At 40.5% G+C, this 57,671-nt stretch carries 45 protein-coding genes (2 of these 45 running past the window's edge); 37 read left to right on the forward strand and 8 right to left on the reverse strand.

The window, feature by feature from the left end:
• On the forward strand, nt 1-842 hold the 3' portion of the coding sequence (gene argS, locus WQ54_RS25235) for an arginine--tRNA ligase (protein WP_046588491.1). The gene continues 829 nt to the left of window position 1, outside the view; only the last 842 of its 1,671 coding nucleotides appear in the window; the start codon falls outside the window, past its left edge; it ends in the stop codon at nt 840-842.
• Nucleotides 843-1,285: 443 nt separating this feature from the next.
• Nucleotides 1,286-2,335, forward strand: coding sequence for a Gfo/Idh/MocA family oxidoreductase (locus WQ54_RS25240; RefSeq protein ID WP_084822319.1), 1,050 nt, complete (start codon nt 1,286-1,288; stop codon nt 2,333-2,335).
• 243 nt (nt 2,336-2,578) lie between these two features.
• Here WQ54_RS25240 and uvsE read toward each other — a convergent pair whose 3' ends face one another.
• Both uvsE and cls read right to left on the reverse strand, forming a co-directional pair.
• Nucleotides 2,579-3,535 carry a UV DNA damage repair endonuclease UvsE gene (gene uvsE, locus WQ54_RS25245; RefSeq protein WP_046588493.1) on the reverse strand — a complete coding sequence of 319 codons (957 nt, stop codon included), beginning with the start codon at nt 3,533-3,535 and terminating at the stop codon, nt 2,579-2,581.
• Between the two features lie 362 nt (nt 3,536-3,897).
• On the reverse strand, nt 3,898-5,106 hold the full coding sequence (gene cls / locus WQ54_RS25255; RefSeq protein WP_084822320.1) for a cardiolipin synthase: 1,209 nt from the start codon (nt 5,104-5,106) through the stop codon (nt 3,898-3,900).
• 256 nt (nt 5,107-5,362) lie between these two features.
• Here cls and WQ54_RS25260 point away from each other — a divergent pair, with 256 nt between their 5' ends.
• From WQ54_RS25260 to WQ54_RS25300, 9 genes are all read left to right on the forward strand, one after another.
• Nucleotides 5,363-7,471 carry a (Fe-S)-binding protein gene (locus tag WQ54_RS25260; protein ID WP_046588496.1) on the forward strand — a complete coding sequence of 703 codons (2,109 nt, stop codon included), beginning with the start codon at nt 5,363-5,365 and terminating at the stop codon, nt 7,469-7,471.
• Between the two features lie 318 nt (nt 7,472-7,789).
• The gene (locus WQ54_RS25265) at nt 7,790-8,968 is read left to right on the forward strand and encodes an acetyl-CoA C-acetyltransferase (protein WP_046588497.1); all 1,179 of its coding nucleotides are present in this window, start codon (nt 7,790-7,792) and stop codon (nt 8,966-8,968) included.
• A 119-nt stretch (nt 8,969-9,087) separates the two neighbouring features.
• On the forward strand, nt 9,088-9,936 hold the full coding sequence (locus tag WQ54_RS25270) for a 3-hydroxybutyryl-CoA dehydrogenase (protein WP_046588499.1): 849 nt from the start codon (nt 9,088-9,090) through the stop codon (nt 9,934-9,936).
• A gap of 34 nt (nt 9,937-9,970) precedes the next feature.
• Nucleotides 9,971-11,110, forward strand: a complete 1,140-nt coding sequence (locus WQ54_RS25275; protein WP_046588500.1) for an acyl-CoA dehydrogenase — start codon at nt 9,971-9,973, stop codon at nt 11,108-11,110.
• Nucleotides 11,111-11,131: 21 nt separating this feature from the next.
• Nucleotides 11,132-12,271 carry an acyl-CoA dehydrogenase gene (locus WQ54_RS25280; protein WP_046588503.1) on the forward strand — a complete coding sequence of 380 codons (1,140 nt, stop codon included), beginning with the start codon at nt 11,132-11,134 and terminating at the stop codon, nt 12,269-12,271.
• A 33-nt stretch (nt 12,272-12,304) separates the two neighbouring features.
• On the forward strand, nt 12,305-12,928 hold the full coding sequence (locus WQ54_RS25285; protein ID WP_046588505.1) for a TetR/AcrR family transcriptional regulator: 624 nt from the start codon (nt 12,305-12,307) through the stop codon (nt 12,926-12,928).
• Nucleotides 12,929-12,952: 24 nt separating this feature from the next.
• Complete coding sequence (gene icmF / locus WQ54_RS25290) at nt 12,953-16,213, forward strand: fused isobutyryl-CoA mutase/GTPase IcmF (protein WP_046588507.1); 3,261 nt, start codon at nt 12,953-12,955, stop codon at nt 16,211-16,213.
• A gap of 307 nt (nt 16,214-16,520) precedes the next feature.
• The gene (rpoE, locus tag WQ54_RS25295) at nt 16,521-17,108 is read left to right on the forward strand and encodes a DNA-directed RNA polymerase subunit delta (protein WP_331435227.1); all 588 of its coding nucleotides are present in this window, start codon (nt 16,521-16,523) and stop codon (nt 17,106-17,108) included.
• A gap of 426 nt (nt 17,109-17,534) precedes the next feature.
• Nucleotides 17,535-19,142 (forward strand): CTP synthase, encoded by a 1,608-nt coding sequence (locus WQ54_RS25300; RefSeq protein ID WP_046588510.1) that lies wholly within the window; start codon nt 17,535-17,537, stop codon nt 19,140-19,142.
• 265 nt (nt 19,143-19,407) lie between these two features.
• Here the strand turns inward: WQ54_RS25300 and WQ54_RS25305 are convergent, their stop codons facing one another.
• A complete protein-coding gene (locus tag WQ54_RS25305) occupies nt 19,408-19,953 on the reverse strand; it encodes a DUF2529 domain-containing protein (RefSeq protein ID WP_046588511.1) in 546 nt (181 codons plus the stop codon).
• 485 nt (nt 19,954-20,438) lie between these two features.
• Here WQ54_RS25305 and WQ54_RS25310 point away from each other — a divergent pair, with 485 nt between their 5' ends.
• From WQ54_RS25310 to WQ54_RS25345, 8 genes are all read left to right on the forward strand, one after another.
• Nucleotides 20,439-20,813, forward strand: a complete 375-nt coding sequence (locus WQ54_RS25310; RefSeq protein WP_046588724.1) for a response regulator — start codon at nt 20,439-20,441, stop codon at nt 20,811-20,813.
• 179 nt (nt 20,814-20,992) lie between these two features.
• A complete protein-coding gene (locus tag WQ54_RS25315) occupies nt 20,993-21,850 on the forward strand; it encodes a class II fructose-bisphosphate aldolase (protein ID WP_046588513.1) in 858 nt (285 codons plus the stop codon).
• An 839-nt stretch (nt 21,851-22,689) separates the two neighbouring features.
• Nucleotides 22,690-23,979 carry a UDP-N-acetylglucosamine 1-carboxyvinyltransferase gene (locus tag WQ54_RS25320; RefSeq protein ID WP_046588515.1) on the forward strand — a complete coding sequence of 430 codons (1,290 nt, stop codon included), beginning with the start codon at nt 22,690-22,692 and terminating at the stop codon, nt 23,977-23,979.
• Nucleotides 23,980-24,463: 484 nt separating this feature from the next.
• Nucleotides 24,464-25,735 carry a transcription termination factor Rho gene (gene rho, locus WQ54_RS25325; protein ID WP_046588517.1) on the forward strand — a complete coding sequence of 424 codons (1,272 nt, stop codon included), beginning with the start codon at nt 24,464-24,466 and terminating at the stop codon, nt 25,733-25,735.
• A gap of 327 nt (nt 25,736-26,062) precedes the next feature.
• Complete coding sequence (gene rpmE / locus WQ54_RS25330; protein WP_046588519.1) at nt 26,063-26,269, forward strand: 50S ribosomal protein L31; 207 nt, start codon at nt 26,063-26,065, stop codon at nt 26,267-26,269.
• Between the two features lie 237 nt (nt 26,270-26,506).
• The gene (locus WQ54_RS25335) at nt 26,507-27,121 is read left to right on the forward strand and encodes a thymidine kinase (RefSeq protein WP_046588520.1); all 615 of its coding nucleotides are present in this window, start codon (nt 26,507-26,509) and stop codon (nt 27,119-27,121) included.
• Between the two features lie 659 nt (nt 27,122-27,780).
• Nucleotides 27,781-33,504 carry a lamin tail domain-containing protein gene (locus WQ54_RS25340; protein ID WP_052737967.1) on the forward strand — a complete coding sequence of 1,908 codons (5,724 nt, stop codon included), beginning with the start codon at nt 27,781-27,783 and terminating at the stop codon, nt 33,502-33,504.
• Entirely contained in the window at nt 33,461-33,775 is a 315-nt protein-coding gene (locus WQ54_RS25345) for an LPXTG cell wall anchor domain-containing protein (protein ID WP_046588522.1), read from the forward strand. The genes WQ54_RS25340 and WQ54_RS25345 overlap by 44 nt, the downstream gene beginning before the upstream one ends.
• Before the next feature lie 75 nt (nt 33,776-33,850).
• Here WQ54_RS25345 and WQ54_RS25350 read toward each other — a convergent pair whose 3' ends face one another.
• Together WQ54_RS25350 and WQ54_RS25355 are read right to left on the reverse strand one after the other, a co-directional pair.
• Nucleotides 33,851-34,363 carry a MerR family transcriptional regulator gene (locus WQ54_RS25350; protein ID WP_046588524.1) on the reverse strand — a complete coding sequence of 171 codons (513 nt, stop codon included), beginning with the start codon at nt 34,361-34,363 and terminating at the stop codon, nt 33,851-33,853.
• A 449-nt stretch (nt 34,364-34,812) separates the two neighbouring features.
• Nucleotides 34,813-35,199, reverse strand: coding sequence for a VOC family protein (locus WQ54_RS25355; protein WP_046588525.1), 387 nt, complete (start codon nt 35,197-35,199; stop codon nt 34,813-34,815).
• 180 nt (nt 35,200-35,379) lie between these two features.
• Between WQ54_RS25355 and prfA the strand changes: the two genes are divergently transcribed.
• The 5 genes from prfA to WQ54_RS25380 all read left to right on the forward strand — a co-directional run bounded on the left by prfA (nt 35,380) and on the right by WQ54_RS25380 (nt 40,015).
• Complete coding sequence (prfA, locus tag WQ54_RS25360) at nt 35,380-36,450, forward strand: peptide chain release factor 1 (protein WP_046588527.1); 1,071 nt, start codon at nt 35,380-35,382, stop codon at nt 36,448-36,450.
• Nucleotides 36,451-36,456: 6 nt separating this feature from the next.
• Nucleotides 36,457-37,320 (forward strand): peptide chain release factor N(5)-glutamine methyltransferase, encoded by an 864-nt coding sequence (gene prmC, locus WQ54_RS25365; RefSeq protein WP_046588529.1) that lies wholly within the window; start codon nt 36,457-36,459, stop codon nt 37,318-37,320.
• Between the two features lie 231 nt (nt 37,321-37,551).
• Nucleotides 37,552-38,202, forward strand: a complete 651-nt coding sequence (spoIIR, locus tag WQ54_RS25370) for a stage II sporulation protein R (protein WP_046588531.1) — start codon at nt 37,552-37,554, stop codon at nt 38,200-38,202.
• 153 nt (nt 38,203-38,355) lie between these two features.
• Nucleotides 38,356-38,802 (forward strand): GNAT family N-acetyltransferase, encoded by a 447-nt coding sequence (locus WQ54_RS25375; protein WP_052737968.1) that lies wholly within the window; start codon nt 38,356-38,358, stop codon nt 38,800-38,802.
• A 166-nt stretch (nt 38,803-38,968) separates the two neighbouring features.
• On the forward strand, nt 38,969-40,015 hold the full coding sequence (locus tag WQ54_RS25380; RefSeq protein WP_046588535.1) for an L-threonylcarbamoyladenylate synthase: 1,047 nt from the start codon (nt 38,969-38,971) through the stop codon (nt 40,013-40,015).
• 72 nt (nt 40,016-40,087) lie between these two features.
• On the opposite strand, the gene WQ54_RS25385 is transcribed toward WQ54_RS25380, so the two are convergent.
• The 3 genes from WQ54_RS25385 to WQ54_RS25395 form a co-directional block, all read right to left on the reverse strand.
• Nucleotides 40,088-40,789 carry a FadR/GntR family transcriptional regulator gene (locus tag WQ54_RS25385; protein ID WP_046588537.1) on the reverse strand — a complete coding sequence of 234 codons (702 nt, stop codon included), beginning with the start codon at nt 40,787-40,789 and terminating at the stop codon, nt 40,088-40,090.
• A 158-nt stretch (nt 40,790-40,947) separates the two neighbouring features.
• Complete coding sequence (gene gudD / locus WQ54_RS25390; protein WP_046588539.1) at nt 40,948-42,306, reverse strand: glucarate dehydratase; 1,359 nt, start codon at nt 42,304-42,306, stop codon at nt 40,948-40,950.
• 32 nt (nt 42,307-42,338) lie between these two features.
• Nucleotides 42,339-43,682 carry an MFS transporter gene (locus WQ54_RS25395; RefSeq protein WP_046588541.1) on the reverse strand — a complete coding sequence of 448 codons (1,344 nt, stop codon included), beginning with the start codon at nt 43,680-43,682 and terminating at the stop codon, nt 42,339-42,341.
• A gap of 263 nt (nt 43,683-43,945) precedes the next feature.
• On the opposite strand from WQ54_RS25395, the gene kdgD reads away from it, so the two are divergent.
• The 13 genes from kdgD to WQ54_RS25455 all read left to right on the forward strand — a co-directional run.
• Nucleotides 43,946-44,878, forward strand: coding sequence for a 5-dehydro-4-deoxyglucarate dehydratase (kdgD, locus tag WQ54_RS25400; protein ID WP_046588543.1), 933 nt, complete (start codon nt 43,946-43,948; stop codon nt 44,876-44,878).
• A 15-nt stretch (nt 44,879-44,893) separates the two neighbouring features.
• Nucleotides 44,894-46,357, forward strand: a complete 1,464-nt coding sequence (gene gucD / locus WQ54_RS25405; RefSeq protein ID WP_046588545.1) for an alpha-ketoglutaric semialdehyde dehydrogenase GucD — start codon at nt 44,894-44,896, stop codon at nt 46,355-46,357.
• 63 nt (nt 46,358-46,420) lie between these two features.
• The gene (locus tag WQ54_RS34425) at nt 46,421-46,561 is read left to right on the forward strand and encodes a hypothetical protein (RefSeq protein ID WP_197089671.1); all 141 of its coding nucleotides are present in this window, start codon (nt 46,421-46,423) and stop codon (nt 46,559-46,561) included.
• A gap of 252 nt (nt 46,562-46,813) precedes the next feature.
• Nucleotides 46,814-47,374 (forward strand): manganese efflux pump MntP family protein, encoded by a 561-nt coding sequence (locus tag WQ54_RS25410; protein ID WP_046588547.1) that lies wholly within the window; start codon nt 46,814-46,816, stop codon nt 47,372-47,374.
• A 307-nt stretch (nt 47,375-47,681) separates the two neighbouring features.
• Nucleotides 47,682-49,064, forward strand: coding sequence for an alkaline phosphatase (locus tag WQ54_RS25415; RefSeq protein ID WP_046588549.1), 1,383 nt, complete (start codon nt 47,682-47,684; stop codon nt 49,062-49,064).
• A 100-nt stretch (nt 49,065-49,164) separates the two neighbouring features.
• The gene (locus WQ54_RS25420; protein ID WP_046588551.1) at nt 49,165-49,800 is read left to right on the forward strand and encodes a hypothetical protein; all 636 of its coding nucleotides are present in this window, start codon (nt 49,165-49,167) and stop codon (nt 49,798-49,800) included.
• A 309-nt stretch (nt 49,801-50,109) separates the two neighbouring features.
• Nucleotides 50,110-50,568, forward strand: coding sequence for a low molecular weight protein arginine phosphatase (locus WQ54_RS25425; protein ID WP_046588553.1), 459 nt, complete (start codon nt 50,110-50,112; stop codon nt 50,566-50,568).
• A 92-nt stretch (nt 50,569-50,660) separates the two neighbouring features.
• Nucleotides 50,661-51,107, forward strand: a complete 447-nt coding sequence (rpiB, locus tag WQ54_RS25430; RefSeq protein WP_046588555.1) for a ribose 5-phosphate isomerase B — start codon at nt 50,661-50,663, stop codon at nt 51,105-51,107.
• 18 nt (nt 51,108-51,125) lie between these two features.
• Nucleotides 51,126-51,698, forward strand: coding sequence for a TIGR01440 family protein (locus tag WQ54_RS25435; protein WP_046588557.1), 573 nt, complete (start codon nt 51,126-51,128; stop codon nt 51,696-51,698).
• Between the two features lie 569 nt (nt 51,699-52,267).
• Nucleotides 52,268-53,509 carry a serine hydroxymethyltransferase gene (glyA, locus tag WQ54_RS25440; protein ID WP_046588559.1) on the forward strand — a complete coding sequence of 414 codons (1,242 nt, stop codon included), beginning with the start codon at nt 52,268-52,270 and terminating at the stop codon, nt 53,507-53,509.
• A 217-nt stretch (nt 53,510-53,726) separates the two neighbouring features.
• Nucleotides 53,727-54,356 (forward strand): uracil phosphoribosyltransferase, encoded by a 630-nt coding sequence (gene upp, locus WQ54_RS25445; RefSeq protein ID WP_046588561.1) that lies wholly within the window; start codon nt 53,727-53,729, stop codon nt 54,354-54,356.
• A 778-nt stretch (nt 54,357-55,134) separates the two neighbouring features.
• Nucleotides 55,135-57,363 carry a S8 family serine peptidase gene (locus WQ54_RS25450; protein WP_046588563.1) on the forward strand — a complete coding sequence of 743 codons (2,229 nt, stop codon included), beginning with the start codon at nt 55,135-55,137 and terminating at the stop codon, nt 57,361-57,363.
• A gap of 231 nt (nt 57,364-57,594) precedes the next feature.
• On the forward strand, nt 57,595-57,671 hold the start of the coding sequence (locus tag WQ54_RS25455) for an AtpZ/AtpI family protein (protein WP_046588566.1). 145 nt of this gene lie beyond the right edge of the window; only the first 77 of its 222 coding nucleotides appear in the window; the start codon lies at nt 57,595-57,597; its stop codon lies off the right edge, out of view.

Raw genomic sequence — 57,671 nt, forward strand, 5'->3', positions numbered from 1 at the left:
CAGCATTAAGAGAAAAAGGCCATATTTATGAAGAAGAAGGGGCTACATGGTTCCGTTCCACAACATTTGGCGATGACAAAGACCGTGTTTTAATTAAAAATGACGGTTCTTATACGTATCTAACACCAGATATTGCGTATCACAAGGACAAGCTTGACCGCGGCTTCACAAAGCTGATCAATGTATGGGGAGCAGACCATCACGGCTATATCCCGCGGATGAAGGCAGCGATTGAAGCGCTTGGCTACAGCAAGGAAACACTTGAAGTGGAGATCATTCAGCTTGTTCACCTATACAAAAACGGTGAAAAGATGAAAATGAGTAAGCGTACTGGTAAAGCAGTCACAATGAGAGATTTAATCGAAGAAGTTGGTCTTGATGCCGTACGTTACTTCTTTGCGATGAGAAGCGCGGATACTCATATGGATTTTGACCTTGATCTTGCTGTTTCAAAATCAAATGAGAACCCTGTTTACTATGCACAATATGCCCATGCACGGATTTGCAGCATGCTTCGCCAAGGAGATGAGCAGGGCTTAACTTATGAAGATAACTTAAAGCTTGATGAGATTACTTCTGAAAAGGAATTTGATTTATTGAAAAAACTTGGAGAATTTCCTCAAGCCGTGGCAGAAGCAGCACAAAAGAGGATCCCGCACCGTATCACAAATTATATTTATGATGTTGCATCAGCTCTACACAGCTTTTACAATGCTGAAAAGGTATTGGATCCAGAAAACACAGAAAAAAGCCGTGCAAGACTCGGTTTAATGAAAGCAACACAAATTACATTGCAAAATGCTCTTACATTGATTGGGGTTTCGGCACCTGAAAAAATGTAAGTGGAAAAGAGGCTGACTCAATTGGGTCCGACCCCTTCGCACCATATGATGGAACTGTCTTCTAGTTTTCGTTCCTCATAACGTGTTTGGGGGCCATGACCTTTAGTTGAGTCAGCCTTTTTGTACCTGTCTAAGCAAATGTGAAACGTTTCTACTAAAACTAGTTAAGCGCTATGTGGTTTTCCTGGAATAAAACAATGGAGGACGGAGTTGGACAGTTCTGACGGCTACTTTCTTGGCGAGAGAAGTCTGACAGGGGGCGTTACATTCAAGATTTCTTTGCTATGTTAAGCAATACTGGCTTTAGTTGCCCTGGTAGGAGGAAATTTAGCTGATGGTGTCGAAAAGCTGTTAATAGCAAATCCGGCAAAATGCAAACGTTAACATTTTAAGGTAAGTGCTTAATTAAAACGTGAACAAAACGAAAATGGTAGGTGTTTATAATGATAAAAAAGGTAAAAGTAGGGATTGTCGGTCTTGGCCGATTAGGACGTCAGCATGCGGAAAATCTTGCTTTTCGAATTCCGAACTGCGAGCTTACGGCAGTATGCAGTGTGATTGAGGATGAAATAAAAGAGGTTCAAGAAAAATGGGGAATCCCATATAGCTATACGAATTATGACGAAATGCTTACAAACCAGGAATTAGATGCGATTTTTATTGCATCACCTTCAGGTTTTCATTGCGAGCAAATCATCAAAGCGCTTGATGCAGGTTTCCATGTCTTTAGCGAAAAACCGCTTGGACTTTATCTTGAGGAAGCATTACAAGTTGAAAAAGCGGTTGAAGCACATCAAGATAAGGTGTTTATGCTGGGGTTTATGCGCAGATATGACCGGTCTTATGCCGCTGCGAAGCAAAAAATTGAAAAAGGGGACATTGGTGATCCGATCTTAATTCGCTGCTATGGTTTGGACCCGGCTAGTCAGATGGACAACTTCTTGAAATTTGCGCGTGCGAATTACAGCGGTGGACTTTTCTTAGATATGTCGATTCATGACTTGGATTTAGCAAGATGGTATATGGGAACAGAGGCACAGGAGGTTTGGGCAATTGGCGGAGGCTATGCTCGACCGGAATTTGAAGAAATTCAAGATGCTGAAACAGGTGCTGCAATGGTTCGGTTTGAAAATAATGGAATAGGCATTTTTGTCGCCGGACGAAATTGCGCCCATGGCTATCATATTGAAACGGAAATAATCGGTACAAAGGGCAGCATTCGAATTGGTACATTGCCTGAACGCAATCAAATTGTTCTGCTTCAGGAAAATGGCGCAGTTAAGGAATGTTATGATGGCTTCCTAGAGCGTTTTGAGCAAGCTTATTTAAGTGAAGTGGAAGAGTTTATTAATTGTATTTTAGAAGGACGAAAGCCGGCGGTTACAGTCCAAGACGGGGTGGAATCAACAAGATTGGGTTATGCCTGTAAAAAATCGTTTGAAACTCGTAAACTAGTAAAATTACAGGATGATAAACCGGTAACAATAGAATAAGAAAATATCGAGTTTTGACTATGCCTGCTTTTGTACCATCTTAACGGGGAGAAACAGCTAATTTAAGTAGAAAAGAAAATTGTTGATGTGCTGATAGAAGAAATAAATGCGGGCATATCATCAAAGGAGCGAGTCCTCTATAATCCGGAATTGATTGTTTGCGGTCCTACTGCAAAGAAAAACTCATAGGCTGACGTTGTTTAGCGGTCAGCCGTTTTTTTTTAATAAAGAAAAATGTTGATATCAATACTGAATTGCAGCACCGCCAATTCGTTTTGCTCCTCTTATTCTTGATAGATCCTCGCAGAGCTTCAGCGCAGCTTTATCCTTTTGTTTTGCCTCAATCATAATATCAACATCCACATTTAATTCCTTCAGTACCTTGATGAAAGGCAATAAAAAATCAGGGTCGACATAATCAGCATGACTTCGAAATTCCTTATCCGATTTAGGTGAGGAAACATGAACTTTCGGCTTAAGACCAACCCAGTTCCAAGTATGAAAGATTTCTGGCAGCAGATTCTCCACAACCTCATCTTCTGTATGATTTGCCATAAAATGATGATAATCAAATAGCAAGGGAATTCGTTCTTTTTTGCATATCGCTAGTGTTTCTGATACAGTGTAGGTTTTATCATCATTTTCAATGGTCATTCTGTTTTTGAGTGTTGCAGGGAGCTTTTTAATATTAGCATGAAATCGCTCGGTCGCTGTTTGTTTGTTGCCGTAAGCACCGCCAACATGGATGTTAATAATTGCTTCCTCAGCGATACCCATGGCGTCCAGCATGTCATAATGGTAAGTCATATCGGTCACGGCATTGTCGGTAATATGCGGCTTATCACTCGTAAACAGTGTAAATTGATTTGGATGGAAGCTTGTCCGAAGCTTATGCTTTTTGACAAGCTCACCAATTTCTCTAAATACATCCTTAAAAGGTGTTTTGTAATCCCACAGCACCTCAGGATGAGTAGCTAGCGGAACAATTGACGAAGAAAACCGATATAAAGATATTTCTTGGGCAATATTGTAGTGAATCATCCTTAATGTGTGCTCAAGGTTTTGCTTTGTCACATAAAGGAGTTGTTCTTTCCTTTCGGATTCAGTAAGCTTCTTCCATCTTGTAAATGTTAAGGCTTTTGCCGGGGAGCAATCCCAAAGAGAAAGAGCATGTGATACATATCCAAACCGTATAATCATCCAATACCTCCTCTCTAGAATTTGGAAGCGACCTGCTTTGCCCTGATTCATTATATAGAAGGTGTTTTACCTTGAATTTATAAATGGTTAGATTTGCAGTGCAAGGCGGTGTAAGTAAGGGACTTCCTGTAGATACCGAAACTATGTATAAAAAGTGTTTTTGCTATGTAAAGCTCATTGATGATTTAAGCACTATGTTGATTGGAGCGAAAGACTCCTGCGGGAGGCAGGGAATATCCTCAGGAGGAGACTCCTGGAGCACCCCTGAAAAGTACCTGCAGCAAGATCATCAGACAATTTTCAAACTCCAAGCATTTAGTGTCTTGCAACCAGAGTTAAAAGGCAACAAGACACCATTCCCTTTATAAAAAATGCGAAACAAGGGTCGCAAAAGCTTCCTTGCCTCGTTGTATAAACGGCCGTTTTTGATAGGCCGAATAGGTTAATTGTTCTGAACGATGAAAATCCTCATAAATTTGTTCTTTTACGCCCTGGATAAACTCTTTATCATAAATCAAGCAGTTCATCTCATCATTTAAGTACAGGCTTCGTTTATCAAAATTAGCTGTTCCAATATCACAAAGATGATCATCAATCACAATCACTTTCGAGTGGTAAAAGCCATGGTAATACCGATAAATCTCACAGCCAGCTAAAAGAAGCTTATCAAAGTACGGGAAAGAGGCCTCCATTACTAATGGATGATCCTGCTTCATCGGCACCATAACCCTTACTTTAATTCCTCTTGCTAACGCAGCAAGCAGCTCATCAAAGATTTCCTTCCCCGGAATAAAGTAAGGGGAACAAATAATAATTTCCTTTTTTGCATCATTTATAAACGTAATAAAATGCTTAGTTAAGTTTTCTCCATATGTTGAAATGAATTTATGGGTGATATTTCCAGAAGGCTGATCAAGAAAATATTGCTGATCCTTTAGAAGATTATCTTCTGTTGCTTCATACCAATCTTTTAAAAACTGCTCCTGTAAATCCGTTACACCTCTACCAGTAATTTTTAAGTGATAATCCCTCCAGAAACCAAACTTAGAATCTTTGCCGATATATTCCCTTGCGATATTAAAACCGCCTAAATAGGAGACCTTCCCATCGATGACAGTAATTTTTCGGTGATTTCTCGCCTGGAATGTATAAAAAAGGTACGGAAGCTTAGGTTTATGTGTGTAGGCAAACATGACGCCATTAGCCTTTAGTTCATTGACTTTTTGTTTTTTTAGCGTAAGACTTCCTACATAATCAAGCAAAAGACGTACTTTAATCCCTTTGCTGGCCTTTTCGCTTAATAAGGATAGAAACTCCTGACTGATTTCGTCATTCTTAATAATATAAAATAATACATGAATGCTATGTTGGCTGTTTCTTATTTCATTAAATAAGTCGTTATAGAGACTTTCACCATCTGTAAAAAGTTCAATATTACTTTTCTTAGGGGAATACTGGGTATGTTTTGATTTGGAAAGATGATCCTTTCTTCCTAAACGATAATCAATCGTAAACCAGCAAATAATGGCCGCTAAAATGAAGCAGATGAAGATTAACAGGCTCACTTGCATTCCTCCTAACAGCAAGAGACTTTATAGTAGTCTTTTCGAAATAGCTAATTTTTATGTATTTTGAACATGTTACTGCATATTTTGAGCCTTAGTGAATACAAATGAAGCAATCAATTCAATGGGGAGCATGAAAAAGTGTTGACTGAATGCTCATTCATTATTTATGATAGGGATATAAGAAAAAAAGGGTATGAACAAAGGGGAAAAAGTCCAGATAGGAATAGGGGTACTGAATCTGGCAGATTGGGGGAAAAGAATGGATGCATTATTATGGGTAAATTTTATTGCATTCGCAATTGTAACCGCTTACGCAGTCTATTTGTTTTGCTACCTGCTTCAAACAAGACTAGCCTACATCAAGCTCGGGAAAAAAGTTGAGTTCGATGGTAGGGTCAAGGAAAGACTTCAAAAAATATGGGTGAATGTTTTTGGCCAGAAAAAGCTCTTAAAGGACAAGAAGAGCGGAATCATTCATGTCATGTTCTTTTATGGCTTTATTCTCGTTCAGTTTGGGGCTATTGACTTTATTATTAAAGGGCTAATACCAGAAGCCCATTTACCGCTTGGACCGCTCTATCCAGCATTCACCTTTTTCCAAGAATTTGTGACCTTTATGATTTTAATTGCCGTCGTATGGGCTTTTCATCGCCGTTATGTTGAAAAGCTTGTCCGTCTAAAACGAGGCTTTAAGTCCGGATTAGTGTTGATTTTTATCGGCGGGCTTATGCTGTCTGTTCTGCTTGGTAATGGAATGAATCTTATCTGGCATCAGCATGAACTCACTTGGACCGAGCCGATCGCCTCTTCTATTGCATTTTTGCTTAGCTTTGTTGGAGAAGCAGGTTCAATCTTCATCTTCTACATGGCTTGGTGGATCCATTTAATATTCCTATTAACGTTTTTAGTATATGTGCCGCAATCAAAGCATGCTCACTTAATTGCAGGACCGGCAAATGTGTATTTTAATCGCTTATCTTCTCCTGGAAAGCTTGAAAAGATTGATTTTGAAGATGAATCACAGGAAACCTTCGGAGTAGGGAAAATTGAAGATTTTACCCAGCCGCAGTTACTTGATCTGTATGCCTGTGTAGAATGCGGCCGTTGTACAAATATGTGTCCTGCTACAGGCTCCGGTAAAATTCTTTCGCCGATGGATCTGATTTTAAAGCTGCGTGACCATTTAACGCTAACCGGTGCTGCTGTGACCCAAAAGCAGCCATGGGTGCCGGCAGCAGCTTTTAGTCATACAAAAGGCAATCAAATTGCATTGATGGCAGGAAGCTCTGGTGCTCAGGAATCTGCTGCAACTGCTGTTGATTACAATCCATCATTGATTGGCGAGGTCATTACAGAGGAGGAGATCTGGGCATGTACAACCTGCCGCAACTGTGAGGATCAATGTCCGGTTATGAATGAGCATGTGGATAAGATCATTGATATGCGCCGTTACCTGGTGTTAACAGAAGGGAAAATGGATGCAGATGCCCAGCGTGCGATGACAAATATCGAACGTCAAGGCAATCCATGGGGCTTAAACCGCAAAGAGCGTGAGACTTGGCGCGAGTCCCGTGAAGATGTGACTGTTCCAACTGTAAAGGAAATGAACAAGGCTGGTGAAGAGTTTGAATACTTATTCTGGGTTGGCTCAATGGGATCTTATGATAACCGCAGTCAAAAAATCGCGTTATCCTTTGCCAAGCTCCTCAATGAAGCTGGTGTGAAGTTTGCGATTCTCGGTAATAAGGAGAAGAACTCTGGTGATACGCCGCGTCGTCTAGGAAACGAGTTTTTATTTCAAGAGCTTGCAACAAAGAATATCGATGAATTTGTAAAAAACGATGTGAAAAAAATTGTCACCATTGACCCGCATGCTTATAACATCTTTAAAAATGAGTACCCTGACTTTGGTTTAGAGGCTGAAGTGTATCATCATACAGAGCTGCTGGCGCAATTGGTGGCTGAAAACAGATTAAAGCCGATGCATCAAGTCAATGAAACGATAACCTTCCATGATTCCTGTTATCTGGGAAGATATAACGAGGTATATGATGCTCCACGGAATATCCTTAAAGCCATTCCTGGAGTGAAGCTTATCGAAATGGAACGAAATCGCGAGAAAGGTATGTGCTGCGGTGCGGGCGGCGGGCTTATGTGGATGGAAGAGGACACAGGAAGCCGCATTAATGTCGCTAGAACCGAACAGGCTCTCGCAGTGAATCCATCTGTCATTAGCTCAGGCTGTCCTTATTGCTTAACCATGTTAAGCGACGGCACAAAAGCAAAGGAAGCAGAAGATAGAGTCAGCACGTTAGATGTAGCAGAACTGCTGGAAAAATCAATCTTCGGCGGGAAAAAGGCAGAATAAAAAATGAAAAAGGTATACTTTTTGTCCTTCGTTTTGGTGTCTGGCACCAGAAGCACAGGACGTGCAAGTTCAGTCATGTCGATTAATGCCGAAGTTTTGACTGCTCTAGGGTCTAGTCACTCATGAATTGAAAATCTTCTTTCATAACTGTCTTCTTTACCCTAGCCTGGGCAAGGCGCTTACTCTTTTTTTAAAAGAGGGGATCGTCCCCTCTTTAAGTCATGCTTTCTAACTGAGCGAGCGTTCGGTCAAGCTTTTTAGAAGCGATTGCTAACCATAATTTTCATATAAAAAGATAAATTAAAGGGGAGAAAAACAATGGCAAAAACAGTGATTTTAAGCGGAGTAAGAACACCGGTGGGCAAGTTTGGGGGAGCGCTGTCTACGTTAACAGCTTCTGAACTTGGCGGGATTGCCATAAAAGAAGCATTAAAGCGTGCAGATGTTGAAGGCAATCAGGTTGATGAAGTGATAGTAGGGAATGTCCTTCAAGGCGGGCAAGGGCAAATTCCTTCACGTCAAGCAGCACGCCACGCTGAGCTTCCTTGGGATGTGAAAACAGAGACAATTAATAAAGTATGTGCATCAGGGTTAAGAAGTGTTACCTTAGCAGATCAAATTATTCGTGCGGGTGATGAAGAAGTGATCATCGCTGGCGGAATGGAATCAATGAGCAATGCGCCATACATATTGCCAAAGGCGCGTTGGGGACTAAGAATGGGAGATGGCGCTGTAAAGGATTTAATGATTCACGACGGCCTAACATGCAGTTTTACAGGCGTTCATATGGGCACATATGGTAACAGTACAGCATCAGAATTGGAGCTGAGCAGGCAGCAGCAGGATGAATGGGCATTAAAGAGCCATCAGCGCGCAATTCATGCGCAAGAGTCTGGGCTTCTTAGAGAAGAAATTGTGCCGGTTTCCGTACCGCAACGCAAAGGTGAGCCAATTTTAGTTGAAAAGGATGAGGCACCGCGCAAGGATACATCAATTGAACGGCTTTCAAAACTTGCTCCTGTATTTGATCATAATGGCACCATTACGGCTGGTAATGCCCCAGGGATTAATGACGGAGCGGCTGCACTTGTTTTAATGAGCAGCGAACGAGCTGAGAGAGAAGGACGCAAACCATTAGCAACAATTATCGGCCACACAGCGATCGCCCTTGAAGCGAAGGATTTCCCTAAAACACCTGGACTTGTCATTAATGAGCTCTTAAAGAAAACAGGCAAAAGCGTGGATGATATTGATTTATTTGAAATTAATGAAGCTTTTGCTGCAGTAGCATTAGCATCGAATCAAATTGCTAATCTTGATCCGGAAAAGGTGAATGTGAACGGCGGAGCCGTTGCGATTGGACATCCGATTGGCGCAAGCGGAGCAAGAATTATCATTACTTTGATTCATGAGCTAAAGCGCAGAGGAGGGGGCATTGGCATTGCCGCAATTTGCAGCGGCGGCGGCCAAGGTGATGCGATTATGATTGAGGTTTGATTGAAAAATGTAAGTTGAGGGAGAGGGACTGTTCCCCGATTAACAGCTGTATGATCATTTATAAAGCGTTGGGGACTGTCCCTTGTTGTTTTTTATTAGATTAATAGGGGGATGTTGGTATGAGCATGAAAACAATCATGGTGATTGGCGCCGGACAGATGGGCTCAGGTATTGCCCAGGTTTGCGCGATGGCGGGCTTTGACGTTGTTCTTCATGATTTAACTGAGGAATTTGTCAATAGAGGGATAACATCGATTGAGAAGCAGCTTCAAAGACAGGTCGAAAAGGAAAAAATCCAACCGCATGAGAAGGATCAAACACTTCAATGCATAACACCTTCAATCAGTCTCTCAAATGCAGCTTCAGCAGATCTTGTCATTGAAGCAGCGGTTGAAAAAATGGAAGTAAAGACGGCGCTATTTCGCGAACTCGATCAACTGGTACCAGAACATACAATCTTAGCGACAAATACCTCATCTTTGCCTATCACAGAAATTGCCGCAGCTACGAAGCGGCCGGAAAAGGTCATAGGGATGCACTTTATGAATCCAGTTCCAGTCATGAAGCTCGTGGAGATTATCCGCGGCCTTTCAACAACGGATGAGGTGTTTCAGCAAATCGAGGAACTTACCAAAACCTTAAAGAAAGTACCAGTTGAAGTGAATGACTTCCCTGGCTTTGTCTCAAACCGAATTTTAATGCCAATGATTAACGAAGCAATCTATACCGTCTATGAGGGTGTTGCTGCACCAGAGGCGGTCGATGAAGTGATGAGGCTGGGGATGAACCATCCAATGGGTCCACTTACACTGGCAGACTTTATTGGCTTAGATACGTGCTTATTTATAATGGAAACCCTTCATGAAGGGTTTGGCGATGATAAATACCGTCCATGTCCGCTGCTGCGGAAATATGTAAAAGCAGGATGGCTGGGCAAAAAAACAGGTAAAGGCTTCTACACTTATTAAAAAAGACTGACTTATTCCAAAGGGGTGGCATCACGTGAGATTAGATTTTACAGAAGAACAAATCATGATGCGGAAAATGGTTCGGGATTTTGCCAAAAATGAGGTAGAACCTGTTGTTGAGGAAATGGAAAAGGGGGTATTTCCAAGGGAAACCCTGAAAAAAATGGGGGAGCTTGGTCTTATGGGAATCCCGGTTCCCCAACAGTATGAAGGGGCTGGAATGGACTTTACCTCTTATATTATTGCAATCCATGAAATTTCAAAGGTAAGCGCAGCACTTGGCGTGATTTTATCTGTTCATACATCGGTTGGGACCTATCCGATTTTAGCTTTTGGAACAGAGGAACAAAAGCGAAAGTATGTGACAAAGCTGGCTAAAGGTGAACAATTAGCAGCATTTTGCTTAACAGAAGCAAGCTCTGGTTCAGATGCAGCCAGCATGAAGGCAAAAGCAGTGAAGCAAAACGATCATTATCTGCTTAACGGATCAAAGATGTTTATTACAAACGGCGGTGAAGCGGATATTTATATTGTTTTTGCAAGAACGGCCGTCGGGTCAGGGAGTCAAGGGATTTCAGCATTTATCGTTGAAAAGGACACACCTGGTTTTATTATTGGAAAAGATGAACACAAGATGGGACTCAATGGTTCGAGAACGGTTCAATTAACCTTTGAAAATGCGAAGGTGCCTGTCGGAAATCTTCTTGGTAAGGAAGGTGAAGGCTTTAAAATTGCTATGGCAAATCTTGATGGCGGAAGAATCGGAATTGCGGCACAATCTCTTGGAATTGCCGAGGCAGCACTAGAAAAGGCAACATTGTATGCTAGGGAGCGGGAGCAATTTGGCAAACCAATTGCTAGTCAGCAGGGGATATCCTTTAAACTGGCAGACATGGCAACGAATGTAGAAGCGTCAAGACTATTAGTCTATCAAGCTGCATACTTAAAAGAACATCAGCTTCCTTGCGGCAAGCAGGCCGCAATGGCAAAGCTGTTTGCCTCAAGGTCAGCCATGGAGGCAGCGATTGAGGCAGTACAGATTTTTGGCGGTTATGGCTATACCAAAGACTATCCAGTTGAAAGATATTTTCGCGATGCCAAGGTCTGTGAAATCTATGAAGGCACAAGCGAAATCCAACGCATTGTCATAAGCAAGCATTTACTGAATGCATGAGATGATAAGGGAGATGGGCATATGAATTTTAAGCTGTCTGAAGAACATGAAATGATCAGAAAAATGGTAAGGGATTTTGCAAAGAAAGAGGTTGAACCATCTGCAGCAGAACGTGATGAACAAGAACGATTTGATATGGGCATCCTCAGGAAAATGGCTGATTTAGGTTTGCTTGGCATTCCATGGCCTGAAAAGTATGGCGGGATCGGAAGCGATTATTTATCCTATGTAATTGCAGTTGAAGAGCTATCAAGAGTGTGCGCGTCAACAGGTGTAACACTATCCGCACACACTTCTTTAGCAGGATGGCCTCTCTTTAAATTTGGCACAGAGGAGCAAAAGCAAAAATATTTAAAACCGATGGCGTTAGGAGAAAAAATTGGCGCCTACGGGCTAACTGAACCAGGTTCCGGATCTGATGCAGGCGGAATGAGAACAAATGCCAGATTGGATGGCGATACGTTTATTCTGAACGGCTCAAAAATTTTCATTACAAATGGGGGAATCGCCGATATCTATATCGTTTTTGCAGTAACCGATCCTTCTAGCAAACATAAAGGCACAACAGCGTTTATTATCGAAAAGGATTTCGAGGGCTTTTCAGTCGGGAAAAAAGAAAGCAAGCTGGGAATCCGTTCCTCGCCGACAACTGAGATCATCTTTGAGAATTGTAAGGTCCCTATGGAGAATGTGTTAGGGAACATCGGAGAAGGCTTTAAGATTGCAATGATGACGTTGGATGGCGGACGAAATGGAATTGCTGCACAGGCAGTCGGAATTGCTCAAGGAGCTTTGGACGCAGCAGTTGCTTATGCAAAGGAACGGGAGCAATTCGGAAAACCTATTGCAGCACAGCAAGGAATCAGCTTTAAATTGGCCGATATGGCAACAAATATTGAGGCAGCCCGTCTCTTAACCTATCAGGCAGCCTGGCTGGAATCTGAGGGTCTCCCATATGGAAAGGAATCTGCAATGTCTAAACTATTCGCAGGCGATACGGCGATGAAAGTCACAACTGAAGCAGTCCAAGTGTTTGGCGGTTATGGCTATACAAAGGATTATCCTGTAGAACGATATATGCGCGATGCAAAGATTACACAAATCTATGAGGGAACGCAAGAGATTCAAAGGCTCGTTATATCGAGAATGCTGACAAAATGATAAGCTGCCTTAAATTAGAAAGGTGGGAGATGGTTGAAAAAACGAGAGGTGCTTGCATCTGTTAAAGATGAGAGATTAATTGAAAAAAGACGGGAGCAGATGATAAAGGGAGCAGTAACTCTTTTTAAAGAAAAAGGCTTTCACCGGACGACAACAAGGGAAATTGCACGCTCGGCAGGTTTCAGTATTGGGACGTTATATGAATATATTCGACAAAAAGAGGATGTCTTGTACTTGGTTTGCGATACGATCTATGACCAAGTGCATATCAGGCTCGAACAGGATATTGATACGAAGCAAGGCACAATCGAGAGTCTAAAGCTCGCAATCCATCATTATTTTAAAGTCGTCGATGACATGCAGGATGAAGTGCTGGTCATGTATCAGGAAGCGAAATCTTTATCCAAGGATGCTCTTCCTTATGTCTTGAAAAAGGAAAATGAAATGGCGGCAATGTTTAAAAAAATCATTGACAGCTGCTTGGAAAAAGGAGAGCTGACGTTAACAGAGCAGGAGGCTGAGCTTATTTCCCATAACATTATTGTCCAAGGACAAATGTGGGCCTTTAGAAGATGGGTGTTGCAAAAGCTTTATACAATCGATCAATATATTGAGCTGCAAACGAAAATGATTTTACAGGGAGTTGTGGAGAGATAGCATTCACTTAAGGGGGGATAGCAGATGGCGGCAATTGACATTTATAAACCGAAGCATCCGATACGATTTGTTACAGCATCAAGTCTATTTGACGGCCATGATGCTTCAATTAACATTATGCGTCGCATTTTGCAATCAAGTGGAGCTGAAGTCATTCATCTTGGTCATAACCGATCAGTAGACGAAATTGTTTCAGCAGCCATTCAAGAGGATGTCCAGGGCATTGCAATTTCATCCTATCAAGGAGGACATGTAGAATTTTTTAAATATATGTATGATTTATTAGCCGAAAAAGGGGCAGGATATATCAAAATCTTTGGCGGAGGAGGAGGAGTTATTATTCCCCGCGAAATAAAAGAACTGCATGAATATGGAATTGCGAAAATCTTTTCACCTGAAGATGGCAGGGAGTTAGGACTGCAAGGCATGATCAATTACATGTTAAAGGAATGTGATTTTCATGTGATAACCGAACAGGATATGGAGCTGGACCGGCTAAAAGCAGGCGATATGAGAACTGTTGCGAAATTTATTTCATATGCCGAAGCAAAGGTTCTTCAGAACGAAGTATCGGCAAGTGTCGAGAGTGTTTTTAATCAGGCAAAACAACTTGAATCCGCTGCACCTGTTATTGGGATAACCGGGACGGGCGGTGCGGGAAAAAGCTCTTTAACAGATGAATTAATTCGTAGGTTTTTATATGAACAACCAGAATTAACCATTGCCGTTCTTTCCGTCGATCCGACAAAGCAAAAAACTGGGGGAGCGCTTTTAGGGGACCGAATTCGCATGAATGCGATTTTTTCGCCAAGAGTGTATATGAGAAGCTTAGCGACAAGACAATCGAAAACAGAGCTATCGCTTGCCATTCAGGATGCTATTTCTGTTGTGAAGAGTGCCGGATATGGATTGATCATCGTTGAAACGAGCGGAATTGGCCAAGGTGATGCAGAGATCACTGAGATTTGCGACCTTTCTTTGTATGTCATGACAAGTGAATTTGGTGCACCATCACAGCTTGAGAAAATCGATATGATTGATTATGCTGATTTAATTGTCATTAATAAATTTGAACGAAAGGGTTCAGAGGATGCAAAGCGTCAGGTACAAAAGCAGTACCAGCGCAGCAGGCAATTATTTGACAAGCCGCTCGATGAGATGCCTGTTTATGGAACCATAGCCAGCCAGTTCAATGATTTAGGCACAAACACGTTATTTGCAAAGCTTTTGGAGCTGATAAATGAAAGGGTTAACAAGGGGTGGAATACATCCTTGCCGGTCGTAAAGGATGTTGAAAAGCAAAATGTGATTATTCCTTCAGATAGAAGATATTATTTACGCGAGATCAGCGAGACAGTCCGAAATTATCACAAGCATGCAGAGGAACAAGCAAAGCTTGCGACAAAGCACTTCCAAGTAAAAGGGGCATTGGAGACCTTGTCTGAGCAAGAAGCGAATGAAGCGGTTACCCATTCTCTTATCGCCATACAAAAAAGACTTGAAGATCAGTTAACTCCGCTATCGAAAGCACTTCTTTCCGAGTGGGAGGATATGAAGAAAAAATATGCTCAGGATGAGTTTAAGACAGTTATTCGCAATAAAGAAATCGTGACAAAATTAAAAACAACTTCCTTATCAGGCTTGACGATTCCTAAAGTATCCCTACCGAAGTATCAAAATGACGGCGATATTTTAACCTGGCTTTATAAGGAAAATGTTCCGGGCTCTTTTCCATACACAGCAGGAGTATTCCCGTTTAAACGGGAAGGGGAAGATCCTAAACGGCAATTTGCTGGTGAAGGCACACCTGAGCGAACAAACCGCCGCTTTCATTATTTATCAAAGGATGACCATGCAAAACGTTTAAGCACAGCCTTTGATTCTGTCACTCTATATGGAGAGGATCCGGCACACCGGCCTGATATTTATGGGAAAATCGGTGAAAGCGGAGTTAGTATTTGTACACTCGATGATATGAAAAAGCTTTACAGCGGTTTTGACCTTTGTGCACCATCCACTTCTGTATCCATGACAATCAACGGACCGGCTCCAATTATCCTTGCGATGTTTATGAATACAGCCATTGAACAGCAAGTACAAAAAAAAGAAGCAGAACTTAACCGTTCGTTAACCAAAGAAGAGTATGAAGAGGTTAAGGCCATTACGTTGCAAACGGTTAGAGGAACAGTGCAAGCCGATATTTTAAAAGAGGATCAAGGACAAAATACATGTATTTTCTCAACGGAATTTGCTTTAAGACTAATGGGTGATATTCAGCAATACTTTATTGATCAAAGGGTGAGAAATTATTATTCGGTTTCTATTTCCGGCTATCATATCGCAGAAGCAGGGGCAAACCCTATTTCACAGCTGGCATTTACTCTTTCAAATGGGTTTACGTATGTAGAGTATTATTTAAGCAGAGGCATGGATATAAATGATTTTGCACCAAATCTCTCTTTCTTCTTTAGCAATGGGCTTGACCCTGAATATACGGTGATAGGCCGTGTGGCCAGAAGAATTTGGGCAACGGTTATGAGAGATAAATACGGGGCAAATGAGCGCAGCCAAAAACTCAAATACCATGTTCAAACCTCAGGTCGTTCGTTACATGCACAGGAAATTGATTTTAATGATATCCGCACTACCTTACAAGCGCTTATGGCATTGCATGATAATTGTAACTCACTTCATACAAATGCATACGATGAAGCGATCACCACCCCTACTGAGGAATCCGTCCGAAGAGCAATGGCGATCCAAATGATCATTACTAAGGAGCATGGCTTAACGAAAAATGAGAATCCTTTACAAGGCTCATTTATCATCGAGGAATTAACCGATTTAGTCGAGGAGGCAGTCCTCCAGGAATTCGATCGCATTAATGAACGTGGCGGTGTGCTTGGCGCAATGGAGACCCAATATCAACGCGGAAAAATCCAAGATGAATCGATGCATTACGAAATGAAAAAACATACCGGTGAGCTTCCAATCATCGGAGTGAATACGTATCTGAATCCAAATCCGCCATCACAGGAATCTGTCGACAATATGGAGCTCGCACGCGCAACGAAAGAAGAGAAGGAAACGCAAATTGCCAATCTCCGTGCATTCCAACAGAAGCATGAACATGTCGTTGATGAGGCATTACAAACTTTAAAACTCACAGCAATTAATAACGGTAATATTTTTGCAGAGCTGATGGAAACGGTGAAGGTTGCAAGTCTTGGGCAAATAACCCAAGCTCTTTACGAGGTTGGCGGTCAATATAGACGGAATATGTAAATCGTTCGCTCATGAATAGAAGCTTCTGTTCATGAGCGGTTTTTTAAATCATATGCTAGAATAAACGAAAAAGTTGCAAGATTATTCATTGAAGCTGCAAAATTCTCTTATAAAGTTGCAAGATTTTACAACAAAGTTGCAAAATCCTCCCGAATCAAAAGGTTGGGAGACAGAATTTAAAGTAATTTTTAGGTGATAAATGTGGCATAAACTGCTAGAATTTGTTTATAATGAATGGTATGTGACTTAAGGATTGACTTTATACATATTTTTACTTATGAAATAGATTTAGTAATTTTGAAAGGATGTGCCGCACTTGAGTCTTAAGGATTTAACTGAGGAACAAATAAAAGAGATGGCAATGGTTGAAGTTGCATATGAGCTTTTTGTAGAAAACAAAAAACCATATCTTTTTAGTGACCTAGTAGAGGAAGTATCAACTCTCCTTGGTTTATCAAAAGAGCAGGTTGAAGATAAAATTGCTCAATTTTATACAGATATTAATATTGATGGCCGCTTCATTTGTGTAGGAGAAAACATGTGGGGTTTACGTACATGGTACCCTTACGAACAGATCGAAGAGGAAATTGTACCTGTTGCGAAGACTAAGAAGAAAAAGGCTAAGAAAAGCCTTGATGATGATCTTGAGGATGACTTCGATGATCTTGAAGACGATCTGGAGTATGAAGATCTAGATGAGTTAGATGACTTCGATGATACGGATGAAGAAGATGAAGATGAAGAAGATGATGATTTCGATGATCTTGATGATACAGATTTAGAAGATGACGATGATCTTATCGAAGATGATGATGAATTTGATTTAGATGACGAAGAAGATGATGAAGATTTAGAGGACGATCTGGATGATCTAGATGACGAGGAAGAAAAATAAGATTATAATTCGTCTTGACTTTCCCTTTTCAACTAGGTAGAATCTATTTTGGGCTCTTAAAAAAGCATTCGTTTGTATTTAGTATACATTTACAGCTCCCTTTCAACTTGTTTGAAAGGGGGCTTTCTATTTTTATGTAGTGATAAGTATTTTTAGTGGCGAAGGTGCTCGGTTTAAATTGAGAGCGAGGCGCTTCTACAAGGCTAACCTACTTATAGGTTATGTACGTGGTGTTGGTGTCTAGCTCCAGCGCCTAGCCCCTCGAGTCATAAGCCACAAAAGAATTGAAGGTAAAGTGCACCTTCTATTCTTTTGTGTCTTATGCATGTCGGGGCTGAACGAGGCGCTTCCGCTTTTAAAAGTTCCCAAATGATTTTATTGTCTTTTGTACAAAATAAATATATATAGCTTCTGAGGGGGAAGACCATGACAAAGTATATTTTTGTAACAGGTGGAGTTGTATCTTCACTAGGAAAAGGTATTACTGCTGCATCTTTAGGAAGATTATTAAAAAACCGCGGAATGAGTGTAACGATTCAAAAATTCGATCCTTACATAAATGTGGATCCAGGAACAATGAGTCCCTACCAGCATGGTGAGGTTTTTGTAACAGGTGATGGCGCAGAAACAGACCTTGATTTAGGACATTATGAGCGTTTTATTGATGTTAACCTAACAAAGTTTAATAACGTTACTACAGGCAGAATTTATTCAACTGTATTAAAGAAGGAGCGCCGTGGTGATTACCTTGGCGGTACGGTTCAAGTTATTCCGCATATCACCAATGAAATTAAAGACCGCGTTTTCCGTGCTGGGAAAGAAACAGGAGCAGATGTGGTAATTACAGAGATTGGCGGTACGGTTGGGGATATTGAATCCTTGCCATTCCTAGAAGCCATTCGCCAAATCAAAAGTGATATTGGCCGGGACAATGTGATGTATATTCACTGTACACTTGTGCCATATATTAAAGCGGCTGGCGAAATGAAAACAAAACCAACACAGCATAGTGTAAAAGAACTGCGCAGCTTAGGTATTCAACCAAACGTAATTGTTGTTCGTACAGAACTGCCAATGTCTCAAGATATGAAGGATAAAATTGCGTTATTCTGTGATATTGATCAAAATGCAGTAATTGAGTGCCGCGATGCGGAAACACTTTATTCGATTCCATTAGATCTGCAAGCTCAAAATCTTGATTCTATTGTTTGCAAACACTTGAAACTAGAGTGCAAAGAAGCAGACATGACAGAATGGAAAGAGCTAGTAAAACGTGTGACAAATCTCTCGAAAACAACAAAAATTGGTCTTGTTGGAAAATATGTAGAATTACAGGATGCTTATATTTCTGTGGTTGAGGCTCTTCGCCATGCAGGTTATGAATATGACTCTGATATTGAGATTAAATGGATTAATGCTGAAACATTAACAGAAGAAAACATGAAGGAGCAGCTTTCAGATGTTGATGGCATTCTTGTACCAGGCGGATTTGGTGACCGTGGAGTAGAGGGGAAAATCCTTGCAACAACGTATGCACGTGTAAATAAAGTGCCATTCTTAGGTATTTGCCTTGGTATGCAGGTTGCATCAATTGAATTTGCCCGTAATGTTGTTGGCCTAAAAGGCGCAAATTCTTCTGAAATTGATCCAGAAACACAGTATCCAGTTATTGATTTACTTCCAGAGCAAAAGGACATTGAAGATCTAGGCGGAACACTTCGCTTAGGACTATCTCCAAGCAAGCTTCAAGAGGGGACACGTGCATTTGAAGCTTATAAAGATGAGGTTGTTTATGAGCGTCATCGTCATCGTTATGAATTTAATAATGAATACCGTCAAGTTATGGAAGAAGCCGGCTTCATCTTTTCTGGTACAACCCCTGATGGCCGTTTAGTGGAAATCATTGAAATTAAAGACCATCCATGGTTTGTTGCATCACAATTCCACCCGGAATTCACGTCTAGACCAACTAGACCTCAGCCATTATTCCGTGATTTTGTTCGTGCATCATTAACAGCAGCTGAAAAGCTATAAGAGAAAGCAAAAAGCTAACGTCTTTGTACGTTAGCTTTTTTGTATTAATTTTCACTTAGATTTTGTGTCTTGCTCAAGCGCCTAGCGACTAAAACTCCTTATAAGCTAAGTCATCATCGGTCTTAACGGGCAATTAAGAAAGGTAGTGTTTTAGTAAAATTGCTTTATGTAACTGCCATAAAGGTCCGTAAGTCTTGCTAACCATCGGATAGCTGGATTAGGAATGCTCTTTTTTGCGTCCATGAGCAAGGCGCTTACGCTTTTCTTATAACAGCTCATCCTCATATTCATGTAAAATCTCTTTAATGGTAAAGCTTAACGCATAAAAAACATATAAGGAGGTCATTAAAGCAGGAAATCCATATCTTTCCCCATCTTCATCCGGGATAAGCGGCTGACGAAGCTTTGCATCAATATGCAGGTCGGTGATAGAATCCAAGCCCGATTCCGCATTTTTAATTAAGGCTGAAACGCCAACGAGTTGAATTCCTTGGTCGGAAAGAGCCTTAGCAATAGACATTGCTTCCTCATCAGTTGAACGATAGGTAAAAAGCAGCACACGATCTTCTTGTGAAAGCTCCTTTACCTGCCCATTTTCGTCAAGAAGCGCCTCAGCCTTTTCCAATGGTTCACTGCTTGCCATCGCCTCCAATACGACACCATGGAGCTCCTTGTATCCGTAAATATATAATTTTCCTTCGCCAATTAAAGCTTGGGCAAGGAGTCTTGCACTGTCTTCTATATTCATCTCTTCTTGATCTTGAATCCGATTAAGATGTCCGATCAATTGAGTGGTAAAAATTTTCATCATCGATTATAAGATCTCCTTCCACATTTCCGCTGTATAAGGTATTATAACGAAAAGTATAAAAATCTGAAAGAAAAGCAAAGCAGCGCATTTTCAAAATTTGACAAAGATAAGCAGAAATTGTCGACAAATGATCAAAGTCATTTGCAGGAGAAATAAGGTAAAAAAAGAATTATTAATAAAGGTAAAATAGAGAGTTTTATATCCCAATCTTAAACAGGCAGTAAATAAGCAAGAAAATAGGAGGAATAACTGCCCGTAAAAATCCGCTGACCCGCAGTGAGGAATGAAGAATTCCCCACTACGGAAGTCTCACTTTATTCAACGATTTGTATGAAGGCAAATACGAATTATGGACGAAGCCGATACCAATTCATGTTAAGTACTTTAGAGATCATGTCGCAGTTCATCATTAAAAAGGGCCTTAAAAACCTTTGTACATATTAATTGGGGAAAAAATTAAATCGAAGAGGTGTATGGAAATGACAATGTTAAAGGAAAAAATCTTGATTGTAGATGACCAATATGGAATTCGAATTTTATTAAACGAGGTTTTTCAAAAAGAGGGCTATCAAACGTTTCAAGCTGCCAGTGGTTTCCAAGCTTTGGAAATTGTTGAAAAACATTCCCCTGACTTAGTATTACTTGATATGAAAATTCCAGGTATGGATGGAATTGAGATTTTAAAACGAATGAAAGTAGTTGACCAGGATATTCGCGTGATTATTATGACGGCTTATGGCGAATTAGATATGATTCAGGAAGCAAAGGATCTAGGGGCACTTACTCATTTTGCAAAGCCGTTTGACATTGATGAAATTCGTGATGCCGTAAAAAAGTACTTACCAATTAAAACCAACTAAAAACATTATATTACCCAAATATATGTCGAAATGTTGCCGATTTTCGAAGAAATTGGTATGCTATTAAATGTGAAAAGTATCATGTTGACTCTACATATTCGTGAATATTCTGGTCAAGCTAGGTATGATATACTTTTCTGTATCAGAAAATAAGGTTCATTTTTAGGAGGATTTTCGATATGCCTTTAGTTTCAATGACAGAAATGTTAAACAAAGCAAAAGACGAAGGTTATGCGGTTGGGCAATTTAACGTGAATAACCTTGAGTTTGCTCAAGCAATTCTTCAAGCAGCAGAAGAAGAAAAATCACCAGTTATCCTTGGTGTTTCTGAAGGTGCAGGACGCTATATCGGCGGTTTCAAAACAGTTGTAAAAATGGTTGAAGGTCTTATTGAAGACTATAAAATCACTGTACCTGTAGCTATTCACCTTGACCACGGTTCAAGCTTTGACAAATGTAAAGAAGCAATCGATGCTGGATTTACTTCCGTTATGATTGATGCTTCACACCACCCATTTGAAGAAAACGTTGAAACAACTACTAAAGTTGTTGAGTATGCTCATTCAAAAGGCGTTTCTGTTGAAGCTGAGCTAGGTACTGTTGGTGGACAAGAGGATGACGTTGTAGCAGAGGGCGTAATTTATGCAGATCCTCAAGAATGTGCAGAACTTGTTAAACGTACAGGTATTGACTGCTTAGCACCGGCACTAGGTTCTGTTCACGGACCATACAAAGGCGAGCCAAACCTTGGCTACAAAGAAATGGAAGAAATTGCGAACCTTACAAATATGCCATTAGTTCTTCACGGCGGAACTGGTATCCCAACAAAAGATATCCAAAAAGCTATTTCTTTCGGTACGGCAAAAATCAACGTTAACACTGAAAACCAAATTGCTTCAGCAAAAGTGGTTCGTGAAGTGTTGGCTGCAAAACCAAATGAATATGATCCACGTAAATACTTAGGACCAGCTCGTGACGCGATTAAGGAAACAGTAATCGGCAAAATGCGCGAATTCGGTTCTTCAAACAAAGCTTAATAGCAATATGGCCGCCTTTTCCTAAAGGCGGTTATATTCTGAAAATTGAGAAAGCGCTAACAAACAGCGCCTGTCGTTACCTAGCTGACCAATTATCACGATCTTATAAAAAACGGACTTGCAGATGCTAGTTCGTTTTATTTTTTGAAATAGCGTCGGAAAATGACCTCCTGATTTCAACTCCTCAAATCACTTAAAATGGGTACTTTCTTCTTAAAAGAAGATTTCTTTGTAGTAAAACGTTGTTGTCCCGCTTAATAGATGGTTTAATAATAATAAGTATATTTTTTAAGTTATATTTAAAGTACATTGTTGATTTTGCCATTAGGTTGATTGGCGTCTTAAGCAAAAATAAACAGGGATGTTTAATTAATCCTACTTTTAATAATGAATGATAGGTTTGTTCTTGTTGCTGAAAACACTGCCTTAAAGGGAAGTTTCATAAATCTAGTTAAGTAATGTATTTCCAAACGCATAAAAGGAAATAAAAGAGATAACAGCTTGTATTTTTACTTAGTTTAGGTGGCTAGCTCCAGGCAAATAGGACTTACAGGTAAATAACACCTTCTATTCCTATTCGTCTTATGCTTGTCGCCGAATGCTAAGTGCCTTACGCTTTTCAGTTAATAAGAACTAAACCTTTCCCCATAAGAGATTTTCTAATCTTATATCGGAAAAATTTTTGTTGACAAGAGATGTCCTTTATTCGGAAAACATGATGGCTAAGGAAGGTTAGGCATATTTCGTCTGAAGTGTATACATATAGTATGTGCGAATTTGTGCAAAGCTCACCCTCCATGTTCTTTCCGGAGGTCAACTTCATAAGAAGGGAGACTATCATGGAAAAATTAAAAGTTGCCGGTGGAGATTTACTGAAAGGTACCGTAAATATTAGCGGGGCAAAAAATAGTGCGGTAGCACTGATTCCTGCGACAATATTAGCTGATTCTGTCGTCACGATCGAGGGATTACCAAACATTTCCGATGTGCAAATACTCGGAGATCTATTGGAGGAAATCGGCGGAAAGGTAGAATTGAAAGATCATGAAATGGTGGTTGATCCATCATCAATGATTTCAATGCCGTTGCCAAATGGAAAAGTAAAAAAACTGCGGGCATCGTACTACTTAATGGGAGCAATGCTTGGTCGGTTTAAAAAAGCTGTGATTGGGCTGCCGGGCGGATGTCATCTAGGTCCACGACCAATTGATCAGCATATTAAAGGGTTTGAAGCATTAGGTGCACAGGTAACAAATGAACAAGGTGCGATCTACCTACGGGCAGAAGAACTCCGCGGCGCACGAATCTATTTAGATGTTGTTAGTGTTGGTGCAACTATTAATATTATGCTTGCGGCTGTATTGGCAAAGGGAAGAACAATTATTGAAAACGCTGCAAAAGAACCGGAAATCATTGATGTTGCCACATTGCTGACAAGTATGGGAGCGAAAATTAAAGGAGCAGGAACAGACGTTATTCGAATCGATGGAGTTGAAAAACTTCATGGCTGCCGTCATTCGATTATCCCTGACCGAATTGAAGCAGGAACTTATATGATTATTGGGGCTGCGATGGGAAAAGAAGTCATGATTGATAATGTCATCCCATTACATTTGGAATCCCTTATTGCGAAGCTTAGAGAAATGGGGCTGCACATTGAAACAAGCAATGATCAAATCTTAATTATCGGCGGTCAAAAGGAGCTGAAGGCCGTTGATATTAAAACGCTCGTTTACCCTGGATTCCCGACAGATCTTCAACAGCCGTTCACCTCTCTCTTAACAAAAGCATCTGGGACAAGTGTTGTAACAGATACAATTTATTCTGCAAGATTTAAGCATATTGATGAACTGAGAAGAATGGGAGCTACTATAAAGGTTGAAGGCCGTTCAGCTATTGTTTCTGGTCCAACAAAATTACAAGGTGCAAAGGTAAAAGCAAGTGATTTACGTGCGGGTGCCGCGCTTGTATGTGCAGGGCTTATGGCAGATGGTGTGACGGAAATAACCGGACTAGAGCATATTGATCGTGGCTATAGTCAGCTCGTTGAAAAGCTTTCAGGGCTTGGTGCAACCATTTGGCGCGAAAAATTATCGGATAAAGAAATCGAGCAATTGCAAAATTCTTAAAAATAGTTTCAGGGATGTTGCACTTATTTAGAGCATGAGGGACAAGCTATTCTTCTGTTAAGTGCGCAAAAGCTTTCTATTTATGACAGATATAGCCTTACTAAAAAGAAAACTTTTAAATTAGATAAAAGATAGATACCTGCAAAATGGAAAAGCGAGGTTTTAAAATCTCGCTTTCTCCTGGTAATAACCCCATACTTCTATGTGATTTTCCAAAAAAGATTGATTAAATCTGTGAAATAGGGTAAAAATAAAGAGTGCTGCATTGAATGAATTACTGCAAAATCTGCTTCAAGCTCACCTTCATTTTCCTTCTCGATCCAATTGTGCAAGATATTTCTTCATTCGTATAAATGATGGTAAATCTCTTATTGAGTTATATAATAATCGGATACATTTTTTTATTACCAGCAGAAATGAATTTGACAATCGATAGATGGAAAACAACCGAATAAAATTGAAAAATAAAAAGAGTGGTGTTTTTATGAATCAAGTTTCAATTTCTTCATTAGAACATATGAAACTAAAAGAATTATATGAGCTTGCCCGTCATTTTAAAATTTCCTATTACAGCAAGCTAACGAAAAAGGAATTAATTTTTGCCATTTTAAAGGCAAACGCTGAACAAGAGGATCTTTTGTTTATGGAAGGTGTCTTAGAAATCATCCAATCGGAAGGCTTTGGTTTCTTAAGACCAATCAATTACTCACCGAGCTCTGAGGACATCTACATTTCGGCTTCACAAATCAGACGTTTTGATTTGAGAAATGGGGACAAGGTTTCCGGTAAGGTACGACCTCCAAAAGAAAATGAGCGCTACTACGGCTTGCTCCATGTAGAAGCAGTTAATGGTGAAGACCCTGAAACGGCTAAAGAGCGTGTGCACTTCCCAGCGTTAACTCCTCTCTATCCAGATAGACAAATTTACCTTGAAACAAAACCAAACTATCTATCAACTAGAATCATGGATTTAATTGCACCGGTAGGTTTTGGTCAGCGCGGACTAATCGTTGCTCCTCCTAAAGCCGGTAAGACGATGCTGTTAAAAGAAATCGCAAACAGTATTACTACCAATAATCCTGAAGCAGAGCTAATTGTTCTATTGATCGATGAGAGACCGGAAGAGGTAACAGATATTGAACGCTCAGTAGCAGGAGATGTTGTCAGCTCTACGTTCGATGAAGTGCCAGAAAATCATATAAAAGTGGCAGAGCTCGTCCTTGAACGCGCAATGCGCCTTGTTGAACATAAAAAGGATGTTATTATTCTTATGGATAGCATCACACGCTTGGCGCGTGCATATAACCTGGTTATTCCGCCAAGCGGCCGTACATTATCAGGCGGTATCGACCCAGCTGCTTTCCATCGTCCAAAACGATTCTTTGGTGCAGCACGGAATATTGAAGAGGGCGGAAGCTTGACCATTCTAGCAACTGCATTAGTTGATACTGGTTCCCGTATGGATGACGTCATTTATGAGGAGTTCAAAGGAACGGGTAATATGGAGCTTCATCTTGATCGCTCACTTGCAGAAAAACGCATCTTCCCAGCAATCGATATCCGTCGTTCTGGAACAAGAAAAGAAGAGCTGCTTATTCCGAAGGATCACCTTGATAAGCTATGGGCTATTCGCAAATCAATGGCAGATACTCCGGACTTTATCGAGAAGTTCTTAAGAAAATTGCGCCAAACAAAATCAAATGAAGAATTCTTCAGTCAATTAGATGCTGAAATGAAGACTGCTAGAAATAGGTAGGGTTTTGAGCTAGGCGATATCGTATTGTTCAAAAATATTTTTTTGAACATAGTGTCGGAGTCTAGCTCCATCGTCTAGCTTTGCAAGTCTAGCCACTTATGAATTGAAGGTAAAAAAAACACCTTCTATTTATAAGCGTTTTATGCTTGTCGGGGCTGGACAAGGCGCTTCCGCTTTTTAGTAATATTTAACTTCAGCTTGCTTTTACTCTTAGCACTTGTTATAATTTCATCATGTGCTTTTCTAGAAATGATATCGTCAATCGGACGAGTCACCTAGATATTTAACTCTGTTTCAGATGATTCAGGGCGGAAGGAGATGAAAAGAATGAAAACAGGAATTCATCCAAACTTTAAAAAGGTTATGGTGAAATGCGCTTGTGGTAACGAATTCGAAACAGGATCTGTATTACAAGAGATCAAAGTTGAGGTTTGTTCTGAGTGCCATCCATTCTACACAGGACGTCAAAAATTTGCAGATGCAGGTGGACGTGTAGATAAATTCAATAAAAAATACGGCCTTAAACAACAGTAATAAAGGTTTTTCCAACAGGCAAGACGAACTGCTCTTGCCTGTTTTTTCACGCCAACTTTTTGCGGCGTTCTATGATCATTGTTCAGTTATAATGGTTATCCTACATATAAAAGGTAGGTATATTTAAAATTATATTGATTCCATGGCAAACATGTCTATATAGATAATGAAGGTACCAATGAACGGTACGGTCAATCGACTCGGAAAGCATTGACGACGAAGGGAGAGGCCGTTTTCATGTATGTAATGAAACAAAGTGGATGGCTTGAAATGATATGCGGCAGCATGTTTTCAGGCAAATCGGAGGAGCTCATCCGCAGAGTGCGAAGAGCGCAATTTGCAAAGCAAGAGGTTAAGGTTTTTAAGCCGGTCATCGATAACCGATATAGTGAAGAAGAGGTTGTGTCCCATAATGGCACAGCCATCGTTTGTAAACCAATTGCCTCATCTATTGAGATCTTGGAATATATTTCCGAAAAAACAGATGTTATCGCTGTTGACGAAGTTCAGTTTTTTGATGAACAGATTTGTGAAGTATTAACACTCCTTGCAAATCAAGGCTACCGTGTCATAGCAGCTGGCTTGGATCAGGACTTTAGAGGAGAACCGTTTAGCGTTGTGCCGAAATTATTGGCTATCGCGGAACTGGTGACAAAGCTTCAAGCCGTTTGCTCAGTTTGCGGATCGCCTGCAAGCCGTACGCAACGACTGATCAATGGCAAACCTGCTTCCTATCACGATCCCATCATTTTAGTGGGTGCCTCTGAATCCTATGAACCTAGATGCAGACATCACCACGAAGTACCAGGATCTCCAGTGAGAGATTTTAAGAAAGAGAACAGCACTACGTAATCGTTGATATAGAATGGAGAGCACCATGCCTGAATGAAAGGCTTGGTGTTTTTTTATGGACTTTTCTTCGAAATGGCAGAGGGTTTGAATCAGTGAGGAATGGGTTTATTGGCGGGAATGAGTTTTTCGGCGGGAAGTGAAAAATTCCAGCGCCGCACAGGAAAATTTCAGCGAGTTTCAGGTAGATATCGGCGCTGTTGAGGGGGAAATCAGCGCAAGTCTTACATAATCATCGTCAATACAGTGCTAGTTGCCACGTATCATCGTCAATACAGTGCTAGTTGCCACGTATCATCGCTAATACATCGATATCAGCGCAAGGACCATTATCATTATTGGCCACATGGAAATTAGTGCAGACCCTCGTATCATGGAAGGAAATTCCTAAAAGTAGCTTCTCTTAAGTCCCACAAATAAGCGTTAATTCAAGGATATCAGTCCAAGCCCGCCAATCATCGCCAGTACAACGCTATTAGCATGAATTCCCATTTTAGCCTAGATCCACTACTCAAAAAACCGTACAATCCCAAACGAAATACCCTTAACTTAAATTTACTAAAGATTAAAAATATAACAGAAAATTTACACTACTTTTAAATTTCGTTTACAAAATTCGATTAATATTAACATGAATATACATAATTTTTAGGAGGATAGTCATGAATAAACGAGAAGTACGTCGAAAAGTAAAAAGTCTGTTTTTATTTGTTTGTATGGCTACGTTAATTCTGCCAAGCTTTATCTCGTTTATTCCTGTTAAAAGGATTTATGCAGAAGAAGTGATCAATAACACGGTTTCTACTAATCCAGCTGAGACAGGAACAACTGATACAGGCAATGAAGAACAACCAACAGACCAAGAAACCGCTACTCAAGAACCTCCTGTTCAAGAAGAAGCTGATGGAGCTGAAAGTGAAGCAGACAAAGCAGACGAACTGCCTGTAAAAGAAGAACCAGCAAAAGAAGATAGCACTGCTATAGAAGAGCAAACACAAGAAAGTGAACCTGCACAACAAACAGAAGAATCCTCTGAAAAACCTGCTCAACCAAGCGAACAACCAAATGAATCTGAGCCTGCTCCTGCTCCCCAAGAAAATGGGAAGGCAGAAGATGCAATTCAGCCGGAAGCCTCTGCTAGTTTAGTAGAAGAGGATGATAATAACAATTCCCATTTACTTATAACAGAAATATCACCTAATTCCAGCGGGACAGATAACTATGAGTTTTTTGAAGTATACAATAACTCGAATCAGCCTTTATCTTTAGCAAATTATGCCTTTATTTATCGTTATACCGATACTGGAAACGAGATCGTGTTCCAAGTGCCTCCAGTGACAATTGATCCGCAAGAAACCCTTGTTTTTTGGTTTAATAATGATGGTCTTGCGTTAACTGATTTTAACAATCATTATGGATTACAGTTAACAAGCGAAAAAGTCATTGAATTTAAGGATGTGTTCCCGGGATTTTCAAATGGAGGAAATCGGGCAGCAGTCATCAAGGACAAAGATGGAAATGAGGTAATTTCAGCTGCATATTTGCCAAATGAAACCGATAATAGCGGTTTAGTTGTTCAGTATAAATATGCTGCTTCAAAAACAGCTATGGACAAGCATCAGGTGTTGGCCTCACCAACTCCGGGTGCAATTGAATCTGTTCAAGTACCAGTAAACCCGGTTGTTTTAGAAGAAATTTCGGCTGACACAGTAGAACCAATCATCACCCATACACCTGTTACAAAAAGTGATGTATCAGCTGCAATTAAGATTGATGCAAGTGTAACAGATAATATGGCAGCGGTCTCAACTGTGACATTATTCTACAAGAATGCCGAAGCACAAGACTTTACGTCTGTACCGATGAATGTAAGCTCAGAAGACTGGACAAGTTTTACTGCAGAAATTCCTGGTGCTGACGTGCAATCAAACATAACCTATTTTATTGAAGCGACAGATGGCAAAAACAATGCAAAAAGCGAGGAGCAAGTCATTACTGTTGACCTTCCTCAGGAAACATATAGCGAGCAAAAACTATTAATTACCGAGCTTTCTCCAAACTCTGAGGGCGGCGGGACGGATTATTATGAGTATTTTGAACTCTACAATAATACGAATCAACCTCTGCCATTAATGAACTATTCATTTGTTTATAAGTATACGGACAGCGGTGAGGAAAGAGTTTTCCAAGTTCCTGCTGTTACCATTGATCCGCAAGAAACCCTTGTTTTTTGGTTTAATAATGGGGATCGTACATTAGCTGATTTTAACGCTCACTATCATTTAGAGCTTTCAAGTGAGCAAGTCGTTGAATTTAAGGATGTTTTTCCTGGATTTGCAAACGGCGGCAACAGGGCGATTGTCATAAAAGATCATGCAAACACAGAGGTTGTCTCTGCAAGCTATTTAGGAACTGATAATGATAACACCGGCGCTGTTATTCAATATAAGTTTTCTGCATCAGGTACTGAAATGGACAAGCTTAGCGCGCTTGCAGTTCCTACACCAGGTGTGATTGAAGCGAATCAAGTGCCGACAAAGCCTGTTGAGCTTGATGAAATCCCAGCAGATGCGGAAGCGCCGGTTATTACTCATTCACCGGTTACTGACAGTGATGCTTTTTCTCCTATCACGATTGAAGCATCAGTAACTGACAACATAGCGGTACCATTTGTAACCCTGCATTATAAAAAAGAGGGGGAGGAGTCCTTCACTTCTTTATCAATGAGTGCAAGTGCTGATGCAGCAAGCTATTCCGCTGAAATCCCGGGAATGAGTGTCGATGCTCCGATCACATATTATATCGAAGCCTCAGATGGAACAAATAGCAGCAAAACAGATGAATTTGTGATTGCTGTTAAGAAGGATGAAGTCGATTACAGCAAAATTCCAAAATTCCTTGTAACAGAGGTGGTTCCGGATACTGAGAATGTCGGATCAGCTGATGGTTATGAATTTATTGAAATCTACAATAATACGGATAAAGATTTAAGTTTTAAAGATTATAAGATTCAATATCGCTATGGAACAGATCCTGCAAGTGATGTCGTCTGGCCTTCCATACCGGATGATGTGGTAATTCCTTCAAAAGAAACGCTTGTATTCTGGATCATTAATAACCAAAATGGCGATAAAACTGTTGCTGATTTTAATGCAAACTTTGGAACAAACCTAATCGAGAACAAAGATATCGTAAAAATTCATAGTGACGGGATGGCGAACGGAAGTGCGAGAGGGCTGGTCGTTGCCACGAATACAAAGGAAGAAATTACAGTTTCATACTACAATGAAACGGCAAACACGGATGACACAGTACCTGACAAAGGAATTGTGTATAAGTTTCCTGAAGACGGTTCAACACAGTCCTTAAAAGTAAGTGCCGGCACCGAGGATGCAACACCAGGCAGAGTAGAATCCTTCCAAGTTCCGTCTCAGCCTGTACACATTGAAGACGATACAGTAGCTCCAACGATTGAAAATAAAACAACCGTTACAGAGGTTAATCAAACAGATGATATTGAAATCGCTGCAGCTGCAAACGATAATGTAGGTGTAAAATCCGTCAGATTATTTTATCGGACAAATGATCAGAATTCATTTAATGAAATCCTTTTAGGAATGGATTCTGAAACACAATTATATAAAAATATGATTTATGCTGCAGATCTGATTGCCAAAGAATATGTTGAGTACTTCTTTGTTGTATCAGATGGGGCAAATGAAGTGAAGAGTGATACATTTAAGATCACTGTTCATAGCGGATTGGATCAATCTGATTTACGTTTAAATGTAAAAGACAATGAGATCCTTGCTGGAGAAAAAATTCTTAAAGGAACATCAAAAGAGGATTCAGCAGAAGATGTTAAGCTATTCGTTGATGGAAACGAAGTACAGACTAATACGTATACATCGTTAGAAACCCCTGCTTTTTTTGCTTTTGAAGTAAATGGGTTAAATACGTATTTCCAAAATGCCGTGACGATGGGCGACGATATTCTTTACCTATTGGATAAGGATTGGCTGTCACATTGGAAGACGTTTACGATTCCTGTTGAAGCTGATCGTTTGAAGCAGGGTGAAAATACAATTACCGTTCGTGCCGGAAATAAAGCTTCACCATTCCAGCTAGAAGAAGACGAAGAAAACCGAGATGATTATAATTTAAGAAATGTTCGCTTAATTTTGGGAGATGGAACGGTTTTAACCGATCCGGCGAAGAATGATCCAACAAAGGTATTCGATATGGGTGATGATGGCACCTTCCGACCATTTGAGGATTTTACGTTTACCATTACAGAAGATCATACTCCATCGAAAACTTATGTGTGGGATACAACAACTGTCCCTGATGGCGAGCATGTCATTAAAGCGCATGATGCTAATGATGAAGTTTCGAAAACTGTATTAGTTGATAATACAGTACCTGATGTAAAAACGACGATCACGGAAGGCAAGGAATACAAAGGTGAATTTACCATTGATACCGAAGTAACAGATGAAATTGCGGGTGTTGATATGGTTCAAGTGCTGCTTGATGAGGAGCAAATTGAAGTGCCTTATAAAACAGCATCCTCAAAGCTTGCACCAGGAGAGCACAAGCTTACAGTTATCGCGACAGACAAAGTTGGGAACAAAGCAGAGATTCATGTTCCGTTCTCTGTAAATCATGAAAACCCAGCCATGCCAGAGCTGATCTCACCAGCTGATAATCGTTCAACACCTGTAGATGGAGATCCGCGCTTGAAGGTCAAAGTAACAGATCCAACTGGTGATAAGATGGATGTAACATTCTATAAAGGCTATCAATATGATGCAAGTCAAACAGGTAATGTTAAGGCATTTAAGCATGCAGCAGATGTCGAGCCGCCGCAAACAATGGCTCCAGAAGGTGAAGCAGCCTTCACGTCAGAGGATATCAACTTAGTATCTGAAAAGGATGGCCGCTACCTAGCAACGGATTCAAGTACACAATTCCCATACCATCGTTTTGATGTGACAGTAGACCCGTCAATCGATGAAAACGATGTTGTGGAGCTTTCATGGAGCGGAAACTCATTTGAAGGCAGAAAGGTTTCCATGTATGCCTGGAGCCACAAAAGCAGCAAATGGGAATTAATTGATTATCAAGTTGCGGGAGCAGAGGATTTTGAATTAAAAGGTACCGTTGAAGTCAATGAGTTTGTGAAGGATGCCAAAATCAATGTGTTAATCCAAGATGAAATTCCAAAGAGTCCTGAGGAATATGATTATACATTCGTTTGGATGTCAGATACGCAATATTACTCAGAAAGCTATCCGCATATTTTTGAAAGACAAACAAATTGGATTGCAGAAAAACAAGAAGAGCTGAAAATCAAATATGTTTTCCATACAGGGGATCTTGTTGATAATTTTGGCCAAACCCAAGAATGGGAAAATGCTGATAAATACATGGCCGTTCTTGATGAAAACAATATTCCTTATGGAGTATTAGCCGGAAACCATGACGTAGACCAGTTATCGAACGACTACACCCAATATTACAACTATTTTGGTGCAGACCGATTCGAAGAAAAGCCTTATTATGGAGGAACATACAAAAACAATCGCGGCCACTATGACTTAATCTCGTCAAATGGCAATGACTTTATCATGGTCTATATGGGCTGGGGAGTTCAAGATGAAGATTTGGCTTGGATGAATGAAGTATTAAGCCAATACCCAGACCGAAAAGCCATTTTGAATTTCCATGAATACCTGTTAGTGTCAGGCAACCGCAGTCCGCTTGGCGATAAAATTTACAACCAGGTTGTGGAACCAAATGAAAATGTTATAGCTGTTCTTAGCGGCCATTATCACGATTCTGAAACATTGGTAAGTGAAATTGATGACGACGGTGATGGAACCGCAGACCGTGAAGTGTATCAAATGCTCGGTGATTACCAAGGCGGTCCTGAGGGCGGACAAGGCTATATGAAATTGCTGCACTTTGACCAGGACAACAACAGAATCATTGTTAATACGTATTCACCATATCTAGATGATTACAATTTCTATGAACCTAGTGAATTCCCTGGCAAAGATGAGCTTATCATCAATCTTGATCTACAAGTCGATGAAAAGCGTGTTGCAACTGACTACTTTGCTGTAAATGTTAAAACAGACGAAGAAATCGGCAAAAAAGAAAATGTCAAAAGCGGAAAAACGGCAGAAGTAAAATGGAAGGGACTTAATGAAAATCATACCTATTCCTGGTATGCGGTAGCAGAAGATGACTATACAGGAAAAGCAGTCTCTGACATTTGGACATTTACAAAAGGCAAGGATCATTCTAACTCAGGAAATGGACCCGACGATCCAGGTAATGGAGGGAAAAAATCCGGGAAATGGAACGGACAATCCTGGTAACGGAGGGGACAATCCGGGAAATGGACCCGACAATCCAGGTAACGGTGGAGAAACACCAGGAAGTGGCAACAATCAGCCAAATAACGGAGTAGATCCAACGAATAAACCGGGAACTGAAAGTTCATCTGACTCGAAGGCAGCCGCCAGCGCTATTTTGCCTATAACAGCAACCGATACTTATACTATTTTGCTAATCGGTATTGTTATTAGCTTGGCAGGTGCGGCATTGATCTACTTGCAGAAAAGAAAAACAGGAATGACACATTCATAAGCCAAAACAGCCTTACTCGTTATTTTTAAGAGTAAGGCTGTTTCTATCCAAAAAAATAAGAGGGAGCAAGGGACCTCAAAAGCTAAAAATGGAACTAATGAAGTTTTTTCTTCGCGGTTTTTTCTGTTCAGAACTTTGATCAAATGCAAAAACATGATCTTTCATTGGGTCACGTTTTTGGTGGGAGCCTTCAAGCTCTTCTACCCTTTTCTCTAGCGATTGAACTTTGTTCAACAAATCTTCCATTTCCCTGCGGTGCTGGAGTAGTTGATAGGAGACAACATCATCCGCTTTGCCGCGAATTTTTCGTTCAAGCTCATCCATACGCTCGTTTAATGTATTTACCTTAGGCTCATTAACGACAGCAGTGTTAATTAACGTCCCCTTTCTGCTTTTTTCCGTCATCGCATGAGGCTCCGGCTGATTATTTAGTTGTTCCTGCAATTCCTTTAATCTAGCCAAATCGTTCTCATTAAACTGATAGTGCCCCAGTTCATTTTTCTCCAATTCCATATCCAATTGATGGACCCATCTCATTAACGTTCTTCTAGAAACTCCCAGTGCTTTTGCTGCGGCTGCTGTACTCATTTTGATTCCTCCTTAATCTTTTAAGTGCAATCCAAAAACGTAAGGCGGCCAACCAACTATATATAGCTTTTTCGACCTCCGCAGCAAATCACCTTCACGTTAGACAAAACAAGTATCAATTCGGCAAAGAAAGTGGATGTTTTACATAATATGAAATGGCTCTGTCGATAACCGCTTGTGGCAACCTTAACGGGCTCAAAAACTCCGCTGCTCTATTGGACATTCTCTTATTATGCATACCAAGATATCTGTCCTATATATGTGTTTTATTGGACTATTACTTATCACACATACCAAGAATTGTCCTATAAATGCGTTCTATCGGATATTTCCTAAACACTGCAACCAAAATTTGTCTTATTTTTGTGTACTATAAGACAATTTCTTTCCATTCTGACTGCGTCCTTTATATCCTATTCGAGATAATACCCAGCGATGGGAGTCTCACTTTATGCTTCATAAAGCTCAAGCGGCAGTCCATCTGGATCCTGGAAAAATGTAAACCATTTACCGGTATGCGGATCAACTCTGATTGGTTCAACATCCACACCTTTTTGATTAAGCTCCAGGACAGCTTCCTCAATATCCGGTACTTCAAAAGCAAGATGCCTAAGTCCGGCGGCTTCAGGCTGTGTCGGCCTTTTGGGGGGATTTGGAAAGGAGAATAGTTCAATTTGATATGTATCATTCACCATTAAATCTAATTTGTATGAGCCGCGCTCCTCACGATAAACCTCAGATAAAATCTCTAAACCAAGTGTTTCAGTATAAAAAGCTTTAGATGCTTCATAATTGGAGCAAATGATGGCGACATGGTGAATTTTATTAAATTTCATGAATAAAAAACCTCTTTTCTAAAAAATAATTTCCATAATCAAGATGCCTTTATTATAAAATAACAATTTTTAAGAAAGCATACTATAATATGAAGAAAAATTTTGTCAATTTGCTTTTGACGCTTTCCGTGACCTATACTATAATTATAACGTTATGCATGAAAATTGAGGTGAACATGTGTGTTAGATCGTTTACAATCGGTAGAAGACCGTTATGAAAAATTAAATCAGCTTTTAATGGATCCTGATATTATCAATGATTCAAAGAAGCTGCGTGAATATTCGAAGGAACAATCTGATTTACAAGAAACAGTTGAAGTATATCGCGAATACAAAGAGGTTCGCGAGCAAATTTCTGATACAAAATCAATGCTTGAAGAAAAGCTTGATCCAGAAATGCGCGAGATGGCAAAGGAAGAGCTTGCCGAATTAGAGGAACGAGAAGAAGAGTTAACAGCTCGGTTGAAAATTCTCCTTGTCCCTAAGGACCCGAATGATGATAAAAACGTTATTATGGAGATCCGGGGAGCTGCAGGTGGAGATGAGGCTGCTTTATTTGCATCTGATTTGTACCGTATGTATAGCCGTTTTGCTGAGATGCAAGGCTGGAAAACGGAAGTTATGGAGGCAAATGCTACAGGTACTGGCGGTTATAAAGAGATTATCTTTATGATTAATGGTAAAGGGGCATATTCGAAGCTGAAATTCGAAAATGGTGCACACCGTGTCCAACGTGTTCCAGAAACAGAATCAGGCGGCCGTATCCATACCTCTACTGCAACGGTTGCTGTTTTACCTGAGGCAGAAGAGGTTGAGGTCGAAATCCATGAGAAGGATATTCGTGTAGATACCTTTGCATCTAGTGGTCCGGGGGGACAAAGTGTTAATACAACAATGTCCGCTGTTCGTTTAACACACTTGCCAACTGGAACTGTTGTTTCCTGTCAGGATGAAAAATCACAAATTAAAAACAAAGAAAAGGCAATGAAGGTACTTCGTGCCCGTGTCTACGACAAGTTCCAACAAGAGGCACAGGCTGAGTATGATCAAAACCGTAAGCTTGCCGTTGGAACAGGTGACCGTTCAGAGCGTATTAGAACGTATAACTTCCCGCAAAATCGTGTAACGGACCATAGAATTGGCTTAACGATTCAAAAGCTTGACCAAATCTTAGAAGGAAAGCTTGATGAGGTGGTTGAAGCATTAATTGTTGAAGACCAATCAAGCCGCCTTCAAGCAGCGGAAGATTAAAAAAGAATGAAATATGTATACGAAGCCCTCAACTGGGCTTCTTCTTTTTTAAAGGAAGCGGGAAGAGATGAAAATGCCGGTGAGCTTTTGCTGCGCCACTATTTACAGATGGATCGGGCAGCATTGCTTTCAAATTTGAGACTGGTCCTCTCAAACGAGCAGCTGCAAGCATTTAAGACGGATGTCCTCAAGCATGGAGAAGGAATCCCTATTCAATATTTAATCGGTTATGAAGAATTTTATGGCAGAAAATTTATCGTCAATCAGGAGGTGCTGATTCCACGTCCCGAAACGGAAGAATTAGTTGAGGGTGTGCTTCAGCGTGCCGCCCGCTATTTTAAGGAAAAAGATGTGATACAGGTAGTTGACGTCGGCACAGGGAGCGGGGCCATTGCCATTACCTTAGCAATCGAAAACCCGCGATTTAACGTGAGGGCTATTGATATAGCAGAACAATCTTTGAAGATTGCCGAAGAGAATGCAAAACAACTACGGGCTAATGTTCACTTTTTACACGGTGATCTCCTTGAGCCAATCTCAAAAGACCTGGAAATCGAGAAAATCGATATCCTCGTATCTAATCCGCCATATATCCCTGACTGGGAAATTGATACACTTTCCCCAGTCGTAAAAGATCATGAACCCATTCGCGCACTAGCAGGAGGGAAGGACGGATTGGACTTTTACAGAAGACTTGTGAAAGATATGAAGGGTTTACTCAACTCACCAGCTGTCATTGCCTTTGAGATCGGAGCAGGGCAAGGCATTGATGTGAGAAACCTGATTTTGCAAAGCTTTCCGGATGCAACTGTAGACATCGTGAATGATATAAATGGCAAGGATCGAATGGTGTTTGGGTTAGTGGAGTAAAGAATGGGGGAACGTCCGCACCCACTGACTCTTAAACAGTTTTCGCCGATAAACTAAGAGAACTCGCTGATAAATTAATTTGGGTCTGCCCCTATGCTTCAGTCCAGTATTTCACGTCCGCCACAAAAGGGACTGCCCCCCTGCTCATTCCCCTATTAAACTATTTTTTCAAAAAGGTAGTTTAAGAATCTCTCTTGCTGTCCATACTGTTTACCAAGGGAGGCGTGAGAGATGAAAAAACAAAAACTTGCATTTATATATATTCTTTTATTATTAGTAGGGGCCATTGCCAATGTGTATAAGGAACCGGTGGCCGCGAGTACTCAGGGGCCAGTTGTGATCCCGGATGAGGCGATTCGCCTGCGGATTTTAGCAAATAGTAATTCTGACGAAGATCAAGAGTTAAAAAGAAAAGTTCGCGATGCGGTTAACAAGGAAATTACCGAATGGGTAGAAGAATTAACATCAGTCGAAGCAGCTAGAAAGTTAATTCAATCAAGACTTCCTCAAATTGAAGCAATCGTTGAGGGTGTATTAGAAAAGGAAAACAAGCAGCAATCTTATTCAGTGGACTTTGGTAATGTAAACTTTCCAACAAAGCTTTATGGAAACTTTGTTTATCCTGCTGGTGAATATGAAGCAATTTTAATTACTCTTGGTGAAGCAAAAGGTGCTAATTGGTGGTGTGTGTTATTCCCGCCGCTATGCTTTCTGGATTTCTCCAATGGTGAAGCAGTTCAGGCGGCAGAAGATGAAACAACAAACGATCAAGAGAAAACAAATGAAAAGTTAAACGAGCTTGTTGTCAATGAAGAGGAAGAAAAAGAAGAGGTAGAAGTGAAATTCTTTTTAGTAGAATGGTTCCAAGGTTTGTTTGCATAAGAAAAGTGCAAGACGCTTGGAGCTAGACACCATAACAAACTACACAAATTTTATATCTCCTTTTAAAAAGTTGGGAAATGTCCCACAAAAATAAAAGAATAAAACTAGTTTTCACCTCATAGAGTTGTAATAGGAAAACTTAGTGGGGTGAAAATGATGTTTTATCAGTTGAAAATAGCAGAGGAAAAAGATCTTAACCGGCTGACTAGCTTTGTTGAAAAGGCTGGGGTTAGTTCAGAAGGTTTTGAAAGTCTGATAGATTGCATTGTTTTAATGGAAAGTGGGGAGCATGAAGTGGTTGCTTGTATAGGTGTCGAGCCGATGGGGGAATATGGCTTATTGCGTTCTCTTGTGGTGTCGGACAAGCTTAAGCAGGCCCATATCCTAACGCTTTTTCAAAGCATTCAAGCATTGGCAGAGCAAAAGGGCATTAATCATTTATTTTTAGTCACGAATAAGGATGCTTCCGTTCAATTTTTATCGCTAATGGGCTTTGATGAGATTGAACAAACATCGATTCCTAATCAGCTCTTATCTATTGATCATTTAAAAGGGTCTCTTGAACAAGACAATGCGAAAATTATGGTAAAGTCCTCATAATGTGGATATATCCACATACTTTTCCACATAAGTCACAGCCTTATCCACAATTTGTGGATAAGGCTTGTTTTATTGTGCTTCTTTTTATATACTTTCTGAGAGTTATTTATCTACCTAAAGCGAAAAATAGAGTAGAAATGATCGGTTATTAAGGAGTTATAAACATATGAATACAAAAGTATGGGTTGTGGATGATCAAGCAACTTTATCCACTAGTTATCCACATATTTCACAGGCGGCACAGCTATTAAGAGAAAATGAAGTAGTTGCTTTTCCGACAGAAACAGTTTATGGCTTGGGAGCCAATGCTTTTTCCGACGAAGCAGTACGTAAAATCTACGAAGCGAAAGGGAGACCAAGTGATAATCCGCTGATTGTCCACATTGCTTCTAAAAGCAAGCTTGATGAAATTGTTAAGGACATTCCCGATTATGCCTATAAATTAATTAACGAATGCTGGCCTGGACCGTTGACATTAATATTGCCGAAAAAAGGGGAGCAATTATCCACCCTTGTAACGGCAGGCCTTGATACAGTCGGTGTGAGAATGCCAGACCACCCGATTGCCCTTTCCCTCATCCGTGAGGCAGATGTCCCGATTGCAGCCCCAAGTGCCAATCGGTCCGGAAAGCCAAGTCCAACTCAAGCATCACATGTATACCATGATTTAAACGGAAAAATTAGTGGTATTGTGGATGGCGGGGCAACAGGAGTTGGCGTTGAATCGACAGTACTCGATTGCTCTTCCTCAGTTCCAACGATTTTGCGGCCGGGAGGAATTACGAAAGAACAGCTTGAAGCGATCATCGGAAAAGTGAAAATCGATCAGGCGCTTGTTGAAGAAGGACATGCTCCTAAATCTCCAGGGATGAAATACACCCATTATGCTCCAAATGCTCCTGTTGTGGTTGTAAAAGGGAGTATAGAGTTTCTGCAGAAGGTGATCAATAAACAACGATCAGAAGGTAAAAAAGTGGGTGTACTGACGACGAGTGAAAATGTCAGAAAGCTTGATGCAGATACAATCATTCCATGCGGAAGCCGTGCGGATTTACAATCAGTTGCTGCCCAGCTTTATGATAGCTTGAGAAGGTTTGATGAAGAAGATGTCGAGATTATTTTAAGTGAAAGCTTTCCGCAAGAGGGTGTAGGGGAAGCGATCATGAACCGGTTGTTAAAGGCTGCAGGAAACAACCTTATTTTTGAAAGGTGAAAAAGGGAGGGACAGTCCCCAAGCAAACGCTGGGAATTGTCCCTCTTTTTCGTCCTTGTCACCACAGACTTCTTATTTCTCAGAAGAAAGCTTAAGTACCTTTTGCCGCACATAATCAAGATGGTTATACATGTGCTGAAATGCTGCCTGTGGATTGCGCTGCTCTAGAGCGGAGTAAATCGCTTGATGATGTGAAACGGTTAGATCACGCTCCCGGGTTTCAATTAAGCTGTCAATTTTTTGATGGGTGATGAGCAAAGAATCAATCATCCCTTCTACAATCGGATTATTTGCACTGATTGCGATGATGCGATGAAATTCTTTGTCATGGTCACCGTAATTATTGTCTTTGCTGTTTGCGATGGCATCGATCGTTTCTTGCAGAGCGGCAAGCTGCTCGTCCGTTATTTTTTCAGCCGCCATTGTGACAAGCCCAAGCTCAAGGGCCATTCGGGCTTCAATAATCGCCGGTAAATTATCAATGGCAAGTGCAAGCATAACAGAGAATGGATGACTTCCGATTTTATTGTTAAAAAATGTGCCTTCCCTTGTTTTGCGCGTAATAACACCTAGTGTTTCAAGGGCGCTTAGAGCTTCACGGATAACCGGCCTGCTTACATCGAGCTCCTCCATAAGCTCTGTTTCAGGGGGAAGCTTATCTCCAGCCTTCATTTGTCCGCTTACGAGCAGCTGAACAATCCGGTCGACCACTTGTTTTGCAAGTGTACTGCGGCTAACCGATTGAACGCCGATTTTTTTTGATGGGACACTCATTATGTAAACCTCTTTTCATTGAAGATTCAATTTAACTTATATTGTAAGACTAATTATATTATATCATGTAAAATTTTTCATGGCGGAAAGGAGAAATAAGCTTTAATAATAAATGCGCCACTCAACAGAGTGACGCATCTTTATTGAAAGTGAGGAGTTTATCTCACAAGACAAGGGCGTTTCGGGTCAAATTTCCAGCCTGGAATTAAATATTGCATGGCGAGTGCATCATCCCTAGCTCCAAGACCCTTATGAAGATAAAGCTGATGAGCCTTTTCAATTTGCTCCATATCGATTTCGATTCCAAGTCCGGGCTTATCCGGTACATCCACCATTCCGCCAACAATGTTAAATGGCTCCTTAGTTAAACGCTGTCCGTCCTGCCAAATCCAGTGGGTATCAATCGCTGTGATTTTTCCTGGTGCAGCAGCAGCAACGTGAGTAAACATGGCTAGTGATATATCAAAGTGATTATTTGAGTGAGACCCCCATGTCAGTCCCCAATCATGGCACATTTGTGCGACACGTACAGATCCTTGCATTGTCCAGAAATGCGGGTCAGCAAGCGGGATATCAACTGATTGCAACTGGATGGAATGGCCCATTTGACGCCAATCTGTTGCAATCATGTTTGTGGCAGTAGGCAAACCGGTTGCCCGTCTAAATTCTGCCATGATTTCTCGTGCGGAATAGCCATTTTCCGCCCCGCAAGGATCCTCCGCATAGGCTAATACATGATGCTGGTCTCTGCAAAGCTTAATAGCATCCTCTAAAAGCCAGCCGCCATTTGGATCAAGAGTAATGCGTGCTTCTGGAAAGCGTTCAGCCAGCGCGGTCACCGCTTCAATCTCTTCCTCTCCACGCAGCACGCCGCCCTTTAATTTAAAATCATTAAATCCATAACGAGCATGGGCAGCTTCTGCCAACCGCACAATGGTTTCAGGGGTTAACGCTTGTTCATGGCGAAGGCGAAACCAGTCATCTTCCGCCTCCTTGTCGCTCAAATAAGGGAGATCTGTTTGGTTCCGGTCTCCGACATAAAAGAGGTAGCCAAGCATTTCTACTTTATCGCGCTGCTGCCCCTCGCCAAGAAGGGCGGCAACTGGTACGCCAAGATATTGTCCTGCTAAGTCAAGCAGGGCTGCTTCTAAAGCTGTTACTGCATGAATAGTGATCCGAAGGTCAAAGGTCTGCTGCCCGCGTCCGCCTGAATCCCGATCTGCAAATTGTCTCCGGACTTTGTTAAGGATATTGTTATATGCTCCAATTGCTTGCCCCATGACCAATGGCTTTGCATCTTCAAGAGTTTGGCGGATTTTCTCACCACCTGGAACCTCGCCAACCCCGGTATTGCCATTGTTATCTTTTAAAATGACGATATTGCGTGTAAAGTAAGGGGCATGGGCACCGCTTAAATTGAGAAGCATACTGTCATGTCCTGCTACGGGAATGACTTTCATTTCTTTAATAACCGGTGTACCTGATATTATATTTTCTTTAACTAATTGAGTATTCATTTTCATCTCTCCCATTCAACTAGATTAATAGATTAAGATGTTAATTTTACGCGCTTAATTTCACCAACCAAGAATAAGTAGCTGAAAATTGCCACAAGGGCATTAGCACCAACGAAGATTAGTGCTCCATTAAATGAACCTGTCACGCTGATAATATACCCTATAATAATAGGTGTAGTGATACCCGCTATATTACCGAACGTATTGAACAGACCGCCGCTTACACCAGACATTTCCTTAGGCGATGTATCTGAGACAACAGCCCAGCCTAGTGCGCCAAATCCTTTTCCAAAAAAGGCCAGAGCCATAACAAAAATGACAACCCATTGAGCTTCTACATAGTTTGCAGCAACTAAACTCATTGACATAACCATCCCAATGACAATAGGTGTTTTACGAGCAACTGTTAATGAAAAACCTTTTCGCAGGAGGAAATCTGAAAACAATCCCCCAAGAATCCCGCCCAAAAAGCCGCAGATCGCAGGGAGGGAGGCAATAAAACCAACTTCTAGAATGGTCATCCCTCTCTCTTGCACAAGATAGACTGGGAACCATGTTAGGAAGAAATAGGTTAAGGTTGTAATGCAATATTGTCCTAGATAAATTCCTAATAGCATCCGGTTTGATAACAGCTTTTTAACATTACTCCAGTTTACCCCTTTTTTTGCATCTGTTTGATCCATATGAATCAAAGCTCCGCCAGCCTCAATATAATCAAGCTCAGCCTGGCTTATGCGCGGATGTTCCTTTGGATTGTGAATGGTTTTTAGCCAGATAAAGGCTACAATGATGCCTATCGTACCCATGAAGTAAAAGACATACTCCCATCCGAATTTGTATGTAATGTAACCCATTATCGGCGCGAAGAGAACGGTTGCAAAATACTGAGCGGAATTAAAGGTAGCTGCTGCTGTACCACGTTCATGACCTGGAAACCAAGATGCTACGATCCTGCTATTAGCTGGGAAGGACGGTGCCTCCGCCAATCCAACGAGAAACCGGAGTCCAAATAGAATGATGACAGCTGTTCCAACCGAACCGAAGATGCCGATTGTTCCTTGTAATAGAGTAAAACAAGACCAGAGGAAGATGCTCCAAAAGTAAACCTTTTTTGAACCGAAGCGGTCGAGAAGCCATCCGCCTGGAATTTGCCCTGCCACGTATGACCATGCAAATGCCGAGAAAACATAGCCCATCATGACGGAGTCTAGGCCAAGCTGATTGGACATATCAGATCCCGCGATTGATAAAGTTGCACGATCTGCATAATTTATCGCCGTAACCAGAAAGAGCATAGCAACAATCATCCAACGGGTTCGTGTCTTTTTTTCAGAATTTGGAGTTATCGGATTTATAGCTTTTTCAATCGCGCTCATAATCTCACTTCCTTTTATTATTATGGTATCGCTTACAAAAATCAAAGAAAAATAATTTCAAATTTTATAAGTTTATTATAATGTCATTCCTCCTTTATTGAAGCAAAATTCAAAATATTATTTGTCTAATAGTAAGACAAATAAATTTGATTGTCAATCATTTTCCCAAGTAAAAAATAATCATGAAATTTTTTCAATATTCTTATTGAAACGTTCGTCTATTTGTCTTACAATAAAACAAAACATATAAAGGAGGAACGGTTATGAATCATTTTCGCAAGGCGCCATCTGGAATTTTAGGATTTCCAGTTGCTCCATTTACAGTAAATAATAAGCTTGATGAAAAGTTACTTGCCCAAAATATTCAGTTTTTACTAAATGAAGGACTTGAAGCAATTTTTGTAGCATGTGCAGCTGGAGAATATCCATCATTAAGCAAAGAAGAATATGAAGCAATGGTAGAGGTCGCTGTGTCAGTTACAAATGGAAAGGTTCCTGTTTATACAGGAGTTGGAGGCAACATCCAAATTTCTCTGGAATTTGCTGAGATATCGGCTAAAAGGGGTGCGGATGGTTATCTAATTTTACCGCCATATCTTGTTTCAGGGGAGCAATCAGGTCTTGCGGATTATTTTAAAACAATTGCGGAAAGTACAGAATTAAATGCCATTGTTTACCAGAGAGATCAGGTTTCTTTATCATTAGAAACTTTGGAAACGCTTGCGGAGATACCACAGGTTGTTGGGGTAAAGGATGGACTTGGCAATATGGAGTTAAATACTCTTCTTACTCAAACATTTAAGCAGCGATTTGGATGGCTGAATGGCATGCCATTGGCAGAAGTGACAATGCCTGCCTATGTTCCGCTTGGGTTTAACTCTTATTCATCAGCGATCTCAAATTATATCCCGCATATTTCAAGAATGTTTTATGACGCCGTTTTAAACCACGATCAAGAAACGGTGGACGATCTTTATCAACATGTCATTTTACCAATTAACAGCATTCGCAAAAAGCGGAATGGATATGCTGTATCTCTTATTAAAGCAGGGATGGAAATCATGGGCATTCCGGTGGGGCAAACAGTCAGAAAGCCAATCAAACCAGTGGAAAAGGAGCATTATGCAGAATTAGAAGTGATTTTAAAGCAGGCAATGGATCGTTATCCAAAACCAGTAACAGAAAAATCATTATAAAAGGAGGATGAACAAATGGTTGTATCTATTGAGACAAAAACCTATTTAAACTTTATTAATGGTGAATGGGTGCCATCGATTAGCAATGAAGTCGAAAAAAGCTTGAATCCGGCAGATAATGAGGCGGTTGTAGGATATGTGCAAAAATCCACTAAAAAGGATTTAGACCATGCTGTAAAGTCCGCCAAGCAAGCGAAGGAGGCATGGCGAAAGCTTTCTGGAGCTGAACGGGGAGAATACTTATACAAAGCAGCAGCTATACTCGAAAAACGCATCAGTGAAATTGCAGAATGTGCGACAAGTGAAATGGGCAAAACAATTGCCGAAACAAAAGGTGAAACAGCACGCGGCATTGCCATTCTAAAGTATTATGCTGGAGAAGGGATGAGGAAAGTAGGGGATGTGATTCCTTCTACAGATCCATCTGCTCTCATGCTCACAACAAGAGTACCTCTTGGCGTTGTTGGTGTGATCACTCCATGGAATTTCCCGATTGCAATACCGATCTGGAAGATGGCACCTGCACTTGTCTATGGAAACACTGTTGTGATTAAACCAGCGACAGAAACAGCGATTACCTGTGCCAAAATTATGGAGTGCTTCGAAGAAGCGGGATTTCCGCCTGGGGTTGTCAATATGATTACAGGCCCCGGCAGTGTCGTTGGCCAAGGGATTGCCGACCATCAAGATATTAATGGGATTACCTTTACTGGCTCAAACAACATCGGGAAACAAATTGGTCAGGCAGCCCTTGCAAGAGGAGCGAAATACCAGCTTGAAATGGGAGGGAAAAACCCAGTTATTGTCGCTGCGGATGCGGATCTTAGCCTTGCCGCTGATGCAGTCATTGCAGGGGCATTCCGTTCAACAGGACAAAAATGTACAGCGACTAGCCGCGTTATTGTCTTATCTGAAGTCTATGAAGAATTCAAACAAATCCTTGTTCAGAGAACAAAAGAGATTACTATAGGTGATGGATTTGACAGCAGCACATGGATGGGCCCTTGTGCAAATGAAAGCCAGCTTCGTACCGTTCTTTCCTATATAAATAAAGGAGTAGAAGAAGGGGCAACACTATTAACCGGAGGGAAACGTGCCGAGGATGGGGAATTGGAAAAAGGCTATTATGTGGAGCCGACGATCTTTGACAACTGTACTCCAGAAATGGCCATTGTACAGGAGGAAATTTTCGGACCGGTGATCGCACTTCTAAATGCGGAATCCGTACAAGAAGCGATTAAACTGGCTAATAATGTAGAGTATGGGCTTAGTGCCTCTATTTTTACAGCCAATATTCAAAACCTGCTGTCATTCATTGAGGATATGGACGCCGGATTGATTCGTGTCAATGCAGAAAGTGCTGGTGTTGAATTACAGGCGCCATTTGGAGGAATGAAAAACTCCAGCTCTCATTCACGTGAACAAGGTGAAGCAGCGAAGGAATTTTTCACATCCATTAAAACGGTGTTTATTAAATAAATAGTTAAATAAGTAGAGGCTCATCTTTTCTTTGAGAACGAATCTATAATTGGAGGAAACCTTATGTGGATCATTACGTTGTATTCACAGTCGAATATCTCAATGTTTGAATTCGCTTCAGAAAAAGAAGCGAGGGAAGCCTTCAATAGAATCCGAGGCTGTAAGATTCTTTCACAAATCATTTACTATAATGATCCTTTATAAGAAAAAGGATAGAGAACGAGTTGAAAAGGTATAGGAACACGAAAGCTTGAATGGGCTGCATGGTCAGAATAAAAATTAGATGGCAAAAACGACCCCAAGAAAAGAGATGTCTCAAGAGTCAAACTCTGCGAGACATCTCTTTTTTACTTAAAGGAAAGAGGCCCCTTAATTGGCGTTCCCCACTATTCAAATCAGTTCTATTCCAAATTGGACGTGCATAAAGTTTAATAGGCGTGTCCGAGGGGGTTAATGATGAACATAGAAGCGATCATGGGTGAACTGCTTACATTGCTGATTATGGCACTGGCCTTAGGGATGGATGCATTTTCTGTAGGTCTTGGCATGGGGTTAATACGATTAAAGGCCAGACAAATCTTTTACATAGGAATAACAATCGGCATTTTTCATATATGGATGCCATTAGTAGGGATGCTAATCGGAAAAGCCCTGAGTGATACATTTGGTACGATCGCAACATTATTAGGCGGCGGTTTGTTAATTCTTCTTGGGGTACAGATGGTGTTCGCCTCATTTAGAAAAGATGAGAAGCCGTTGATTACACCAGTCGGATTTGGATTAATCGTGTTTGCCCTCAGTGTCAGCTTGGATAGCTTTTCTGTCGGCTTAAGCTTAGGAATTTACGGGGCAAAGACAGTTCTGACGGTTGTTACTTTTGGAATTGTTAGTATGGTGTTAACCTGGATTGGCCTGTTAACAGGTAAACGTGTCCAGGCATGGCTAGGTTCATATAGTGAAGCGCTCGGCGGAAGCATCTTACTGGCATTTGGCGTAAAATTAATCTTTCCATTCTAAGTAACGACCGGTTGTGTGGAACAGCCGGTCGTTTGTTAAGATAATATCTCCTTTGTAAAGCTTGTGTAAATATATCCATGATCATATTTTGGTGAATATGTAAAGGGCTGGGAAATAAAGAAGAATAATTAACCTTTTTGTAGTTCCTTACACCTAATATTATGGTGTTTTTTACTAAGTTCCCCTTTATCTAGTCCCTTTCTAACTATTATTTCCATTTACAATATTATTACATTTCCTTAAAAGTAAATTAAAACTCCTAATCTATAATCAGCTTTGTCACAACATAGAATAGGAGGAATCATTCATGTTTAATAAAAGATTTAAAAAGAAGCTTTTGCCATTAGCCGTTATGACAACAGTTGCTCTTGGTAGTTTAGGAGGAACATTCTCTGTTGCGGAAGCAAAAGAAGTAAATAATAATCCTGAAATAAAAAATGTCATCTTCCTGATTGGAGATGGAATGGGTGTTTCCTATACATCTGCTTATCGTTATTTGCAGGATAATGATAACTCGAAATTTGCCGCACGTACCGAGCTTGATAAATATTTAGTCGGACAGCAAATGACATATCCTGAAGATCCAGAGCAAAACGTAACGGATTCCGCATCTGCAGCCACAGCGATGTCCGCTGGTATTAAAACATATAATAATGCGATTGCCGTTGATAATGACGGTTCAGAGGTAAAAACCGTATTGGAATCTGCGAAGGAACAAGGAAAAGCAACAGGCCTTGTGGCAACATCAGAAATTACGCACGCAACACCAGCTTCATTTGGATCACATGATCACAGCCGTAAAAACATGAACGCCATTGCGGATGACTATTATGATGAGCTAATTAATGGCAAGCATAAAGTGGATGTGCTTCTTGGCGGAGGAACAGACTTATTTATCCGCGACGACCGCAATCTTGTTGAACAATTTAAAAAGGATGGTTTCAGCTATGTCACGAATAAGGACGAGCTGGTAAAAGATGATAATGAACAGGTTCTTGGTTTATTCGCAGAACGCGGCTTGCCAAAAATGATTGACCGTACAGAGGACGTTCCGTCTTTAGAGGAGATGACAAACTCTGCGATTGACCGTTTAAACAAAGACAAGGATGGCTTTTTCCTTATGATCGAAGGAAGCCAAATTGACTGGGCGGGACATGATAATGACATCGTTTCAGCTATGAGTGAAATGGAAGACTTTGAAAAGGCCTTTAAAGCTGCAATTGAGTTTGCGAAAAAGGACAAGCATACATTAGTTGTTGCGACAGCTGACCATTCAACAGGCGGTTATTCAATCGGTGCTAATGGCATTTACAACTGGTTTGGCGAACCAATCAAAGCAGCGAAACGCACACCTGATTTCATGGCAAGTGAAATTGCAAAAGGTGCTGATGTAGAAGAAACATTGAAAAAATATATTGATCTTGAATTAACTTCAGAGGAAATTCAATCTGTAAAAGATGCTGCTTCAAAAGAAGAAATTGATATTGATAATGCAATCGAGAAAATTTTCGATAACAGATCACATACAGGCTGGACAACTGGCGGTCATACTGGTGAAGACGTTCCTGTATATGCATTCGGTCCTGCATCTGATCGATTTGCTGGAAATATTGATAACACGGATAATGCAAAAATCATTTTTGATCTTTTAGAAAAAGGCAAAAATAAAACAGTGATTGAAGATAAGTAAGAAGAACTCGTAATAAATAGAGAGTTAGAAGGGCTGGCACATTCGCTTTACGTCAGCCCCTTCTTTTTTAAAAGATGGCGGCTAATAGGGGGTTTTACTGATGAAAAAAATCATCGTTCTTATCACATTATTATCAGTCATGTTAGTAGCATGCTCAAACAATAATGGCGGCAGTGCTTCTGAACAGGAAAAACAAAATGACACCGGGTATTTAGATGACTACTCATCAAACCCGCAGGTAACGGATGATCGAAACTTGGTTGAAGTCGGAAAATCGGTTTCCGATGAGAGAGGGAAGGCGACATTAAAGGCAATTAATTATGTTGATAAAGCATACGAAATTGGCCCGATTCAGCTTCGCATTAAAGATGCAAAAGTCATCCACCTGCGACCGGATTACAGCCTGATCGATTATTTTCATGTGTTAACACATGAGGAAGAGTTCGATTTTACAAAGGTGTTTGTTGAAATTGAGAACACATCTGAAGAAAAAGTCAGCTTCGCACCAATCGCAATGATTAAAACAAGTACAGGTGAAACCTTTGATTGGGAAAAGGATATTTATCTGGAGGATTTAAATGGTGAAATAGAGGGAAAGTCAGCGAAAAAAGGAAACCTGGGCTTTATCGTTGATACCTCAAAAGAGCTTGAATGGATTGAAATTACAACGAGTGATGTATTTGATCAAAATCAAAAGAAAATCCATGATTCACAAAAAATAAAGATTGAGTTCTAAAAAAGTATAGAGGCTGCCTCTATGCTTTTTTGGTTTAAAAGGAAATGATAAAGTGCTTGTTCTTTGGATAAGCGTTATCAGCATCCAGCTTCGAAGCACAGGACGTGCAAGGGCAGTCATGGTGATTGGACGTTAAGTCTTTGACTGCCAGCGCCCAGCCCCTCTAGGGTCTCGTGCAAAGAACGCCTATTCAATATCGTATTATTTGCTCTAGTCTGAGCAAGGCGCTTACGCTTTTATTCCTAAAGTGCATGTGACTATTTTCTTTACAACGTTTCCATTATAATAAGTAGAAAGGAGTGTTATGACATGACAAATGTATTATTCGTTTGTACCGGAAATACATGCAGAAGCCCTATGGCAGAAGCGCTTTTAAAGCATTTGAAGAGCTCTGATCAGCTGGATGTAAAGTCTGCTGGAGTATTTGCTATCGATGGCAGCCATGCAACACGATATGCACAAGAAGCTTTAAATGAAAAGGGGATTTCTTGCGATCATCAATCTTCAAGCCTGAGTGAAGAGATTGTTGATTGGGCAACAATTATTCTAACAATGACAAATCAACATAAGCAATCTGTTATCGAAATTTATCCGCATGCAGGTCGTAAAACATATACCCTTTCTGAATATGTTTCTGATAGGGACGAAGAACGAAAAGAGATCACCGATCCATTTGGCGGACACCTGGATACCTATCGTCAAACATTAGCGGATTTAGAAGAGCACATTTATAAATTAGTAAATAAGCTTGAGGGAAATAACGCTTAAGTTTTCAAGGAAATAATTGATCGTTCGATAAGATAAGCGATACAATAAAAGAAATGAATTTATTAAATATAGCAGATTATGGGAGGACCAAGATGAAAGTAGCAGTTGCATCAGATCACGGCGGTATAAATATTCGGAGAGAAATCATTTCATTACTAGAGGAATTGAACATTGAATATACAGACATGGGTTGCGAATGTGAAACATCTGTAGATTACCCTGATTATGCATTGCCGGTGGCAGAGCGTGTGGCAAACGGGGAATTTGATCGAGGAATCTTAATTTGCGGCACGGGCATTGGTATGAGCATCGCGGCTAACAAAGTAAAGGGCATCCGTTGCGCACTTGTTCATGATATGTTCAGCGCACAGGCAACACGTGAGCATAATGACAGCAATATCCTCGCAATGGGTGAGCGAGTAATCGGACCAGGTCTTGCAAGGGAAATAGCGAAAATTTGGTTAAATACAGAATATTTAGGCGGACGTCATGCGACACGTGTGGGAAAAATTGATCAATACGAAAATGAACACGCTTAAAAAGGAAGTCGTATAACGATGACAAATATAGAGAATTGGCAGCGGGATCTATCCACTTTATTAACAGAATTTCAGACTCAAGCAAACGTTGGCAAAGACGATCTTGTGGTAATAGGCTGCAGTACAAGTGAAGTAATCGGTGAAAAAATCGGAACAGCAGGCTCAGAAGACGTGGCCGAAATGATTTTTAATATACTGGCAAATTTTAAAGAGGAAACAGGAGCACACCTCGCCTTTCAATGCTGTGAGCATTTAAACCGCGCCCTCGTGATGGAAAAGGCCGCAGCGAAAGCGAATGGATTTGAAGAGGTCACCGTTATTCCAGTTAGAAAAGCAGGAGGCGCAATGGCAACCTATGCTTATCAGCAGATGGAAAACCCGGTAGTGGTTGAATTCATTAAGGCTGATGCTGGAATCGATATCGGTGATACATTCATCGGAATGCATTTGAAGCATGTGGCAGTCCCATTGCGAAGCACAATTAAGCAAATTGGTTCCGCCCACGTCACTATGGCTAAAACACGTCCAAAACTTATTGGCGGTGCAAGAGCGGTGTATGAAGCAACAAAAGAAAATACATCCTGTCATTGATCATTAGCTGAATCAACGTTATGTTGGTTCTTTTTTTTGCTTGAAATGAATGAACAATGCTGAGAAATAGCTGAATCAGCTTACTTTTTATGGAGCTAAGCTGATTGGAGCAGAAGGTGTGAGGCTCCTGCCGGAAAAAGCGAGTCAATAGGAAACCACGTAGACGCGCGGCGATGGGAAGGCTCCCTGACCGCCAGAGAAAAGGAAGGGTTTAAAAGAGTCTAATTTTAAAAAACAAAACCGTTTTAGTCAAAAATCACAAAATATTCTCTCATTAAAGGTTGACTTTGTTAGAAAAACTAACCACAATAAGTTGTATCAATTTCTCCTGTTATAAAAATAATAAAAAAGATAGCTTTTTAAATCAAACGAATATTTCAATCATTAAAACTTAGAAATATTCGTATTTAAGCCGTTAAATCGGCGAATTTCATAAAAAACACAAAAATATTTCAGAAAATCTTTTACAATACAGCACATTAACGTGTACAATATAGATGGAATTAGACGTTAAAAAGCTGTGTAGGATAAATCCATAACTAGGTTTGATTGAAGGGAGATTGTAACGAATGAAATTTTTACCAGAACAAGATGCGAAAATCTTCGAAGCGATTCAACTTGAGCGCACTCGTCAAGAAACAAAAATTGAACTTATTGCTTCAGAGAACTTTGTAAGTGAAGCTGTCATGGAAGCACAAGGCTCTGTGCTTACAAATAAATATGCAGAAGGTTATCCTGGCCGCCGTTATTATGGTGGTTGTGAGCATGTTGATATTGTTGAAGATATTGCAAGAGACCGTGCAAAAGAAATCTTCGGTGCAGAATATGTAAATGTTCAGCCTCACTCAGGTGCACAAGCGAATATGGGTGTTTATTTCACTATTTTAGATCATGGTGACACGGTTCTAGGAATGAACTTATCACATGGCGGTCACTTAACACACGGTAGCCCAGTAAACTTTAGCGGTGTTCAATACAATTTTGTTGAATATGGTGTTGACGAAAAAACACATCGCATCAATTATGAGGATGTATTAGAAAAAGCTAGACTTCACAAGCCGAAACTAATTGTTGCTGGTGCTAGTGCATATCCAAGAGCAATTGATTTCAAAAAATTCCGTGAAATCGCTGATGAAGTTGGCGCTTATTTCATGGTCGATATGGCTCATATTGCAGGTTTAGTAGCTGCTGGTTTACATGAAAACCCGGTGCCATACGCTGATTTTGTTACAACAACAACACACAAAACACTTCGTGGACCACGCGGCGGTATGATTTTATGTAAAGAAGAGTTTGGAAAGAAAATTGACAAATCGATCTTCCCGGGAATCCAAGGCGGTCCGCTAATGCACGTTATTGCTGCAAAAGCAGTCGCATTTGGCGAAGCTCTTGAAGACAGCTTTAAATCATATGCACAAAACATTATTGACAATGCAAAGCGCTTAGCTGAAAAATTACAAGCAGAAGGACTTACTCTTGTATCTGGCGGTACTGATAATCACCTGCTATTAGTTGATGTTCGTTCACTTGGATTAACAGGAAAAGTTGCAGAGCATGTATTAGATGAAATCGGAATTACTGTCAATAAAAACACAATTCCATTTGAAACTGAAAGCCCATTTGTAACAAGCGGTATCCGTATCGGAACAGCTGCAGTAACAAGCCGCGGCTTTGGATTAGAGGAAATGGACGAAATCGGCAGCATTATTGCATTTGCACTTAAAAATCATGAAGATTCATCAAAGCTTGCTGAGGCAAAACAGCGCGTAGAAGACTTAACAAGCAAATTCCCTTTATATCGTAACCTGTAATAAATAGAAGGACGGCTTCCTATGAAGTCGTCCTTTTTGCACTCTCCAACCTCCTCTTACAATCGATAAATGACCTTCTTTTTTTCTGTCAACAAGGTTTTCCTGTAAACGTCCAATTAAATCCTTATGATGGTGTATAATTAAGAAGATTGAACTTGAAACTATTATCGAATTTCTGTAAAATCTATTGAAGTGTCTAAGAAAAGGAGATGATTTGATGGGGAAAGTATACGTGTTTGATCATCCATTAATTCAACATAAACTTACATATATTCGTGAAAAAAGTACAGGAACAAAGGAATTCCGTGAGCTTGTAGATGAAGTTGCAAGCTTAATGGCGTTTGAAATTACACGTGATCTTCCATTGAAAGAAGTTGATGTGGAAACACCGGTATGTACGGCGAAATCTAAGGTGCTTTCAGGAAAAAAACTAGGAATTATTCCTATTTTACGTGCTGGTTTAGGAATGGTAGATGGTATCTTAAAGCTTATTCCAGCAGCAAAAGTTGGACATGTTGGACTATATCGCGATCCGGAAACATTGCAGCCTGTTGAATATTACGTAAAGCTTCCATCTGATGTAGAAGAGCGTGATTTTATCGTCGTTGATCCAATGCTGGCAACAGGAGGATCAGCAGTAGAGGCAATCAACAGCTTGAAAAAACGAGGAGCAAAAAATATTAAATTTATGTGCTTAATTGCTGCTCCAGAGGGCGTAGAAGTAGTGAAGGAAGCACATCCAGATGTTGATATTTACATAGCGGCATTAGATGAAAAACTAAATGATCATGGCTATATTGTTCCAGGACTAGGAGATGCAGGCGATCGCCTTTATGGAACAAAGTAACATATAGCAGGAAAAAGGAAATCTCTAGGATGAGGTTTCCTTTTTTTAAAACTTTTTTAACAGAATACAACTACTTTCATCCAAAAAGTGCATGAAAGCAGATATAGAAAAGTCTCTCAAGGCACTATGGTAATGGACAAAACTGGGCAAAGGGAAGAAAGAAAAGTCTCATAGAAAGGGTCAAAGGGACAAACCAGTAGTGAGAAACATAGAAAGTCTCGTAGCCATCGTCAAAGGGACAAAACGAGGTGTGAGAAACGAAGAAAAGTCTCGTAGCCATCGTCAAAGGGACAAAACCAGGTGTAAGAAACGAAGAAAAGTCTTGTAGCCATCGTCAAAAGGACAAAACCAGGTAAGAGGAAGGAAGAACAGTCTCATAGAAAGCTTTAAGGGACAAAACGAGGTAAGAGAAAGGAAGAACAGTCTCATAGAAAGCTTCAAAAGGACAAAACCAGGTGTAAGAAACGAAGGAAAGTCTCGTAGCCATCGTCAAAAGGACAAAACCAGGTAAGAGAAACGAAAAAAAGTCCCGTAGAAAGAGTTAAACGGAAACAACTATGTAAGAGAAACAAAGAAAGGTCTCATAGCCAGCCAAATGAATGCGGGAGAAAGCAAATAGCTTATAAACGTATTATTCATACCTCTAAGCAAGAATGTTTGATAAGAATTTCTATTCGTAAATTCACTGTTAATTGTTATTTCAAACCCGGTCCCCATTCCCCTCTTCCATACATGTTTTTCAAGAAAAGGAACAGACTATTTGGAGAGGTGGTTTTTAATGGGAATTAGAAAACAGTTCAAACTAATTTTGATCTTATTCATCGCTATTTCAATAAGCACCACAGCCAATGGTGAAACATTTCCTAAAAGGCCGCCCCTGCCATCTAACGAAGAATCAAGTACTCAGAAGTTAATGATAGTTGTGAAAAAAAGTGATTTTCAAACATATAAGAAAAAATTGGAGCATTTTTCCGATATAACCATTCATCAAACCTATGAACATGTATTTCACGGTTTCTCAATAGAAGGGCCTGCCAAAAAAATAACAGCTCTCAGTAAGGATCCTGAAGTTCTTCATTCCAGCCCTGTTGTCTCCTATAGCCCATTAATCAAGGAAAGTGTTCCGTTTATTGGTGGTGATAAAGTTAGAGGATTATTTGACAGTGATCATCACAGAGTAACCGGAAAGGGAGTAAAAGTAGCTGTCATCGATACAGGGGTTGATTACAGCCATCCTGATTTATATCGAAATTATAAGGGTGGGTATGATGTCATTGATGAGGATAATGATCCAATGGAAACAATGGCCAAGGATGGAAAAGAAACCATTCATGGCACACATGTGGCAGGGATTATTGCAGCGAACGGGAAAATAATGGGGGTTGCTCCAGAGGCGGGAATTTATGCATATCGAGCATTGGGACCCGGCGGGATGGGCACCTCTGATCAGGTGATTGCGGCAATCGAAAAGGCGATTAAGGATAAAGTTGATATTATCAATCTTTCTTTAGGAAATAGTGTGAATGGTCCTGATTGGCCAACAAGTCTCGCTCTTGACCGTGCCGTCGAGGCGGGTATCGTTGCCGTGACATCCAGTGGAAATTCCGGCCCTGCTGTTTGGTCGGTTGGTTCACCGGGAACATCAGCTAAAGCCATTTCGGTCGGAGCTTCCTCACCGCCTCTTCAAATGCCTTATTTAAAAATCCCGGGTGTAAGAACATTAATTAAAATGAATCAAATCCAAGGTGCAAAGCCTTGGGAAATGCATGGACTATCTGAAGTCGTTTTAGGCGGAATAGGGGAGAAGCAGGAGCTAAAGAAGTCGATGAACGGCAAAATTGTTCTTATCGAAAGAGGAAAAATCACCTTTACAGAAAAGGTGATTAACGCAAAGCAGCAAGGAGCTAAGGCGGTTATTATATATAATAATGTAAAAGGCAATTTTACAGGATCATTGGAAATACCGTTAGACATTCCTGTTGTATCCATATCCAAAGAAGCAGGAGCTTTAATAAAAAAACAACTAAACAAACAGAAAAGCGTTCGAACAACTTATAAAAATGAAGAAGACGTGCTCGCTGATTTTAGCTCAAGGGGGCCAGTGACAAATACATGGAGGATAAAACCTGATGTTGTTGCACCAGGAGTAGCAATCGATAGCACGGTTCCGCAAGGGTATTTAGCCATGCAGGGTACAAGTATGGCGGCACCGCATGTCGCTGGGGCATGTGCATTACTAAAGCAAGCACATCCAAACTGGAGTCCTGAACAAATAAAGGCAGCTTTAATGAATACAGCACTGCCTTTAACTAATGCTCAAAATGAAAAGTTGAAGCCAATTGAACAAGGCACTGGAAGAATTAATCTCAAAGAGGCCATTGAAGCAAAGGTGCTGATCTATCCTGGATCCCTTACTTTTGGGAAATATGAAGCGCGGCATCCGCGTACAAAAAAACAACAAACATTAATTCTTGATAATCAATCAAACCGAGTGCAGACGGCATATATAAAAACACCTTACCATAATCCTGGAATCCAATGGGTGCTACCGCCAAAAATCACACTAAAGCCTGGTGAGAAAAAACAGGTGAAAATTGGGCTGGATATAACACCAAACCGATTAAAGCCGGGAATTCATCAGGGCTGGCTTCAAGTTATTTTAGGTGACAGGAAAATAGAAATTCCCTATCTATTTGTAGTGGATGAGCCGAATTATCCGAGAGTAATGGGGTTTGAGTTTGCTTATGGGGATCATCCAAATACATATAAGTATCAGCTTTATTTGCCGGGCGGAGCTGATGAAATGGGGATTGCCTTATATGATCCGGATACATTAACATTTGTTGGCTTTTTGGATTGGCGCAGAAATGTACCTCGAGGGGTAGTTGAAAAAGAGGTGAAGAAGGAAAAGATAAAATTGAAAAAAGGATTGTACAAAGCACTCATTTTTGCCAAAAAAAGCGGACAGGAAGATCAGATTGAAGTAGATGTTTTACTGGGTGAATAATTTAGTTAGTTTAGCAAAGTCAAGAGGGTGACTAACGAAAATGTGAACGATTTGTGAGATTTTGTGACGATTGCGGTAGATTGTGAATATTTTAACTTTAAACAGATTGACATCACTTATGTGCTATTGTATGCTATACGAGGGTATGATGATAAGGTTTTCAAGACCTGTTCAAAACTTACTTTTATCCCCCTTTTAAACCTTTAATATCTAAGTTGAAAGGACTAATAAATGCGTCAAAAACAACGACACCCTCTGCAAGCAATGGGACTTATGTCAGCAATTGTTTCGCATCTGGTAGGCTCAAT

This window comes from Bacillus sp. SA1-12, assembly GCF_000981385.1.
Classification (GTDB): domain Bacteria; phylum Bacillota; class Bacilli; order Bacillales; family Bacillaceae; genus Metabacillus.

Excerpts from the sequence above, each read along its gene's own strand:
- WQ54_RS25240 (WP_084822319.1), top strand. The coding sequence starts at position 1,286 with ATGATAAAAAAGGTAAAAGTAGGGATTGTCGGTCTTGGCCGATTAGGA.
- uvsE (WP_046588493.1), bottom strand. The coding sequence starts at position 3,535 with ATGATTATACGGTTTGGATATGTATCACATGCTCTTTCTCTTTGGGAT.
- cls (WP_084822320.1), bottom strand. The coding sequence starts at position 5,106 with ATGCAAGTGAGCCTGTTAATCTTCATCTGCTTCATTTTAGCGGCCATT.
- WQ54_RS25260 (WP_046588496.1), top strand. The coding sequence starts at position 5,363 with ATGGATGCATTATTATGGGTAAATTTTATTGCATTCGCAATTGTAACC.
- WQ54_RS25265 (WP_046588497.1), top strand. The coding sequence starts at position 7,790 with ATGGCAAAAACAGTGATTTTAAGCGGAGTAAGAACACCGGTGGGCAAG.
- WQ54_RS25270 (WP_046588499.1), top strand. The coding sequence starts at position 9,088 with ATGAGCATGAAAACAATCATGGTGATTGGCGCCGGACAGATGGGCTCA.
- WQ54_RS25280 (WP_046588503.1), top strand. The coding sequence starts at position 11,132 with ATGAATTTTAAGCTGTCTGAAGAACATGAAATGATCAGAAAAATGGTA.
- icmF (WP_046588507.1), top strand. The coding sequence starts at position 12,953 with ATGGCGGCAATTGACATTTATAAACCGAAGCATCCGATACGATTTGTT.
- WQ54_RS25300 (WP_046588510.1), top strand. The coding sequence starts at position 17,535 with ATGACAAAGTATATTTTTGTAACAGGTGGAGTTGTATCTTCACTAGGA.
- WQ54_RS25305 (WP_046588511.1), bottom strand. The coding sequence starts at position 19,953 with ATGATGAAAATTTTTACCACTCAATTGATCGGACATCTTAATCGGATT.
- WQ54_RS25310 (WP_046588724.1), top strand. The coding sequence starts at position 20,439 with ATGTTAAAGGAAAAAATCTTGATTGTAGATGACCAATATGGAATTCGA.
- WQ54_RS25315 (WP_046588513.1), top strand. The coding sequence starts at position 20,993 with ATGCCTTTAGTTTCAATGACAGAAATGTTAAACAAAGCAAAAGACGAA.
- WQ54_RS25320 (WP_046588515.1), top strand. The coding sequence starts at position 22,690 with ATGGAAAAATTAAAAGTTGCCGGTGGAGATTTACTGAAAGGTACCGTA.
- rho (WP_046588517.1), top strand. The coding sequence starts at position 24,464 with ATGAATCAAGTTTCAATTTCTTCATTAGAACATATGAAACTAAAAGAA.
- rpmE (WP_046588519.1), top strand. The coding sequence starts at position 26,063 with ATGAAAACAGGAATTCATCCAAACTTTAAAAAGGTTATGGTGAAATGC.
- WQ54_RS25335 (WP_046588520.1), top strand. The coding sequence starts at position 26,507 with ATGTATGTAATGAAACAAAGTGGATGGCTTGAAATGATATGCGGCAGC.
- WQ54_RS25340 (WP_052737967.1), top strand. The coding sequence starts at position 27,781 with ATGAATAAACGAGAAGTACGTCGAAAAGTAAAAAGTCTGTTTTTATTT.
- WQ54_RS25345 (WP_046588522.1), top strand. The coding sequence starts at position 33,461 with ATGGAGGGAAAAAATCCGGGAAATGGAACGGACAATCCTGGTAACGGA.
- WQ54_RS25350 (WP_046588524.1), bottom strand. The coding sequence starts at position 34,363 with ATGAGTACAGCAGCCGCAGCAAAAGCACTGGGAGTTTCTAGAAGAACG.
- WQ54_RS25355 (WP_046588525.1), bottom strand. The coding sequence starts at position 35,199 with ATGAAATTTAATAAAATTCACCATGTCGCCATCATTTGCTCCAATTAT.
- prmC (WP_046588529.1), top strand. The coding sequence starts at position 36,457 with ATGAAATATGTATACGAAGCCCTCAACTGGGCTTCTTCTTTTTTAAAG.
- spoIIR (WP_046588531.1), top strand. The coding sequence starts at position 37,552 with ATGAAAAAACAAAAACTTGCATTTATATATATTCTTTTATTATTAGTA.
- WQ54_RS25375 (WP_052737968.1), top strand. The coding sequence starts at position 38,356 with ATGATGTTTTATCAGTTGAAAATAGCAGAGGAAAAAGATCTTAACCGG.
- WQ54_RS25380 (WP_046588535.1), top strand. The coding sequence starts at position 38,969 with ATGAATACAAAAGTATGGGTTGTGGATGATCAAGCAACTTTATCCACT.
- WQ54_RS25385 (WP_046588537.1), bottom strand. The coding sequence starts at position 40,789 with ATGAGTGTCCCATCAAAAAAAATCGGCGTTCAATCGGTTAGCCGCAGT.
- gudD (WP_046588539.1), bottom strand. The coding sequence starts at position 42,306 with ATGAATACTCAATTAGTTAAAGAAAATATAATATCAGGTACACCGGTT.
- WQ54_RS25395 (WP_046588541.1), bottom strand. The coding sequence starts at position 43,682 with ATGAGCGCGATTGAAAAAGCTATAAATCCGATAACTCCAAATTCTGAA.
- kdgD (WP_046588543.1), top strand. The coding sequence starts at position 43,946 with ATGAATCATTTTCGCAAGGCGCCATCTGGAATTTTAGGATTTCCAGTT.
- gucD (WP_046588545.1), top strand. The coding sequence starts at position 44,894 with ATGGTTGTATCTATTGAGACAAAAACCTATTTAAACTTTATTAATGGT.
- WQ54_RS34425 (WP_197089671.1), top strand. The coding sequence starts at position 46,421 with ATGTGGATCATTACGTTGTATTCACAGTCGAATATCTCAATGTTTGAA.
- WQ54_RS25410 (WP_046588547.1), top strand. The coding sequence starts at position 46,814 with ATGAACATAGAAGCGATCATGGGTGAACTGCTTACATTGCTGATTATG.
- WQ54_RS25415 (WP_046588549.1), top strand. The coding sequence starts at position 47,682 with ATGTTTAATAAAAGATTTAAAAAGAAGCTTTTGCCATTAGCCGTTATG.
- WQ54_RS25420 (WP_046588551.1), top strand. The coding sequence starts at position 49,165 with ATGAAAAAAATCATCGTTCTTATCACATTATTATCAGTCATGTTAGTA.
- WQ54_RS25425 (WP_046588553.1), top strand. The coding sequence starts at position 50,110 with ATGACAAATGTATTATTCGTTTGTACCGGAAATACATGCAGAAGCCCT.
- rpiB (WP_046588555.1), top strand. The coding sequence starts at position 50,661 with ATGAAAGTAGCAGTTGCATCAGATCACGGCGGTATAAATATTCGGAGA.
- WQ54_RS25435 (WP_046588557.1), top strand. The coding sequence starts at position 51,126 with ATGACAAATATAGAGAATTGGCAGCGGGATCTATCCACTTTATTAACA.
- glyA (WP_046588559.1), top strand. The coding sequence starts at position 52,268 with ATGAAATTTTTACCAGAACAAGATGCGAAAATCTTCGAAGCGATTCAA.
- upp (WP_046588561.1), top strand. The coding sequence starts at position 53,727 with ATGGGGAAAGTATACGTGTTTGATCATCCATTAATTCAACATAAACTT.
- WQ54_RS25450 (WP_046588563.1), top strand. The coding sequence starts at position 55,135 with ATGGGAATTAGAAAACAGTTCAAACTAATTTTGATCTTATTCATCGCT.